The sequence below is a fragment of the Streptomyces sp. NPDC001204 genome (genome assembly GCF_053598035.1).
In genome coordinates, this window is record NZ_JBSFJL010000003.1 from 199,643 (window position 1) to 256,667 (window position 57,025).

The following is a 57,025-nucleotide window of genomic DNA, read 5'->3' on the forward strand; positions in this document are numbered from 1 at the left end:
CCGCGCGCGGCACTGCGGCGGGTTCGGCCGTTCCGGCCCGGGCTGCCTTCCCGCGCGGCACCTCGGCGGGTTCCGCCGCTCCGGTCCCGGGCGGCTCCCCGGGTGCCGTGACAGGTGCAGGACCGACGGGTTCGGACACGGACATCCGCGCGGGCGACGGCACCGGCTTCCCCCCGCCTCGCACCGGCTCCGCCACCGACGACGCCCGGACCACTACCGCTTCCCGCCCCCGCTTCCCGGACTTCCGGCCCCCTTCCCAGCGCACCGCACCCCCCACGACGCCGCCCCCGCCTCCGGCCACCGCCCGTTTCCCGGACACACCCCCGACGGCCGGCCGCGAGGCACCGCGCCCGCCGGGCGCCGGCCGGGCAGGGGACCTTCCACTCGGCACACCCTCGGCCGAAAGACGCGCGACGTCCGGAACCCCCGCCGGGCCTGGGGCGTCCGCAGACACCCGTGCCGGAACCCCTGCCAGACCTGGGGCGTCCGCAGACGCCCACGCCGGGACTGCGGGCCGTTCAGCGGCCGCGTCGCAGGCGCCCGGGCGCGGGGCTGCGAGTGGTCGCGGCTCCGCTGACGTCCCGTCAGGAACTGCGGCCTCCGAGGACGGGAGTGCCGCCGACCGCTTCTCCGGTGACCCGGCGCGGCTCGGTCGGCGCGAGCGCGGGAACATACCCCCGCCACCGGGACACCGCCCCCCACCGGGACACCGCCCCCCAACGGGACACCGCCCCCCAACGGCGGCACGCGGTGGCGGCGCGCCCGCCGAGACCCCGTCGGAGACGACCACGCGCCTGCGCCCCGTCTCCGTCCACAACCCCCCGGTGCCGAGCGCACCGCCCCATCCGACGGCCCCGTCCTCCGCACGCGACCCCCGGTCGGACGCCGCGAGGGGCCCCGCCGCCGCCCTGGAATCCCAGGCCGGGCCCGTCGTCGGCGCCGACGCCGCGACCGGCCCCCTCGGCACGGCACGCCACCCGAGCGAGCCCGGCCGGACCGCGGGACCCGGCAGCCCCGTCGGCCCAGGCGGCGCCGGCAACCGTCCCCTCCCCACCGGCACGCCCCAGCGGCCGACCGGGTCGGGGTGGACCCCGGTTCCGCCGCATCCCTCCTTCGACGCCTCCCCGGGTGCTCCCGCCGGTACACCGCCGCGAGCCACGGGTGCCGCCACGGCGCCTGATCCGGCGCTGTCCTGGAGCACGGCCATGGCACCGGGGACGGGGCTCGGCATGGGGTTCGGGGAGCCGGAGGGCTACGACCGGCGGGCACGGCCGACCGGTGCGCTGGTACGGCCGCGCGTCGCCGTGGCGGCCGCCTGCATGGTGCTCGGGATCGGGCTCATAGGCGGCGCCGTGACCGGCAGCTGGCTCACCGGGGAGCCGGGGAAGCCCGGCGCGGAGGGCGGCTTCGCCACGGCCGGCGCCATGTGGCACAGCGTCCCCGTCGACCAGCTCTTCCCGCCCACCGTGGACGGCCGCGGCGCCGGACCGGGCGGAGCCGACCGCACCTGGACCCGGGTCGCCGTCGCGCCGGACAGCGGCTGCGAGGGAGCCTTCGACCCGCTGCTGCGCAAGGCCCTGACCCCCGTCGGCTGCGCCCGTCTGCTGCGCGCCACCTACACGGACGCCACCCGGAGCTACGTCACCACCGTCGGCCTGCTCTTCGCCAAGGCCGACGCCCCTACCATGACGTCCCTCGCCGCCCGCTTCGAGAACGAGGGGCTCGCCCGGCGCACCGACCTCGTGCCGCGTCCGTACGCCGCCAAGGGCACCGTCGCCGCGGCCTTCGGCGACGAGCAGCGCGCGTCGTGGACCGTCTCCGTGCTGACCGAGGCCCCCGTGGTCGTCTACGCCGTGTCCGGCTGGGCCGACGGCCGCGCCGCCGGCACCCCGCAGGCCGCCGCCGACGCGACGAAGCCGGGAGCCACCACCCCCGTCGCCCAGGCAGGCCTCGGAAACGAGGCCCAGGGCCTCGCCGACCGCATCGAGCGGGGCCTGCGCCAGACCGTCAAGTCAGCCACGGAGGAGCCGTCGTGACAGCCGCCGCGACACCCGGGAACCGTACGCCGCGCAGGGCTCTCGCGGTCGGCGTCCCGAGCCTGTTCCTCGCCGCCTGCCTCGCCCTCGTGCCGTCGGTCCCCGCGCACGCCGACGGCATCCGCGCCCAGCAGTGGGGCCTCGACGCCATGCACACCCAGGAGGCCTGGCGCACCACCCAGGGCAAGGGCATCACCGTCGCCGTCCTGGACACCGGCGTCGACGACGACCACCCCGATCTGCGCGGCAACGTCCTGCCCGGCAAGGACATGATCGGCTTCGGCGCGCGGCGCGGCGACCGGCCCTGGGCCCGCCACGGCACCGCCATGGCCGGCATCATCGCCGGTCACGGCCACGGCCCCGGCAACGCGGACGGCGTCCTCGGTATCGCGCCCGAGGCCCGGATCCTGCCCGTGCGGGTGATCCTGGAGGAGGACGACTCCGCCCGGAGCAAGGCCCGCAGCACCCGCGGCAACGCCCTCGCCGACGGCATCCGCTGGGCCGCCGACCAGGGCGCCGACGTCATCAACCTCTCCCTCGGCGACGATTCGGACTCCGCGCACCCCGAGCCCGCCGAGGACGAGGCCGTCCAGTACGCGCTGAGCAAGGGCGCCGTCGTGGTCGCCTCGGCCGGCAACGGCGGCGAGAAGGGCGACCACATCTCCTACCCGGCGGCCTACCCGGGCGTGATCGCCGTGACCGCTGTGGACCGCTACGGCACCCGCGCCTCCTTCTCCACCCGCCGCTGGTACGCGACGGTCAGCGCGCCCGGCGTCGACGTCGTCATCGCCGACCCCGACCAGCGGTACTACGAGGGCTGGGGCACGAGCGCGGCCTCCGCCTTCGTCTCCGGCGCGGTCGCCCTGATCAAGGCCGCCCACCCGGGTCTGACCCCCGCCCAGATCAAGAAGCTCCTGGAGGACACGGCCCGCAACGCCCCCGTCGGCGGCCGCGACGACTCCCGCGGCTTCGGCCTGGTCGATCCCGCCGCCGCCATCAAGGCCGCGGCCCGCCTCCGGCCCGAGGGCCTGACCGCGGCGTCCTACGGCGAGCGGTACTTCGGCCCCGGCCCCGACTCCGCCGAGGCGGCCGACAGCGCCTCCGGCTGGGCGGGACCCCTCGCGGGCAGTGCCGGGGGAGTGATGCTGGTCGTGGCCGTCGTCCTGTGGCGCGGCCGCCGCGAGGGCGGGGCCGACTTCAGGCTGTAGACCGGGGTCTTCGGGTCGTGGCCCCGCTCTTCGCCGCAGCCCCGGATCGTCCGGCCGGGGAGGCCCGGATCACGCCCTCCGGTCGCACGCCGACACCGCCGCCCGGGCGGCCGCCTCCACCAGCGCGATGCCCTGTTCCTTCGTCCGGTTGCCGCTGGACAGGGCGGCCACCAGGTAGTCGTCGCCGCCGGCCGTCACCCGCCCGATGCTGTTGACGACCCACAGACCGGTCGCACCGCGCGGCAGCCAGCCGTTCTTCAAGGCCCATCCGGAGCCGTCGGCGGCGGCCGACACCCCCCAGTCCTGACCCGGGGCGATCCGCCCCATCAGCCCCTGAAGGTACGTCCGCGAGGCCTCGCCCAGCTCCGAGCGCTCCGCGCCGGCGCCGCCGAACACCTGCCGGAGCAGGACGAGTTGATCGGCGGCCGTGGTCCGGGTCAGACCCCACAGCGGACCGTCGCCGCCGGTGGTCTCCGTGAGTCCGAAGCGCTCGTTCGCCGCGTCCAGGCCGTCCGCCCCGCCGATGACCCGCCACAGTGCCGACGCCGCGTCGTTGTCGCTGTGCCCGATCATCGCGGCGGCGTAGGTCCTCTCCCGCGCGGTCAGCCGCCGCCCCGCGTCCTGCGCCCGCAGCAGCAGGGCCGCCAGGATGCCGACCTTGACGATGCTCGCCGTGTCGAACACGGCGTCGCCGTATCCGGCGCTCGCCCCGGAACCGAGACGGCGGGCCGCCACCGCCACGGTCGCGCCCCCGGTCACCGCCACCGGCACGGGCACCGGTCCTCCGCTCGCCGTCTCCACCGCCACCTCCCCACTCGCGGCCCCGTCCTTTGCCGCCGTCCCCGCGCGTGTCCCGTGCTCCCCCCGCCGCCTTCCCGCGCACGGCCGTCCGCCGCCGACGATACGGGGCCCGAACGTCCCGCGGCAGCCGTGGCGGACGTGGGCCAGGGGACCCTGAGGGAGCGGGCACGGCCCCGGATAGGGTCGGCACCGTGGCGAAGAAGAACATTCCCGACTCCGGCTTCTCCGACGACGACGGCTCCGCCGACCCCGGGCTGAGCGCGGCGCTCGCCGCCTGGGCCGAGGACCGCGCCGCCGTGGGACCCGTCCTGGAGGCGCTCAGGAGCGCACGGCTGCTCGTGCCCGTGGTGGCCGTCCTCGGCGAGGTGGAGGAGGACGAGAACGGGCTGCGCCGGGAGAAGACCAGCGAGATGGCCGTACCCACCCTGAAGGCCGGTCACCGCACCGCGCTGCCCGCCTTCACCTCCACCGACTCCCTGGCCCGCTGGGACCCGGACGCCCGGCCCGTGGCCGTGCGGCTGCACCAGGTCCTGGAGGCCACCGCGCACGAGAAGGCGGACACGGTGGTGCTGGACATGGCCGGACCGGTGCCGTTCGAGCTGGCCGGTCCCGCCCTGCTCGCCCTCGCCGAGGGCCGTACGACGACCGACCCGCTGGCCGACCCGGCCGTCGTCACAGCGGTGCGGGAGGCCGTCGCCGCGGAGCCCGCCGTGCTGCGCGCCCACCTCGGGCGGGGGCAGGCCGACGGGACCCTGGCGCTGGTGCTCGACCCGTCCGTCCCCACCGCCCCGGCCGAGACCGCCCGCGCCGTGGCCGCGCGGCTCGCCGCCAGCGAGACACTGAGGGCCCGCCTGGTGCGCGGCCTCGACCTGGCACTGCTGCCGGCCGGGGCGACGCCGCCTGGCGAGCCCTTGTACGTGAAGGAGCGGGGTTCGGCTGCGTGACGCAGCGGTGATCGGCAGGGTCGGGTAACGGGGATCCGCGGGAGCGGCTCAGCCGTAGATCGGCCCGGTGTACTTCTCGCCCGGGCCCTGGCCCGGCTCGTCCGGGACGAGCGAGGCCTCGCGGAAGGCCAGCTGCAGCGACTTCAGGCCGTCGCGCAGCGGCGCCGCGTGGAAGGAGCTGATCTCGGTGGCGCTCGCGTCCAGCAGTCCGGCGAGCGCCGACACCAGCTTGCGGGCCTCGTCCAGGTCCTTGTGCTCGTCGCCCTCCTCGGTCAGACCGAGCTTCACGGCGGCGGCGCTCATCAGGTTGACGGCGACCGTCACGATCACCTCGACCGCAGGGACCTCCGCGATGTCGCGGGTCATGGCGTCGAAGTCGGGCTGCTCGGCGGGGCCGGAGGGGGAGGTCTCACTCATGCCCCACACGATAGGTGCAGGACGAGGGGGCTCCCGCAGCGAGCCCTGGACATCCTGAATTAGCCCTTCCCCATGGATGCTGCTAACCTTGTGTGACGACCGGCTGGACGTGTATGCCCAGGCATACGGGCCCGGCCCACAAGTGGAGGCTTCGAACTCCCACCTGACCGCCCTTTGGGGCGGCGGGTCACCGGTCAGACGGGTCCGCCCCAGCGGTGGCGATCCGTCCGAAAGTGCGCCCCGCGTCCATCGCGGCGGTTGCTCCGGTAGTTCGAGGAGCCCCGCCTGTGATCGTCCGGGGCATTTTTCGTGCTTCGGCGCGGTTAGGTCTGTCGAACACAGAGTACGCGGCTGTCCGCCAGACCGTCGCGTGGTGCTAACCGAGGAGGATCCATCAGCGCCGAGCCCCGCATCAACGACCGGATTCGCGTTCCCGAGGTGCGACTTGTCGGTCCCAGTGGCGAGCAGGTCGGCATCGTGCCGCTTGCGAAGGCACTGGAGCTTGCGCAGGAGTACGACCTGGACCTGGTCGAGGTCGCGGCGAACGCCCGTCCGCCCGTGTGCAAGCTCATGGACTACGGGAAGTTCAAGTACGAGTCGGCCATGAAGGCCCGTGAGGCGCGCAAGAACCAGGCGCACACGGTCATCAAGGAGATGAAGCTCCGGCCGAAGATCGACCCGCACGACTACGACACCAAGAAGGGTCACGTCGTCCGGTTCCTCAAGCAGGGCGACAAGGTCAAGATCACGATCATGTTCCGTGGTCGCGAGCAGTCCCGGCCCGAGCTGGGTTACCGGCTGCTGCAGCGGCTCGCGGAGGACGTCCAGGACCTCGGCTTCGTGGAGTCGAACCCGAAGCAGGACGGCCGCAACATGATCATGGTTCTCGGTCCGCACAAGAAGAAGACCGAGGCGATGGCCGAGGCCCGCCAGGCGCAGGAGGCCCGCAAGGCCGAAGCGAAGGCCAACCCGGGTCGCTCGCAGAACGCCGCGGACGCCGAGGCGCCGGCCGAGGAGTCGGCCGAGGAGCACGCCGAAGCGTGACCCCCGGGACCCCCACGTCCCAGGATGTAACCGATATCAAGAGCGACGCTCCTACCGTGCCCGGTTCTCGCGACCGGGCACCGGAGCGCCACCTACGAGGAGAGAACGGCGCTATGCCGAAGAACAAGTCGCACAGCGGTGCCAGCAAGCGCTTCAAGGTCACCGGCTCCGGCAAGGTGCTCCGTGAGCGCGCCGGCAAGCGCCACCTGCTCGAGCACAAGTCGTCCCGTCTGACGCGTCGCCTCACCGGCAACGCCGAGATGGCCCCGGGCGACGCCAAGAAGATCAAGAAGCTTCTCGGCAAGTGACGCGGCGGCGCGTGATCGTCCGATCGCCGCGCGCCGTACGTCAGGACCGGGACCCAATCGTTTCCGGGCCGTGTGAGGACAACCACGGCCCCGCTACAAGGAGTTAATCAAGTGGCACGCGTCAAGCGGGCAGTCAACGCCCACAAGAAGCGCCGGGCGATCCTCGAGCAGGCCTCCGGCTACCGCGGTCAGCGCTCGCGCCTGTACCGCAAGGCCAAGGAGCAGGTCACCCACTCGCTGGTCTACAACTACAACGACCGCAAGAAGCGCAAGGGTGACTTCCGCCAGCTGTGGATCCAGCGCATCAACGCCGCTGCCCGCGCCAACGGCATCACGTACAACCGCTTCATCCAGGGTCTGAAGGCCGCGAACGTCGAGGTCGACCGCAAGATCCTGGCCGAGCTGGCCGTCAACGACGCCAACGCGTTCGCCGCGCTCGTCGAGGTCGCGCAGAAGGCCCTGCCGAGCGACGTCAACGCGCCCAAGGCTGCGTGACGCAGCGCCGGCCCGGCCGGCGCGATCCTACGGACCCGTGGGCTCTGCCTGCGGGTCCGTCGTATGTGCGCCGTGCGGTGCCCGAGGCGCGTCCGGCGCCGCCCGGGGCCGCCGGCTGCTCGCCGTCGCGGCGGAACGTTCCTACCGAAGGTGAAGCTCTCCATGGCCCCCGCCACCCCTGACCTGATCTCCCCCCGCTCGCCCCGCGTCTCGGCAGCGCGGCGGCTGGCCAAGCGGAACTTCCGGGGCAAGGAGCGGCTGTTCCTCGCGGAGGGGCCGCAGGCCGTGCGGGAGGCGGCGGCGCACCGGGCCGGGGACACGCCCACCCTCGTCGAACTGTTCGCCACGGTCGAGGCCGCCGAGCGGTACGCCGACATCGTGGGGGAGGCCCGCGCCGCGGGAGCCCGGATCCACCTCGCCGCCGACGACGTCATCGCCGACATCTCCACCACCGTCACCCCGCAGGGGCTCGTCGGCGTGTGCCGGTTCCTCGACACCCCCTTCGAGGACATCGTCGCGGCCCGCCCGAAGCTCGTCGCCGTCCTCGCCCATGTGCGCGACCCCGGCAACGCCGGCACCGTCCTGCGCTGCGCCGACGCCGCCGGAGCCGAAGCGGTCGTCCTCACGGACGCCTCCGTCGACCTCTACAACCCCAAGGCCGTCCGGGCCTCCGTCGGCTCCCTGTTCCACCTGCCCGTGGCCGTCGGCGTCCCCGTCGAGCGGGCGGTCGCGGCGCTCAGGGACGCCGGGGTGCGCATCCTCGCCGCCGACGGCGCGGGCGAGCACGATCTGGACGACGAGCTCGACCACGGCACCATGGGCGGCCCCACCGCGTGGGTGTTCGGCAACGAGGCCTGGGGCCTGCCGGAGGAGACCCGCACCCTCGCCGACGCCGTCGTACGCGTCCCCATCCACGGAAAGGCCGAGAGCCTGAACCTCGCGACCGCCGCCGCCGTATGTCTGTACGCGTCGGCCCGTGCGCAGCGTGGCTCCGGAGGATGCCGCTCCGCCACCCGCAACCAGTAGGGTGACCAGCCCGGGGGCCTGCTGCACCGGCTGAGAGGTGGGGTGAGGGGATGAGTGTCGGCACCGGTCGCGCGCCCGGAGCGCGGGACGCGCGACGACCACCCGCGCCCCGGCAGGACGATCCCGCCGGCCTCGGCATCGACCCCGACGACCTGCCCGACGGCCTGGTGATCGCCGACGAGCACGGGCGGATCATCTGCTTCAACGCCGCCGCCGCCCGGATCAGCGCCGTACCCGCCGACCAGGCCCTGGGACAGCCCCTGGAGAAGGCCCTGCCGCTGGAGGACCTGGAAGGGCGCCGCTGGTGGCAGCTGACCGACCCCTACGGCGGCCTGGCCATCCGGGTGGGCCAGCCCGAACGCAACCTCCTGCTGCACGGCGGCCGGGAGGTCCTCGTCTCCGCGAAGTACGTCCGCACCCACCCCACCGGCCCGGTCCGCCGTGTCGTCGTCTCCCTCCGCGACACCGAGGCCCGCCGCCGCACCGAGCGCAGCCACGCCGAGCTGATCGCCACCGTCGCCCACGAGCTGCGCTCGCCGCTGACCTCCGTCAAGGGCTTCACGGCGACCCTGCTCGCCAAGTGGGAGAGGTTCACCGACGACCAGAAACGGCTGATGCTGGAGACCGTCGACGCCGACGCCGACCGCGTCACCCGGCTCATCGCCGAACTGCTCGACATATCCCGCATCGACTCCGGCCGCCTGGAGGTACGCCGCCAGCCCGTCGACATGGGCGCCGCGGTCGGGCGGCACGTCCAGGCGTACGTCGCCGCCGGCCAGCCCGCCGACCGGTTCCTGGTGCGCGTCGAGAAACCGCTGCCCGAACTGTGGGCAGACCCCGACAAGATCGACCAGGTGCTGAGCAACCTCGTGGAAAATGCCGTGCGGCACGGCGAGGGATCCGTCACCATCGATGTCACGCCGGCGCCGTCCACACGGGAAGGGGACGACGCGGGGAACACCGCCACGTCGGTCACGGTGAGCGACGAGGGACCCGGCATTCCGGAGGAGTCCATGAACCGTGTCTTCACCCGCTTCTGGCGGGGCAGCAAGCGCGGCGGGACCGGACTCGGGCTCTACATCGTCAAGGGCATCGTCGAGGCCCACGGCGGCACCATCACGGTCGGCCGCGCCCGAGGGGGCGGCGCGGAGATCCGATTTACCCTGCCCGTGGGCACCCCGGCACACCTGCTCTGAGCACCCGCCGAGGACCCACGGGCGCATTCGCTTTCCCCGGCCCCGTTAGACTCGGCCTTTGGCACCTTTGTGTCCCGAAAACCGTGACGATCTGTCCGCGAGTCGGTGCGAGTCGGTGACGGGGACCTCCAGCCAGCCAATCGGAAGCACGGGAAGAGATGTCGGCACCCAATAAGTCGTACGACCCTGTCGAGGTCGAGGCGTTGAAACCGGAAGAGATCGAGCGCATGCGGGACGAGGCGCTCGCCGCCTTCGCCGCCGCGGACTCCCTCGACGCGCTCCACGAGGCCAAGGTCGCCCACACCGGCCCCGCCTCCCCGCTCTCCCTCGCCAACCGCGAGATCGGCGCCCTGCCCCCGCATGCCAAGGCCGACGCCGGCAAGCGCGTCGGCATGGCCCGCGGCGCGGTGAACAAGGGCCTCGCCGCCCGCCAGATCGAGCTCGAGGCGGAGCGGGACGCCCGTGTGCTGGTCGAGGAGGACGTCGACGTCACGCTGCCGTTCGACCGCGTGCCGCCCGGCGCCCGCCACCCGCTGACCACGCTCTCCGAGCGCATCGAGGACGTCTTCGTGGCCATGGGCTACGAGGTCGCCGAGGGCCCGCAGGCCGAGGCCGAGTGGTTCAACTTCGACGCCCTGAACATCGGCCCGGACCACCCGGCCCGCGGCGAGGCCGACACCTTCTTCGTGCAGGGCCCCGAGGGGGGCAGCGAGTCCGGTGTCGTCCTGCGCACGCACACCTCGCCGGTGCAGATCCGCTCCCTGCTCGAACGCGAGCTGCCGGTCTACGTGATCTGCCCCGGCCGCGTCTACCGCACCGACGAGCTGGACGCCACCCACACGCCCGTCTTCCATCAGGTCGAGCTGCTCGCGGTGGACGAGGGCCTGACCATGGCCGACCTCAAGGGCACCCTGGACCACATGGTGCAGTCGCTGTTCGGCGAGGGCATGAAGACCCGGCTGCGGCCGAACTTCTTCCCCTTCACCGAGCCGTCCGCCGAGATGGACATGGTGTGCTACGTCTGCCGCGGCGAGTCCGTCGGCAACCCCGACCGGCCCTGCCGCACCTGCTCCTCCGAGGGCTGGATCGAGCTCGGCGGCTGCGGCATGGTCAACCCGCGGGTGCTCACCGCCTGCGGCGTCGACCCCGAGAAGTACAGCGGCTTCGCCTTCGGGTTCGGCATCGAGCGGATGCTGATGTTCCGCCACAACGTCGAAGACATGCGAGACATGGTCGAGGGTGACGTCCGGTTCACCCGGCCGTTCGGGATGGAGATCTGATGCGGATCCCGCTTTCTTGGCTGCGGGAGTACGTCGACCTGCCGGCGACGGAGACCGGGCGCGACGTCCAGGCCAAGCTCATTTCGTCCGGCCTCGAGGTCGAGACCGTCGAACAGCTCGGCGCCGACCTCAAGGGGCCGCTCGCCGTCGGCCGGGTGCTGACCATCGAGGAGCTGGAGGGCTTCAAGAAGCCGATCCGGTTCTGCACCGTCGACGTCGGCCAGGCCAACGGCACCGGCGAGCCGCAGGAGATCGTCTGCGGCGCCCGCAACTTCGCCGTCGGCGACAAAGTCGTCGTGGTCCTCCCGGGCGCCGTGCTGCCCGGCGGCTTCGCGATCAGCGCCCGCAAGACCTACGGCAAGACCTCCCACGGCATGATCTGCTCCAGCGACGAGCTGGGCATGGGCGACGACGGCAGCCAGGGCATCATCGTGCTGCCGCCCGAGACCGAGGTCGGCAAGGACGCCATCGAGCTGCTGGAGCTGGTCGACGAGGTCCTCGACATCGCCGTCACCGCCAACCGCGGCGACTGCCTGTCCCTGCGCGGCGTCGCCCGCGAGACCGCCATCGCCTACGGCCTGCCGCTGCGCGACCCCGCCCTGCTCGACGTACCGGCGCCGAACGCGTTCGGCTACGCCGTGCGGATCGACGAGCCGCACGGCTGCGACCGCTTCACCGCGCGCACCGTCTCCGGCCTCGACCCCGAGGCGCGCTCCCCGATCTGGCTCCAGCGCCGCCTCCAGAAGGCCGGGATGCGCCCGATCTCGCTCGCCGTCGACATCACCAACTACGTGATGCTGGAACTCGGCCAACCGCTGCACGCCTACGACCGCAAGCTGGTCCAGGGCACGATCGGCGTGCGCCGGGCCGAGGAGGGCGAGAAGTTCACCACCCTCGACGGCGTCAAGCGCACGCTGCACGCCGAGGACCTCGTCATCACCGACGAGCGCGGCGCCATCGGCCTCGCGGGCGTCATGGGCGGCGCCAACACCGAGATCGCCGACCACGAGGACACCGAGAACGCGACCACCGAGGTCGTCATCGAGGCCGCGCACTTCGACCAGGTCTCCATCGCGCGCACCGCCCGCCGTCACAAGCTGTCCTCGGAGGCCTCCCGCCGCTTCGAGCGGGGCGTCGACCCGCAGGCCGCCTCCGCCGCGGCCCAGCGCACGGTGGACCTGCTGGTCCTGCTCGCGGGCGGCACGGCCGACGCCGGTGTCACCGAGGTCGCCGCGCCTGCGGCTCCGCGCACGATCACCCTGCCGGCCGACCACCCGGACAAGGTCGCGGGCGTCGTCTACGGCCGTGAGGCCGTCGTCCGCCGGCTCCAGCAGATCGGCTGCCAGGTGGAGGGGCAGGACGAGCTGACCGTCACCGTCCCCTCCTGGCGGCCCGACCTGACGGACCCCAACGACCTGGCCGAAGAGGTCATCCGCCTGGAGGGCTACGAGAACCTGCCCTCCACGCTGCCCAGGCTCCCCTCGGGCCGCGGCCTCACCCACCGCCAGCGGCTGCACCGCCGGGTCGGCCGCGCGCTGGCCGGCGCGGGCTACGTCGAGGCGCCGACCTACCCGTTCGTCGGCGAGCAGGTCTTCGACCAGCTCGGCCTGGAGCCCGGCGACCCCGCGCGCCGCGTGGTCCGGCTGGTCAACCCGCTCAGCGACGAGGAGCCCGCGCTGCGCACCACGCTGCTGCCGGGCCTGCTCGGCGCGCTGCGCCGCAACGACGGCCGCGGCAGCCACGATCTCGCCCTGTTCGAGACCGGCCTGGTCTTCCACCCGCGCGAGGAGCAGCGGGTCGCGGCCCAGCCGCCCGTCGACCGGCGTCCCACCGACGAGGAGATCGCGGAGCTGAACGCGGCGCTGCCCGAGCAGCCGCGCCATGTGGCCGTGGTCCTCGCGGGCGCCCGTGAGCAGACCGGCTGGTGGGGCAAGGGCCGCCCGGCCGACTGGGCCGACGCGGTCGAGGCCGCCCGGACCGTGGCCCGTGAGGCCGGGGCCGAACCGATCGTGCGCAAGGGCCAGTACGGCCCGTGGCACCCGGGCCGCTGCGCCGAGTTCGCGGTCACCGTGGACGGTGCCGAGCGGGTCGTGGGCCACGCGGGCGAACTGCACCCGCGCGTGGTCAAGGCACTGGGCCTGCCCGAGCGCACCTGCGCGATGGAGCTGAACCTGGACGTGCTGGAGCAGGTCGGCGACGACACCCCGCGAGCGCCGGGCATCTCCACGTTCCCGGTCGCCACGCAGGACGTCGCCCTCGTCGTCGACAAGCCGGTCCCGGCCTCCGACGTCGAGGCCGCGCTGCGCGAGGGTGCCGGTGAACTCCTGGAGTCCATCCGGCTGTTCGACCTCTACGAGAACGCCGAGCAGCTCGGCGAGGGCCGCAAGTCCCTCGCCTTCGCGCTGCGCTTCCGCGCGCCGGACCGCACACTGACCGTGGACGAGGCGTCCGCCGCCCGCGACGCGGCGGTGGCGCTGGCCGCGTCGCGCACGGGGGCGGTTCTGCGCAGCTGACGGGTCGAGCGCGGGGGACTGCGAGTCCGTCGCCGGCTGCGGGCAGTCGGCGGCCGGTCGCGCGGTTCCCCGCGCTCCTTTTTTCGGGTCGGCCTCGGTCGACGGGGTGGGCCACTCAGTGGGCCGGGTCGGTTGTCGGCTGCGGGTGGCCGGTGGCGCGGTTCCCCGCGTCCCTTCTCGAGTCCGCCCGGGTCGGCAAGGCCGGTCACCTTGCGGAGTGCCGCCGTGCCGGGCCGCCGTACTTTTCGAGGGGGAGCCGGCGGCCCGGACGGCCTCTTGGAGGAGGCGGTTCAGTCAACCGGCTGGGGACTCTCCGCGACAGCGCGCGTGCAGCCCGGATGCGCGTGCTCCGTTCACACCCCGTGTGAAGGCGAACGCACTACGCTGTCGCCACAGAGCCACCGGGGGGCACCCATGCAGCCCAACACACTGCTCGACGCGATCCTGGACGAGGCCGGGATCTCGCACGCGGGCCTGGCAGCGCACGTCAACCAGGAGGGGCGGGCCCGCGGACTCGCGCTCCGGTACGAACACACCGCCGTGGCCCGGTGGTTGAAGGGCCAGCGGCCGCGCGGCCAGGTGCCCGACCTGATCTGCGAGGTGCTGGCGGGCCGGCTGCACCGGCAGGTCACGCTCGACGACATCGGCCTCGGCGTGCCCGGCGAGTCCTCCGCGCCGCACGGCACCTCGCTGTCCGGGTTCGTCGAACGCGCCACCGCCCTGTGGCGATCCGACGAGCAGCAGCGCCCGCACCTCCTCGGAGCCCCCGCCGTGACCGGCACGCCCGCCGTCATGCCCGTGTGGGAGTGGGAGAACCCGCCCGAGGACGTGGACGTCTCCCGCGGTGGCCGGCACCGGGTCACCCCGTCCGACATCGAGATGCTGCGCGCCGCCCGCACGCACTACGAGCAGATGTACCGCAAGGCCGGCGGCGTCGCGACCCGCGGCCGTGTCGTGGGCTTCCTCAACGCCGAGGCCGCCCCGCTGCTGCGGGGCAGCTACACCGACGCCACCGGCCGCCAACTGCACCGCGCCACCGGCGGGTTGGTGGCGATCGTGGGCATCTGCGCCTACGACTCCGACGCGCACGGCCTGGCTCAGCGCTACTTCCACCAGGCGCTCAGGCTCGCCAAGGCCAGCGGGGACCGGGGACTTGGCGCCTACGTGATCGCGCTGCTGGTCAACCAGTCGCTGTTCATGCGGGAGTACCGCCAGGCCGTCGCCTTCGTCGAGGCCGCGCTGCGCGCCGCGGGCCAGCACATCACCCCCGCGCTCGCCTCCGACCTGTACGCGATGCAGGCCAAGGCCTACGCCCACCTCGGCGACGGCACGAGCGCCCTGGCCTGCATCGGGCGCGCCGAGTCCGCCGCCGAACGCATCCGGCGCGGATACGAGCCCGACGAGACGGGCTACGTCCAACCCGGCCTGGTCAACGTGCAGGTGGCCGAGGCCCTGCTCAGCCTCGGCGAGCTGGCCGCCGCCGAGGAGCACGCCGCGGCCGCCGTGGACAACCCCGCGCACGACCGGGGCCGGGTGCACCGGCTGGCCATGCTCAGCACGATCCAACTGCGCCGGGGCAACGCCGACAAGGCGGTAGCCACGGCCGTGCGGATGGCCGAACAGGCCCGTGGGATGGAGTCGCAGCGGCTGCGGGACAGACTGCGCGCGGTGCGCGAGCACCTGGTGCGCAGCGGCAGCGCCGGCACGGCCGAGGCGGCCGAACTGATCGACGGGGCCCTGCGCGTACCGCTGTGACGGCGGCGCGGTGCTCCCGGCGGCTCGCCGTGCGCCTGCTGCGGGACCGGTCCGGCTGCGATATTGCCACTGACCCGACGGAAGGTGGCAGAACCGTGCAGTGGACGAAACAGAACGAGCAAACTGTGTACGCAAACCGCTGGTTCACCGTCAACCTCGCGGATGTCGAGTTGCCGGACGGCAGGCACCTCGACCACTTCCTGATACGGCTGCGGCCCGTCGCCGTGGCCACGGTGGTGAACGAGGCGGGTGAGGTCCTCCTCCTGTGGCGCCACCGCTTCATCACCGACAGCTGGGGCTGGGAGCTCGCGGCGGGCGTCGTGGAGGACGGCGAGGACGTCACGGCCGCGGCCGCCAGGGAACTGGAGGAGGAGACCGGCTGGCGGCCGGGACCCCTGCACCACCTCATGAGCGTGGAGCCGTCCAACGGGCTCACCGACGCCCGGCACCACATCTACTGGTCGGACGAGGGCGAGTACGTCGGACACCCGGCGGACGACTTCGAGTCCGACCGCCGGGAATGGGTCCCCCTCAAGCTCGTCCCCGACCTGGTCGCCCGCGGCGAGGTCCCGGCCGCCAACATGGCGGCCGCGTTACTGCTCCTGCACCACCTCAGGCCCGGGCGGGACACGCTGTCCTGAGGGAGCGCACACGGTGTGCGAACGACGCGGGCCCGGCACCACCTCGGTGCCGGGCCCGCTGACCGCCGCTCCTCGTGGTCAGCCGTAGGTGTAGAAGCCGGAGCCGGACTTCCGGCCGAGCCGGCCGGCGTCCACCATGCGCTGGAGCAGCGGGGGAGCGGCGTACAGCGGCTCCTTGTACTCCTCGTACATGGAATGGGCGACCGAGGCCACCGTGTCCAGACCGATCAGGTCGGACAGCCTCAGCGGGCCCATCGGGTGGGCGCAGCCCAGCTCCATGCCGTTGTCGATGTCCTCGCGGCTGGCGATGCCCGACTCGAACATCCGGATCGCCGAGAGCAGGTAGGGGATCAGCAGCGCGTTCACCACGAAGCCCGACCGGTCCTGGGCGCGGATAGCGTGCTTGCCGAGCACCTTCTCGGTGAACAGCTGCGCCCGGCTCAGCGTGCCCTCGGAGGTGGTGAGCGCCGGGATCAGCTCGACCAGCTGCTGCACCGGGGCGGGGTTGAAGAAGTGGATGCCGATCACCTGGTCGGGGCGCGCGGTGGCGACCGCCAGCCTCACCAGCGGGATGGAGGAGGTGTTGGAGGCCAGGATCGCGTCCGGCCGGGTCACCACCTGGTCCAGGACCTGGAAGATCTCGGTCTTGACCTGCTCGTTCTCCACCACGGCCTCGATCACCAGGTCGCGGTCGGAGAACTCGCCGAGGTCGGTGGTGAAGCTCAGCCGGGCCTGCGTCGCGTCCCGCTCCGCCTCGCTGATCTTGCCGCGCTCGGCCGCCTTGGCCAGGGAGTTGAACAGCCGGGTACGGCCTATCTCCAGGGCCTCGCCGGTGGTCTCGGCGACCTTCACCTCCAGGCCGGCCCGGGCGCACACCTCGGCGATGCCCGCACCCATCTGGCCGCAGCCCACCACTCCGACGCGTGCAATGTCTCCCGAAATGCCGGTCACATCGTCCCTTTCGCAGTTCCTACGGCTGTGGCAGGCGGCCCGTTGTGCGGTGCCTGCTCCGATCGTGCACGTTACCCCCGTGGCGGCCGTGATCGGTCGCCCGGGTCGGGCATGCTGGGCCGGTGGACGATCCGTGACCGTGCGGATCCACGGCGTACGGGGAGTGCCCGGATGGCCCGAGGGACACGGGTGACACGGCGGTCGTTCACCGTGGCGGCGCTGTCGACCCTGGCGGTGACCGGCGACGCGGCCACCGCGGCGGGCGGCACCGGTACCGACCGCAGGGGCCGCGCCGAGGTCACCGAGATGCGCGGCATGTGGCTGGCGACCGTGCGCAACCGCGACTGGCCCTCCCGCACCGGGCTGAGCGTGGCCCGGCAGCGCGGCGAGCTGACCGCCCTGCTCGACGTGGCGGTGCGCCGCCGGCTCAACACGGTGTTCCTCCAGGTGCGCCCGGCGGCCGACGCGCTGTGGCCCTCGCCCCACGAGCCGTGGTCGCAGTTCCTCACCGGCACCCAGGGCAGGGACCCGGGCTGGGATCCGCTGGGCACGGCCGTGGCGGAGGCGCACGCCCGCGGACTGCGGCTGCACGCCTGGTTCAACCCCTACCGGGTCGCCCTGCACGACGACCCGGCCCTGCTGGCCGCCTCCCATCCGGCCCGCAGACACCCCGACTGGGTGGTCCGGTACGGCGGGTGCCTCCACTACAACCCCGGCCTGCCCGAGGTCCGGGAGTTCGTGCAGCGGGCGATGCTCGACGCGGTGTCCCGGTACCCGGTGGACGGCGTCCACTTCGACGACTACTTCTACCCCTATCCGGTCGCCGGCGAGACCTTAGACGACGACGCAGCCCACCACCGGTACGGCGGCGCCTTCGCCGGCCGGGCCGACTGGCGGCGCGACAACATCGACCGGCTGATCCGCGAGACGGCAGCGGCCGTCGCCGCCACCCGCCCGGGCACCCGGTTCGGGATCAGCCCCTTCGGGGTGTGGCGCAACGCCTCGTCCGACCCGCGCGGCTCGGACACCCGGGCCGGCGTGCAGACGTACGACGACCTGTACGCGGACACCCGCAAGTGGGTCGGGGAGGGCTGGATCGACTACGTCGTCCCACAGCTGTACTGGGCCATCGGCTTCGCCACCGCCGACTACGCCGCCCTGCTGCCCTGGTGGGCCGAGGCGGCACGCGGCAGCCGCACGCGGCTGTACGTGGGGGAGGCGCTCTACAAGGCCGGCGAGCAGAGCGCGGCCTGGCGGGACCCCGACGAGCTGTCCCGCCACCTCACCCTCGCGGCCGCGCACCCGGAAGTACGCGGGCACGTCTTCTTCGCCGCGAAGGAGGTGGCGGCCGATCCGACCGGGGCCATGGCGAGGGTCGTCGCCGACCACTACCGCCGGCCGGCGAGACCCCCGCGCTGACTCAGTGGTGTTCGTGTTCCTTCTTGTGGCGGACCTGGCAGTCGGGGCCCGGTGACATGACCGCCTCGTGCCCGTCCGGGAAGCGGACGCGGTACGGCGGGTTGCCCTCCGTGCCCATGACCTCGACGATTTCGCTGATCTGGTCGTGCTGACCGACCACCCTGCCGTGCTGGACGAGCTGGTCGCCCACGGTTGCGCGCATCTGCGGGGCCTCCTCACCATGTGCGGGAGCAGCGGTCCTCGACTTCCGAGTCTACGGTGCGGAGCGCGGCCGAACCGGTGAGCCGCCGGGCCGGTGTGCGGTCGGCACCGGTGTGAGCGCCGGTCAGCCGCGCGCCCGCTGGGTGACGGCGATGCAGACGAGCACGGCTACGGCCGTCACGGGGGCGGCCGGAGTGAGGTGCTCGCCGAGCAGCAGCACCGACCACACCAGTGTGAGCAGGGGTTGGGCCAGCTGCAACTGGCTCGCCTTCGGGATGCCGACGGCGGCCATGCCCCGGTACCAGACGACCAGCCCGAGGAACTGCGAGCCCGCCGCGACCCAGAGCAGTCCGGTCACGCTGTGGACGCCCAGGTGCACGGGCTCGTGCGTCAGCGCGAGCGCGGCCGCGGGCACGGTGAGCGGCAGGCACGCCACCAGCGCCCAGCCGATGACCTGCCAGCCCGGCATCACGCGGGCCAGCCGGCCGCCCTCGGTGTAGCCGGCGGCGCACACCAGCAGGGCGCCGAACAGATAGCCGTCGGCGGTGGTCAGCGCACCGCCGCTCTGCTGCACGGTGAAGGCCACCACGGCCGCCGCGCCCGCCAGCGCCGCCGTCCAGAACGTGCGCGAGGGGCGGACGCCGAAGCGCAGCGCGGAGAGCAGCGCCGTGGTGAGCGGCAGCAGGCCCACGACGACGGCGGCGTGCGCGGTGGTGGAGGTCTCCAGGGCGAGCGTGGTGAGCAGCGGGAAGCCGAGGACCACTCCGGCGGCCACGACCGCGAGGCCGGGCCAGTGCCGGCGTGCGGGCGGCGGCACGCGCAGCGCCAGCAGGCAGCCGCCCGCGAGGACGGCGGCGAGCACACTGCGCACGGCCACCAGGGACCAGGGTCCGAAGCCCTCCAGGCCCCAGGCGGTGGCCGGGAAGGTCAGGGAGAAGGCGACCACGCCGAGGGCCGCCTGAAGGGTGCCGGCGCGCGAGCGGGCCGGGGCGTCCACCGCTATCGGTGTCGGTGCGATAGCGCTACTCTGTACTCTCATGCAGCAGCGTAGCAGCGTCACTGAACTCGCAGAACGCCTGCGACGGGAACTGGACCGCTACTCACCTGGTGGAAAGCTCCCGTCGAGCCGGGTCCTCGTCGAGCGGTACCGGGTCAGCCCGGTCACCGTCTCGCGGGCCCTGTCGCAACTGGCGGCCGAGGGCCTGGTGGTCACCCGTCCCGGCGCCGGCGCCTTCCGCGCCCCGGCGCGCGGGACGGCCGCTCCCGCCGGCGACACCTCCTGGCAGGAGGTAGCGCTCAGCGCGGACGGCGCCGCCGACCTCGTACCGCGCACGGTGGACGCCTCCGGCGTGACGATCTCACTGGCCGCCCCGCCGCCGGGCGTGATCGAGTTCAACGGGGGCTACCTGCACCCCTCGTTGCAGCCCGAGCGGGCCATGGCCGCCGCGCTGTCCCGGGCCGGCCGTCGTCCCGGGGCGTGGGGGAGGCCGCCGCTGGAGGGGCTGCCGGAGCTGCGCGAGTGGTTCGCGCGGGACATCGGCGGGCCGGGCGGGACGGTCACCGCCGCCGAGGTCCTGATCACCGCGGGCGGCCAGTCCGCGCTGACCACCGCCCTGCGCGCCCTGGCCCCGCCCGGCGCTCCGGTGCTGGTCGAGTCGCCCACCTATCCCGGCATGCTGGCCATCGCCCGGTCCTCCGGGCTGCGGCCCGTACCCGTGCCCGTCGACGCGGAGGGGGTGAGGCCGGAGCTGCTCGCCGACGCGTTCCGGGCCACCGGCGCCCGCGTGTTCGTCTGCCAGCCCCTGTTCCAGAACCCCACCGGCGCCGTCCTCGCCCCCGACCGGCGCGCGCGGGTGCTGCGGACGGCCCGCGAGGCCGGCGCCTTCGTCGTCGAGGACGACTTCGTACGGCGGCTCGCGCACGAGGACGCCGGCACCCTGCCGCCCCCACTCGTCGCCGCCGACCCGGACGGGGTCGTGGTGCACGTCGGCTCGCTGACCAAGGCCACCTCGCCCAGCTTCCGGGTGAGCGCGCTGGTCGCGCGCGGCCCGGTGCTGGAACGGTTGCGCGCCATCCAGGTCGTGGACACGTTCTTCGTGCCGCGGCCGTTGCAGGAGGCCGCTCTCGAACTGGTCGGCTCACCCGCCTGGCCGCGCCATCTGCGCGCGCTCGCCGCGGAGTTGAAGAGCCGTCGGGACGCGATGACCACCGCGCTGCGGAGCATCCTTCCCGAACTCGCCCCGCCGCACGTCCCGTCCGGCGGCTACCACCTGTGGCCGCGTCTGCCGGACGGTGCGGACGAGGCCGCCCTGACCGCCGCCGCCCTGCGCGCGGGCGTCGCGCTCACCCCCGGCCGCCCGTACTTCAGCGCCGAACCCCCGGCCGCCCACGTGAGGTTGAGCTTCGCCGCGGTCGGCGGCACGGCGGAGATCGCCGAGGGTGTGCGCCGCCTGCGGGCGGCCTGCGCGGAGGTGCTGCCCTGACGGCGGACCGGGGGAGCGGACGGCCGGGACCCGCGGCGGGCTGCGTACCGGCGGCTCAGTCCTCGCTCAGTCCTCGCGCGCGTAGTCCGTCGTCAGCAGCAGGTCCTTCGCGGGGCCGCCCACGCGCCACACCGTGCGCCAGTGCCCGGCGTCCCGGACGGTGAACTCGCCCCGGTAGAGATCCGCCGCGCACGGATGCGCGGCCAGGTGCCGCCCGGAGCGCAGGTCCAGATCGTGGAAGGGCCGCCCGTCCGCGAAGCGCACGTCGGCCGTGCCCGGCACGCCCCCGGGCAGAAAGCGCAGCGTCCGCTCGGCGGGCCGGGCCACCCCCTGCCAGACGAACGTGCCGCACTCCCGGTGCAGCAGCCCGCCGCCGTCCAGGGCGCCGAAGGCCGTCGTACCGGTGAACTCCCCCGTCCCGCCGTCCGCCAGATCCCGCACCGACCGCCGGACCCGCCTGTGCCCGGCCAGGTACACCAGCACGTCCGGCACCGGCAGGAACCGGCCCTCCGCCGCCCGCTCGCCCTTTTCCACCCGCTCACCGTACGACGACCGGCCTTGATTCCGTTGCATAAACGTGCAGGAATACGTATAGTCATGCCATCGAGGAGGAGGGTTCATGGCTGTACGTGTGGCGGTCGCCGGAGCGAGTGGATACGCGGGCGGAGAAGTGCTGCGCCTGCTCCTGGCGCACCCCGAGGCCGAGATCGGCGCCCTGACCGGGAACACCAACGCCGGAGAGCGGCTCGGCGCCCTGCAACCGCACCTGCCGCCCCTCGCCGACCGCGTCCTGGAGGAGACCACCCCCGAAGTCCTCGCCGGGCACGACGTCGTCTTCCTCGCCCTGCCGCACGGCCGGTCCGCCGCCGTGGCCGAGCGACTGGGACCCGACGTCCTCGTCATCGACATGGGCGCCGACTTCCGGCTGAAGGACCCCGCCGACTGGGAGCGCTTCTACGGCTCCCCGCACGCCGGCACCTGGCCCTACGGCCTCCCTGAACTGCCCGGTGGCCGCGCCGCGCTGGCGGGCGCCAGGCGCATCGCGGTGCCCGGCTGCTACCCGACGGCCGCCTCCCTCGCCCTCTTCCCGGCCTACGCGGCCGGACTCGCCGAGAACGAGGCCGTGATCGTCGCCGCGTCCGGCACCTCCGGCGCCGGCAAGGCGGCCAAGCCGCACCTGCTCGGCTCCGAGGTCATGGGATCCATGTCCCCCTACGGGGTGGGCGGCCTGCACCGGCACACCCCGGAGATGATCCAGAACCTCAGCGCCGCGGCGGGGGAGCGCGTCACCGTGTCCTTCACGCCCACGCTCGCGCCGATGCCCCGCGGCATCCTCGCCACGTGCAGCGCCAAGGCCCGGCCCGGGGTCACCGCCGACTCCGTGCGCGCCGCGTACGAGAAGGCCTACGCCGACGAGCCCTTCGTCCACCTCCTCCCCGAGGGGCGCTGGCCCGCCACCGCCTCCGTGTACGGCTCCAACGCCGTGCAGATCCAGGTGGCGTACGACCCCGCCGCGCACCGCGTCATCGCGATCAGCGCCATCGACAACCTGACCAAGGGCACCGCGGGCGGCGCGGTGCAGAGCATGAACATCGCCCTCGGACTTCCCGAGGAGCTCGGACTTTCCACGATCGGAGTCGCACCGTGAGCGTCACGGCAGCCAAGGGGTTCCAGGCGGCGGGCATCGCCGCCGGGATCAAGGAGAGCGGCAACCCGGACCTGGCCCTCGTGGTCAACACCGGACCCCGCCGCGCCGCCGCGGGCGTCTTCACCTCCAACCGCGTCAAGGCCGCCCCGGTGCAGTGGTCCGAGCAGGTCCTCAAGGACGGCAGGCTCTCCGCGGTCGTCCTCAACTCCGGCGGCGCCAACGCCTGCACCGGCTCCAAGGGCTTCCAGGACACCCACGCCACCGCCGAGAAGGCCGCCGACGTGCTCGGTGTCGGCGCCATCGAGGTCGCGGTCTGCTCCACCGGACTGATCGGCGTCCTGCTGCCCATGGACAAGCTGCTGCCGGGCATCGAGACGGCCGCCGCCCGGCTCTCCGAGCACGGCGGTGAGAAGGCCGCCATCGCCATCAAGACCACCGACACCGTCCACAAGACGTCCGTGGTGACCAAGGACGGCTGGACCGTCGGCGGCATGGCCAAGGGCGCGGGCATGCTCGCCCCGGGCCTGGCCACCATGCTCGTGGTCCTCACCACGGACGCCGACCTCGAGGCAGACGTGCTCGACCAGGCGCTGCGCGCCGCCACCAGGGTCACCTTCGACCGGGTCGACTCCGACGGCTGCATGTCCACCAACGACACCGTGCTGCTGCTCGCCTCCGGCGCCTCCGGGGTCACCCCGCCGTACGCGGAGTTCGCCGAGGCCGTACGGGCGGTGTGCGACGACCTCGGGCAGCAGCTCATCCGGGACGCCGAGGGCGCCAGCAAGGACATCAAGGTCGAGGTGGTGGGCGCCGCGACCGAGGAGGACGCCGTGGAGGTGGGCCGCTCCATCGCCCGCAACAACCTCCTCAAGTGTGCCATCCACGGCGAGGACCCCAACTGGGGCCGCGTCCTCTCGGCGATCGGCACCACCAAGGCCGCCTTCGAGCCCGACCGGCTCAACGTCGCCATCAACGGCGTCTGGGTCTGCAAGAACGGCGGCGTCGGCGAGGACCGCGAGAAGGTCGACATGCGCTACCGCGAGGTCCACATCGTGGCGGACCTCGCCGCAGGCGCCGAGACCGCCACCATCTGGACCAACGACCTCACCGCCGACTACGTCCACGAGAACAGCGCGTACTCCTCATGAGCTCCGGAACCACTCGCAAACACACCGCGCTCCCCAAGGCGAAGATCCTCGTCGAGGCGCTGCCCTGGCTGACCCGGCACCACGGCAAGATCGTCGTCATCAAGTTCGGCGGCAACGCCATGGTGGACGAGGAGCTGAAGGCCGCCTTCGCCCAGGACGTCGTCTTCCTGCGGCACGCCGGCCTCAGGCCCGTCGTCGTGCACGGCGGCGGCCCCCAGATCAGCCGGGCACTCGACAAGCACGGCATCGTCAGCGAGTTCAAGGCGGGGCTGCGGGTCACCACCGAGGAGGCCATGGACGTCGTGCGGATGGTGCTCGCCGGGCAGGTGCAGCGGGAGCTGGTGGGCCTGCTCAACCAGCACGGGCCCTTCGCCGTCGGCCTCACCGGCGAGGACGCGCACACCATCACCGCCACCAAGCACACCCCCGAGATCGACGGCGAGCCGGTCGACATCGGGCGGGTGGGCGAGATCACCGCGATCGACACCGGCGCGATCGAGGCGCTGCTCGCCGACGGCCGCATCCCGGTCGTCTCCTCGATCGCCCGCTCCGAGGACGACGGGCACGTCTACAACGTCAATGCCGATACGGCGGCCGCGGCGCTCGCCGCGGCACTGGGCGCCGAGACCCTCATGGTCCTCACCGACGTCGAGGGCCTCTACGAGGACTGGCCGAACTCGGACGAGGTGATCAGCCGCCTGACCGCGAGCGAGCTGGAGAAGCTGCTGCCGGAGCTGTCCTCCGGCATGGTGCCGAAGATGCAGGGCTGCCTGCACGCGGTGCGCGGCGGCGTGACCACCGCCCGCGTCATCGACGGCCGGGTCCAGCACTCGATCCTGCTGGAGATCTTCACCGACGAGGGCATCGGCACGATGGTCGTGCCGGACGAACAGGGGGAGTCGTGAGCAACCAGGACGCGAGTGATCAGGAGACGGGCAACCAGGCACTGGCCGCGCGCTGGCAGGGCGCGCTCATGAACAACTACGGCACCCCGCGGCTCGCCCTCGTCCGCGGTGCGGGCGCGAAACTGTGGGACGCGGACGGCCGGGAGTACGTCGACTTCGTCGGCGGTATCGCGGTCAACGCACTCGGCCACGCCCACCCCGCCGTCGTGGAGGCGGTCGGCCGGCAGATCGCCTCCCTCGGCCACGTCTCCAACCTGTTCATCGCCGAGCCGCCCGTCGCCCTGGCCGAACGGCTGCTCCAGCTCTTCGGCCGGGACGGCAAGGTGTTCTTCTGCAACTCCGGCGCCGAGGCCAACGAGGGCGCCTTCAAGATCGGCCGGCTGACCGGGCGGCCGCACATGGTCGCCACCGAGGGCGGCTTCCACGGCCGTACGATGGGCGCCCTCGCGCTCACCGGCCAGCCCGGCAAGCAGGAGCCGTTCCTGCCGCTGCCCGGCGAGGTCACCCACGTGCCCTACGGGGACGCGCGGGCCCTGGCCGCCGCCGTCACCGAGGAGACCGCCCTCGTCGTCATCGAGCCCATCCAGGGCGAGAACGGGGTCGTGGTGCCCCCGCCCGGTTATCTGAAGGCGGCCAGGGCGATCACGGCGGCCACGGGTTCGCTGCTGGTCCTCGACGAGGTGCAGACCGGGGTCGGACGCACCGGGCACTGGTTCGAGTACCAGGCCCACGAGGGCGTCCTGCCGGACGTCGTCACGCTCGCCAAGGGCCTGGGCGGCGGACTGCCGCTCGGCGCCACCGTCGCCTTCGGGCGCGCCGCCGACCTGCTCCAGCCCGGTCAGCACGGTACGACCTTCGGCGGCAACCCGGTCGCCTGCGCCGCCGGACTCGCCGTCCTGGACACGATCGCGGGCGAGGGGCTGCTGGAGAACGTCAAGCGGCAGAGCGAGAGGCTGCGCGAGGGGATCGAGTCACTGGACCACTCGCTGGTCGCCCACGTCAGGGGCGCGGGCCTGCTGCTGGGTATCGTGCTCACCGAGCCGCGCGCGCCCCAGGTGCAGCAGGCGGCTCAGGAGGCCGGTTTCCTGGTGAACGCGCCCGCCCCCGACGTCGTACGGCTGATGCCGCCGCTGAACCTCGGCGACGACGAGGTGGACGCCTTCCTCGGAGCGCTGCCCGGCGTCCTGGACGTGGCAAACGGGGACGGATGATCCGGAGATTGAGACGACGATGAGTCAGGCGCAGAACGGTCAGACCGAGGCCGGGCCTGCGGTGCCGCAGACCCGCACCGCCCGCCACCGCCGGATCGTGGACATCCTCAACCGGCAACCGGTCCGCTCCCAGAGCCAGTTGGCGAAGCTGCTGGCCGACGACGGGCTGAGCGTCACCCAGGCGACGCTCTCCCGCGACCTGGACGAGCTGAACGCGGTGAAGATCCGCAACACCGACGGCGACCTCATCTACGCGGTGCCCAGCGAGGGCGGTTTCCGCACTCCGCGCGCACCGCTGGGGGAGTCGGTGAAGGAGGAGCGGATGCGGCGGCTCTCGCAGGAGCTGCTCATCTCCGCGGAGGCCTCCGCCAACCTCGTGGTCCTGCGGACGCCTCCGGGGGCGGCGCAGTTCCTCGCCTCGGCCATCGACCAGGCCGAGCTGCACGACATCCTGGGGACCATCGCCGGCGACGACACGCTGCTGCTGATCAGCCGGGACCCCACGGGTGGACAGGCGCTGGCGGACCACCTGCTGAGGCTGGCGCAGAACGGCCAGTGAGCTCGACGCGGGGCCGGCCGGACCTCAGCCCAGGCGGGCGGCGAGCCCATGCGTGCACCTGACCTCGTCGCCCGCCGTGATCAGCAGCGCCTCGACGTCCGGCAACGACTCCAGCCAGGCCAGGCCCTCGCGGGAGCCCATGGCGAACGCGGCCGTCGCCCAGCAGTCCGCCCAGGTCAGGCTGGGGGCGACCACGGTGACCGCGACCAGGTCGGTGACCGCCGACCTGCCGGTGCCCGGGTCGACGATGTGGGCGCCGCGCTCGGCCGTGCCCGATGTCGCCACCGCCAGCTCGCTCGTACCTGCCGCGGAGACCACCGCCGCGAGGCCGCCGGGGCGCAGGGGGTCCGAGACGCCCACGCGCCAGGGCCGCTGCGTGTCGGGGGAGCCGAGCAACTGCACGTCTCCGCCGCCGTTCACGCTGACCCCGCTCACCCCCGCCGCCGCGATCCGCCGGGCGGCCCGTTCGGCGGCCCAGCCCTTGACGATCCCGGTCGGATCCAGGCTCCCCTGGTAGCGCAGGCTGAACCAGCCCTCGCTGACCCGTTCGGCCTCGGCGCCCAGTTCGAGCACCTCGGCGACCTCGGGGTCGCACTCCGCCACGGTCAGCTCACCGCGCGCCAGGCGGGAGAGCTGGCTGTCGTCGCGGTAGGTGCTGAACACCTCGTCGACGCGGTGCAGCCCGGCGATCGCCTCGTCCAGGGCCGCCGCCACCGCGTCGGACCGACCGCCGCGCACGTCGAAGGAGAAGACGGTCCCCATGACCTCCTCCGCGTGCCGCACCGCGGCGGGACCCTGCGCCGAACCGGACACGGCCTCAGCCACCCGCCTTGTCGAGTGCCGACTGGAGGGACTTCTTGTAGCCGCCGCTGGTGTAGGTGGCCCCGGAGACGGTGTCGATGTCGGCGCTCTGCGCGGTCACGGCCTCCTGGTTGAGCCTGGGGACGGCCAGGTCGCTCTTCTGGCCGCTGACCCCGCCCTGCGGTGCCTGTACCGTCTCGGCCTTGGTGATCCTGCCGCCGCTGACCGTGATCCGGACCTGCACCGGGCCGTACTGGGTCTGCGCGGCGTCGCCCGTGACGGTGCGGGTCTGCGCGGCTTGCGAGCCGGCGGCCCCCGAGGAGGACGAGCCGGAAGGCGAACCGGGGGCTTGCCCGGATGCCGAACCGGAGGCCTGCCCGGACGCCGAACCGTCCGCCTTCACCTTGTCGAGTGCCGACTGGAGGGACTTCTTGTAGCCGCCGCTGGTGTAGGTGGCCCCGGAGACGGTGTCGATGTCGGCGCTCTGCGCGGTCACGGCCTCCTGGTTGAGCCTGGGGACGGCCAGGTCGCTCTTCTGGCCGCTGACCCCGCCCTGCGGTGCCTGTACCGCCTCCGCCGCGGTGATCCTGCCGCCGCTGACGGTCAGCCGGACCTGCACGTCGCCGTACTGGGTCCGGGCCACGTCGCCGGTCACGGACTGCGTGCCCGTCCGCTGCGCGCCGCTGCCGCCCTGCGGCGACTCCTGCGCCGCCGCGGTCCGTTGCGGCGCCGCGCCGGCCGCCGAGGCGGAGGCCGGGTCGGAGGCCGGCTTCAGCGAGAGCAGCAGCACGATGCCGGACACGGTCGCTGCGCCGGCCAGCACGGCACGTCGGATGGGGTGGCTCTTCCTCATCGCCGATGAGCTCCTGAATTCCCGTGGGTCCCGTAAGTCAGCTGGTTTCCGCGGCCGTTCCGCGTTCCCGTCACTCACATCTCGAACGACTCGTGATGGATGCGGCGGGCGGGGACACCCGCGCCGCGCAGTGCCTCGTACACCGACTGCGCGAAGCCGGGCGGGCCGCACATGAAGACGTCGTGACGGTCGATGTCGGCGATCTTGCGGCGCAGCGACTCGGCGGAGATGTCGGGGCGTTCCCCGTCCGGGCTGTTCACCGCGTACATCAGCCGGGCGCCGCGCTCGTCGGCGATCTTCGCCAGTTCGCCCCACAGGGCCAGGTCCTGCGTGCTGTTGGCCCGGTACAGCAGCGTGATGTCACCGGCCGCGCCGGGCAGCGTCTCGAACAGCGCCCGCATCGGCGTGATGCCCACCCCGCCCGCCACCAGCAGCACCTTGCCGCGGCTGCGCCGGGACGCGGTCAGCGCGCCGTACGGCCCCTCCGCCCACACCCGGGTGCCGGGGGTGAGTTCGCGCAGCCCGGCGCTGTGGTCGCCGATCGCCTTGACGGTGATGCGCAGCAGGTCCGGACGGGGCGCCGCCGACAGGGAGTACGGGTGGGAGGAGAACCGCATGCCGGGTGCCAGGAACCGCCAGCGGAAGAACTGCCCGGCCTCCGCGCCCATCCGGTGCAGCCTTTTGCCGCCGATCAGCACCGACACGATGCCCGGCGTCTCCTCGATCACCGCCTCCACCCGCATGCGGTGGCGCAGGTTCAGCCGGATCGGGGTGAGGATCCGGTACCAGATCACCAGCGCGGTCACGGCGCCGTACAGGCCGTACCAGAAGGTCCTGGCGGCCGGTTCCACGGCGAAGTCGTTGCCGGTGGTGATCTGGTGCCAGAACGTCAGGAACACCGCGGCATAGGTGAGCAGGTGCACGTGGTACCACGTGTCGTACGGCATCCGGCGGCGCACCGGGCCGATCGAGACCAGTCCGACGACCACCAGCAGACCGGTGCCGATCGCGGCCTTGCCCATGTCGGGCAGCTGCTCGACGGACTCGACGGTCTGCGCCACGATGTCGCCGAGCGACTTGCCGCCCAGCAGCGCGTAGCCCCACATGGTGAGGAAGACGTGCGCGAGGACCAGGCACAGCGTGTACCGGCCGGTCATGGCGTGCCAGCGCGCGACCCGGTCGGAGCCCACCCGCCGCTCCAGGGCCGGCACCCGCGCCATCTGGAGCACGACCAGCGCCATGAGGTAGCCGGCGAGCAGGCCGGTGATCCGGCCCGCGTTCAGGACCCTCCCGGCGGTGCCGTCGATGGACGGGGTGTTCATCCACCACAGCCAGACGACGCCCGCCGCGCCCGCCCAGACGGCGGTCAGCAGCGGGACGGCGGGGGAGCGGCGCGGCCGGATGCGGCGCATCGTCTGGCGCCGGGCGGCGCGGCCTCCTGCGAGCGTGCTGGTCACGGTTCCTCCGCGGACGGGGTCAAGGGGGGCGGCGTGGTCCCTTGGCCCTGGAATACGTGCCACGGCGGCCTCGCGTTCAGCGTCCGGTCGAGGTTCAGCGCCGGGCCGCGTCCAGCGCGGACTGGAGCGAGCGGCGGTATCCGTCACTGGTGTACGTCGCCCCCGAGACGGTGTCGATGCTCGCGCTCTGCGCGGTCAGCGCCTCCCTGCGCAGCTGGGGGATGGCGTAGCCGCTGATCTCCCGGTCCCGCGGGTTGTCCGAGGGCTGGGCGAGCGCCGTCACGTCGGTGATCCGGCCGTCGACGAGCGTGACCCGCACCTGGACCGGACCCCAGCGGGTCTGCACCGTCTCACCGGTGACGGTCCTGGTACCGGTGGACCGACCGGTCCCGCCGGTCCCGCCGGACGTGCTGGAACCGCCGGACGTGCTGGAACCGCTGGACGGGGCCGGCGCGGGATCCGCGGCGATCTGCGGCGGCGTGTGCGGCTTGAGCGACAGCAGCATCACCAGCCCGGAGACGGTGGCGGCGCTCGCCAGCACGACGCGGCGCAGCGGACGGTTCTTCCTCAGCGCGTGCAACAGGGCCTCACAGCTCGAACGACTCGTGGTGGATACGGCGGTCCGGAACCCCGGCGGCGCGCAGCACCTCGTACAGGTCCCGGGCGAAGGCGTGCGGGCCGCAGAGGTACACGTCGTGCCCGGCCAGGTCGGGCACGGCCGCGCGCAGGGACTCCACGGTGAGGCGGGGGCGTTCGCCGCGCGGGCCGTTGAGCGCGTACAGCACCCGAGCCCCGCGCCCGCGCGCTATGGCCTCCAACTCACCGCCCAGGGCGAGGTCTTCGGCCGTACGTGCCCGGTACAGCAGGGTGACGTCACCGGGCAGCGTCTCGAACAGCGCCCGCAGCGGCGTGATACCGACCCCGGCGGCGATCAGCAGGGACCTGTGCGAGGTGCGCCGGCCGGCGGTCATCGACCCGTAGGGGCCCTCCGCCCACACCCGGGTGCCCGGCCGCAGCAGCGGCACGGCCGCGCTGTGGTCGCCGAGCGCCTTCACCGTGATGCGCAGCAGGTCCGGACGGGGCGGCGCCGACAGGGAGTACGGCGTCGACGTCCAGGCCATGCCCTCGGCGAGGAACCGCCAGCGGAAGAACTGCCCAGGCAGCGCCCCCAGTTCGTCCAGCCGGTGGCCGCGCACGACGACGGAGTACACGCCCGGCGCCTCCTTGTGGACCAGCTCGACCCGCATCCGGTGGCGCAGGTTGAGCCGTACCGGGACCAGGATCCGGAACCACACCACCAGGGCCGCGACGCCCAGGTACAGCGCGTACCAGGCCGCCGTGGCCAGGACGTGGCCGGTGAACTCGGCCCCCAGCGCCACCTGGTGGCCGAAGGCCAGGAAGACGGCGGCGTAGGTGAGCAGGTGCGTGTAGTACCAGAACTCGTGACCGGTCCGGCGGCGCACCGCGCGCGCCGAGGTGACGCCGACCGCGAAGAGGATCACCGTCCCGGCGGTGGCCTTCAGCATCTCCGGGTAGTCCAGCACCACCGTGACCGCCTCGCGCAGAACGGAGAAGCCGTCCTGCGCGGCGTACCCGGCGAGGATCAGCACCACGTGCACGACCAGCAGGCACACCGTGTAGCGGCCGGCCATCGCGTGCCAGCGCGCCACCCGGTCGGAGCCGATCCGGCGCTCCAGCAGCGGCACCCGCGCCATCAGGCCCACCAGCACCGCGCAGGCGTACCCGCACAGCAGGCCCGCGATCCGTCCGGCGCCGGTCAGCCAGCCCGCCGCGCCCACGACGGAGGCGGTGTCGTACCACCACAGGAGGACCACCGCGGCGGCACCCGCCCACAGCAGCGCCAGCACCGCGCCCGCCGGGGAGCGCCGGGGCGCCAGTGGCACGGGCGGTGCCGCCCGCCGCTCGTACACCGTGGTCATCCGCTCTCCCGTCCCTTCGCCGGTCCAGGACGCCACTGTGCGGGGCGAACCTCTGAGGAAGCTCTGAGCCTCGGGCGGAGTGGGCCCACTCACAGAAAACTCAGAGGGTCCACCCTCGCCGTCCGGGCGGGGAACCGGCGATGCTGGAGGGGCCATGAACACCTTCCGCCCGAGCCCTCCCGGCCTGCCCGCCCTCACCCGCCTCGACGGCACCCCCGTGCGCGTCCTCGTCGTCGACGACGACCCCGACCTCGCCGAAGTGCTCTGCGGAGCCCTGCGCTACCAGGGCTGGGAAGTGCGCGCCGCGGGCGACGGCGCCTCGGCCGTCGCCGCGGCGCGCGAGGTGCGGCCCGACGCCGTCGTCCTCGACGTGATGCTCCCGGACACCGACGGATTCGCCGTGCTGCGTGAGCTGCACGCCGCGCAGCCGGACGTCTGTGTGCTCTTCCTCACGGCGCGGGACGCGGTGGAGGACCGTGTCGCGGGGATCACCGCGGGCGGCGACGACTACGTGACCAAGCCGTTCAGCCTGGAGGAGGTGGTCGCCCGGCTGCGCGGACTGCTGCGCCGCGCCGGCATGGCCCGGCAGCCGGCGGACGGCCCGCGGCTGACCGTGGGCGACCTGGTCATGGACGAGGACGCCCGCGAGGTCACCCGGGCGGGAGAGCTGATCGAGCTGTCCCCGACCGAGTTCGAGCTGCTGCGCTTCCTGATGCACAACCCGCGCCGGGTGCTGAGCAAGGCGCAGATCCTCGACCGTGTGTGGTCCTACGACTTCGGCGGCCAGGCCCATGTGGTGGAGCTGTACATCTCGTACCTGCGCAAGAAGGTGGACGCCGGCCGCGAGCCCATGATCCACACGGTGCGCGGGGCCGGGTACGTGCTGAAGCCGGCGGTACCGTGACCGTGCCGCGGCGGGCGATGGCACCGCGGATACGGCGGCTGCCCCGGCCGCGCACCCTGCGGGCCCGGCTCACCTTCGGCCTGGTGGTGCTGCTGGCCGTCGGCTGCGCCGCCGTCGGCGTGGCCGCGGTCCTCGAACTGGACGGCTTCCTCACCGGCCGGATCGACCAGCAGCTCCAGCAGGCCGGTCCGGGCTTCCCGGAGAGCCTGGAGCACGGCACCACCACGCCCGCCAAGCCCTCCGACCACGACGGCGACGAGCGCGGCGACACCCGCCGCCAGGCCGCCGGCACCTTCGGCGCGCGGCTCCTCGGCGGCACGGTGACCCACGCGGCCATGGTCCCCTCCGAGTCACGTCCCGGCTTCGACGTCACCCTCTCCGGCGCCGACCGCGCGGCACTGGCCGCGCTCCCGGTGGGCCGCGGCGGGCACACGGTGCGCCTGTCCGACCTGGGCGAGTACCGGCTGGCGGCCTGGCCGGGCCGGGACGGCGACGTGCTGGTCACCGGGCTGCCGATGGCGCCGGTGCGGGCCGCGGTCCACCGCCTCGAACTGGTCGCGGGGATCGTCTCCGCCCTGGCCCTGGCCGTCGCCGGGGTCGCGGGCGCCCTGTGGGTGCGCTGGTCGCTGCGGCCGCTGACCCGGGTCGCGGAAACCGCCGCCCGGGTCAGCGAGCTGCCGCTCGCCAGCGGCGAGGTGACGCTGCCGCCCCGCGCGCCGCGCGCCGACCCGCGCAGCGAGGTCGGGCGGGTCGGCGCCGCCTTCAACCGGATGCTCCACCACGTCGAGGACGCGCTGACCAAACGGCACGCCAGCGAGGAGCGGCTGCGCGGATTCGCCGCCGACGCCAGCCACGAGCTGCGCACCCCGGTCGCCACGGTGCGCGGCCACGCCGAGCTCGCCCTGCTGCACCCGGGGCCGGTGCCGCCCGAGGTCACCCGGGCCCTGGAACGCATCGCCGCCGAGTCCGCGCGCATGGGCGAGATGGTCGACGAGATGCTGCTCCTGGCCCGGCTGGACGCCGGGCGTCCCCTGGACCGCCACCCGGTCGACCTGACCCGACTGGTCCTGGACGCGGTGACGGACGCCCGGGCCGCGGGTCCGGAGCACCGCTGGACGCTGGAGCTGGCGGAGGAACCGGTGACGGTGACCGGTGACGCCCACCGGCTCCAGCAGGTGCTGGCCAACCTGCTGGCCAACGCGCGTGCGCACACGCCCGCGGGCACCAAGGTGACGGTGTCCCTGGGCCTGGAGTGCGACCGGGAGGCGGACCCGGAGAGTGCCGCCACGGCCGTGCTGCGGGTGCACGACGACGGGCCCGGCGTCCCCGAGGAGGTCCAGCCCGGTGTCTTCGAGCGCTTCACCCGGGCCGACCGCCGCCGCACCGACTCCTTCGGCGGCGCCGGGGCCGGCCTGGGCCTGTCGATCGTGGCGGCCGTGACGGAGGCCCACGGCGGCGGTGTCGGTCTGGACAGCCGCCCCGGCTCCACGGCCTTCACCGTCCGGCTGCCGGCGGGCGGCGTCCAGGGTCTTTCGTCCGGATCACGCCGGGCTCGCAAGCCTGGTCCGGCCTGATCCGGACGAGAGCCCCTGAGTCAGTAACGGCTGATCGCGGTCGCCCCGCCCGCCGTGCCGATCGCGATGTGCGGCCGGCGCCCGGGATCCGCCCACGCCAGGATCCGCCGCATGGCCTCACGCGGCACCGACACACAGCCGGCCGTCGCCCCGGGCCCGTTGACGTGCAGGAAGATCCCCGCCCCCCGGCCGCGCACCGGACGGGAGTAGTTGAACCCGATGACAAGCGCGTGCGCGTACTGCCTCGGGTACGCCACCAGGTGCTCGGACTCGGTGGCCCGGCAGTCCGCGGGGCGCGGCTGGGTCCAGCGGTTGTAGGAGCGCGAGCCGTTGTCCTCGCACCACCAGGAGTCCGGGCCCGCCCGCCGGTACCGCAGCCGGGTCCCGCCCGGCGCGGGCTGGACGCCGAAGGCGAACGGCAGGTGGTACAGCCCGGTCGGCGTCGTGTACGTCTCCTGCCGCCGCACCGTGCCCTCGACGAGCCCCTTCGCGCCGAACCGGGCAGGCGCCGAACCGGCCCGCACCCAGCCTCCGCCGCGCAGGTCCCACCACGTGACGGTGCCCGACGTGGCGCCGGCGCGGGCCGCCCGAGCGGTGATCAGCTGGGTGCCGCCGCCGGTGTCCCGCATCCGCGCCGGCAGCGGCACCTCGCCCGCGGGCGCGGCATCGAGTGTGAGCAGGGACAGGGCGGCGAGGATCGCGGCGACACCGGGGCGCATGGCTCAGACCGTGGACGGCGGCAGCGGCAACGGCAGTCCGGGCAGTCCGTCCAGGCTGGTGGCCACGTGCTCCTTCCTGGTGAAGTAGTCGCTCAGCGAGGCGTCGTCCTCGCGCGCGAAGCGCCTGCCGTGCAGATCGCGGTCCGCCTCGTACGCCATGAAGGGCACCGCGTATCCGCAGGTGTCCCGCACCAGCTCGGCGTGTACGACGATGATCGCGCGAAGCCCGTGGGCGGCCGGATCGATGTCGGGGAAACGGGCGAGGAGTTCACCGAAGCGAGGGTCGTCGCGGAAGACGGGCTCGCCCCGGCCGTGGACGCGCACGATGCTGGGCGGGCCCTGGAAGGCGCACCACATCAGGGTGATCCGGCCGTTCTCACGCAGGTGGGCGATGGTCTCCGCGTTGGACCCGGCGAAGTCCAGGTAGGCCACGGTGTGCTCGTCGAGCACCGCGAAGGAGCCCTTGAGGCCCTTGGGGGAGAGGTTGACCGTGCCGTCGCCGGAGAGCGGGGCGGTCGCGGTGAAGAAGAGGGGCTGCCGCTCGATGAACGTGCGCAGCCTGCCGTCGATGCGCTCATACGTCTTTCCCATGTCCAGCGATTATCCGGGGAAGTTCTTTCGTCTGTCTAAGGAATTGCGGCCTCCGCGGGCCCACCGTGGCCGCCCCGGCCGGCGCTTCCTCGGGGCGGCCACGGCTGCCTGTCACCTCACGGGGTGAGGTGCAGGCGGCCGGGGAGGCGGGCGCCCGGGGTCCGGAGGCCGGGGCGCCCGTGTTCGCCGGGAGATACGCGGAAGCGGTCGTGCTCGTTCAGGGAGTGACGGGCGAGTTCTGAAAACACCTTGCGAATCCCCTGGTGCCGCGACGCGCCCCGGATGAGATTGACGAACCATGCAGAGTTCTGCATACTCATGCATGTCAGCGAATGCAGTGTGAGGAGAATCCCGTGACCGAGCGCGTCGTACTCGCCTACTCGGGCGGTCTGGACACCTCCGTCGCCATCGGCTGGATCGCCGAGGAGACGGGCGCCGAGGTCATCGCCGTTGCGGTCGACGTCGGCCAGGGCGGCGAGGACCTGGACGTCATCCGCAAGCGCGCGCTCGCCTGCGGTGCCGTCGAGGCAGAGGTCGCCGACGCCAAGGACGAGTTCGCCGACGAGTACTGCCTCCCGGCGATCAAGGCCAACGCCCTCTACATGGACCGCTACCCGCTGGTCTCCGCGCTGTCGCGGCCGACGATCGTCAAGCACCTGGTCGCCGCCGCCCAGAAGCACGGCGCCGGCATCGTCGCCCACGGCTGCACCGGCAAGGGCAACGACCAGGTCCGCTTCGAGGCCGGCATCGTCGCCCTCGCCCCCGACCTGAAGTGCATCGCCCCGGTCCGCGACTACGCGATGACCCGGGACAAGGCCATCGCGTTCTGCGAGGAGAAGAACCTCCCGATCGCGACCACCAAGAAGTCCCCGTACTCCATCGACCAGAACGTCTTCGGCCGCGCCGTGGAGACCGGCTTCCTCGAGGACATCTGGAACGCGCCGATCGAGGACATCTACGAGTACACCCAGAACCCGGCCGTCGCCCGTGAGGCCGACGAGGTGATCATCACCTTCAAGGAGGGCGTCCCGGTCGCCATCGACGGCAAGCCCGTCTCCGTCCTCCAGGCCATCCAGCAGCTCAACGAGCGCGCCGGCGCCCAGGGCATCGGCCGGATCGACATGGTCGAGGACCGCCTCGTCGGCATCAAGTCCCGCGAGGTGTACGAGGCTCCCGGCGCGATCGCCCTGATCACCGCCCACCAGGAGCTGGAGAACGTCACGGTCGAGCGCGAACTGGCCCGCTACAAGCGGCAGGTCGAGCAGCGCTGGGGCGAACTGGTCTACGACGGCCAGTGGTTCTCCCCGCTCAAGCGCGCCCTGGACGGCTTCATCGACGAGGCCAACCAGCACGTCTCCGGCGACGTCCGCATGACCCTGCACGGCGGCCGCGCGGTCGTCACGGGCCGGCGCTCCCAGGAGTCGCTGTACGACTTCAACCTCGCCACCTACGACACCGGCGACACCTTCGACCAGTCCGCAGCCAAGGGCTTCATCGACATCTACAGCCTGTCGTCGAAGATCGCCGCACGGCGCGATCTGGCCTAGGCCCTCTCGTCCGGATCATGCAGGGCTCGATCCGGACGAAGGACTCTGGGCCCCGACCCGGCGCGGACCTCGCGTCACGGCGCCGGGTCGTCTCGCACGCACTAGCCTGACAATCGCCTCCTCACTCACGGGTGGGGAGGCGGTCGCGCACATCGCCATCTCCGAGGAGCAACGCAGTGAGCAGCAACAGCGGTGACGTACGGCTCTGGGGCGGCCGTTTCGCCGACGGACCCGCCGAGGCCCTGGCGAAGCTGTCCGCGTCCGTCCACTTCGACTGGCGCCTCGCGTCCTACGACATCGCCGGCTCCCGCGCCCACGCGCGCGTGCTGCACAAGGCCGGGCTGCTCACGGACGACGAACTGCGGCGCATGCTGGCCGGCCTCGACCAGCTGGAGGCGGACGTCGCCGACGGCTCCTTCACCGGCACCATCGCCGACGAGGACGTGCACACCGCCCTGGAGCGCGGACTGCTGGAACGCCTCGGCGCCGACCTCGGCGGCAAGCTGCGCGCCGGCCGGTCCCGCAACGACCAGGTCGCCACCCTCTTCCGCATGTACCTGCGCGACCACGCCAGGATCATCGGCGGTCTGATCGCCGACCTCCAGGACGCGCTCATCGGCCTGGCCGAGGCCCACCCGGACGTGGCCATGCCCGGCCGCACCCACCTCCAGCACGCCCAGCCGGTCCTGTTCGCCCACCACGTCCTCGCGCACGTCCAGTCCCTGTCGCGGGACGCCGAGCGGCTGCGCCAGTGGGACGAGCGGACGGCCGTGTCGCCGTACGGCTCCGGCGCCCTGGCCGGTTCCTCCCTCGGCCTGGACCCGGAGGCGGTGGCGCGGGACCTCGGCTTCGAGCGCGGCAGCGCCGGCAACTCCATCGACGGCACGGCCTCCCGGGACTTCGTCGCGGAGTTCGCCTTCGTCACCGCGATGATCGGTGTGAACCTCTCCCGGATCGCCGAGGAGGTCATCATCTGGAACACGAAGGAGTTCTCCTTCGTGACCCTGCACGACGCCTTCTCCACCGGCTCGTCGATCATGCCGCAGAAGAAGAACCCGGACATCGCCGAGCTGGCGCGCGGCAAGTCCGGCCGGCTGATCGGCAACCTGACCGGGCTGCTCGCCACCCTGAAGGCCCTGCCGCTGGCGTACAACCGCGACCTCCAGGAGGACAAGGAACCCGTCTTCGACTCCTGCGACCAGCTGGAGGTCCTGCTGCCGGCCTTCACCGGCATGATGGCCACGCTCACCGTGCACCGCGAGCGCATGGAGGAGCTGGCCCCGGCCGGCTTCTCGCTGGCCACCGACATCGCCGAGTGGCTGGTCAAGCAGGGCGTGCCGTTCCGGGTGGCGCACGAGGTCGCCGGCGAGTGCGTGAAGGCCGCCGAGGCCGAGGGGAAGGAACTCGACGAGCTGACCGACGAGCAGTTCGCCAAGATCTCCGCCCATCTGACGCCCGAGGTGCGTACCGTCCTCAACGTCCCCGGCGCCCTCGCCTCCCGCAGCGGCCGCGGCGGCACCGCCCCGAGCGCGGTCGCCGTCCAGCTCGCCGAGGTCAAGGCGGACGTGGCGGCGCAGCACCAGTGGGCGGACGCCCGGAAGTAGTTCGCCGGCCTTCGGGGCCTCGCGGGTTACGTTGGTCCACAGCCGTAAGGAAGCGACCGAACGGAGCCCGCGATGCCCTTCGCCCGACTGGCCTCGGCCACGACCCCCACGTGCCACATCGGCCTGGGACTCGCCGCCGTCGGGCGTCCGGGTTACATCAACCTCGGCCGTGAGAGGGACCTCCCTGCCGACCGCACCGTGGACGCCCTGCGCGAGCGCACCCACGAACTCCTCGACGCCGCCTACGCCCAGGGCGTCCGCTACGTGGACGCCGCCCGCTCCTACGGCCGCGCCGAGGAGTTCCTCGCCGACTGGCTCAGGGCCCGCCCCGACGCCGACGACGTCGTCGTCGGCAGCAAGTGGGGCTACACCTACACGGCGGACTGGACCACCGACGCCGACCGGCACGAGGTCAAGGACCACAGCCTCGCCACCTACGAGCGGCAGCGTGCCGAGACCGCCGAACTGCTCGGCGACCGGCTCGACCTGTACCAGATCCACTCGCTGACCCCGGACAGCCCGGCGCTCACCGACAAGGAGCTGCACGCCGGGCTCGCCGAGGCCGCCGAGGGCGGCCTCACGATCGGCTTCTCCACCAGCGGACCCGCCCAGGCAGAAACCGTCCGGGCCGCGCTCGCCGTGACGGTCGGCGGCGCCCCCCTCTTCCGTACCGTCCAGTCGACGTACAACGCCCTGGAGACCTCCGCCGGTCCCGCCCTCGCCGAGGCGCACGACGCCGGACTGACGGTGATCGTCAAGGAGGGCATGGCCAACGGCAGGCTCGCCGAGCCGTACGCCCCCGAGGCGCTCAAGGCGGTCGCCCGGGAGACGGACCTGGGCTGCGACGCGGTCGCCCTCGCCCTGATCCTGCGCAGGCCCTGGGCCGGTGTGGTCCTCTCCGGCGCCGCCACCCCCGGCCAGCTCGCCTCCAACCTGCACGCCCCCGCCGTCGACCTCGACGAGGACCAGCTCGCCCGCCTCGACACGCTGGCCGAGGAACCGCGGGCCTACTGGGAGCGGCGCGGGCAGCTGCCCTGGCACTGAACGCCCACGGCACCCTCCTCCACCATGAGCCGGTGAGACACGTACGCCTAATGTGAGACATCAATGTCTCATATGGGGTATCGTCGTCTCATGGCTGTCGATCGTGACCACGTGCTGCGCAGCGCAGCCACCCTGCTCACCCACAAGTCCACCGCCACCATGGACGAGGTCGCCAAGGCGGCCGGGATCAGCCGGGCCACGCTGCACCGCCACTTCGCCGGACGTGACTCGCTCGTCAGGGCGCTGGAGGCGCTCGGCATCGCCGAGTGCGAGGCCGCCCTCGACGCGGCCCGTCTGGGGGAGGGGCCGGCCGGCGACGCCGTACGGCGCCTGGTCCGCGAGATCGAACCGGCGGCCGGGCTGCTCTCCTTCCTCTACACGGAGAACCAGCTGTTCGAGGGCGAGGAGCAGAACGAGGGCTGGGCGCGGCTCGACGAGCGCATCTCCGAGGTCTTCCGGCGCGGCCAGCTCAGCGGCGAGATCCGTATCGACCTCACCCCCGCCTGGCTCACCGAGGCCCTCGTCGGCCTCATCGCCTCCGGCGCCTACGTCGTACTGAGCGGCAAGGTCGCCCCCAAGGACTTCCACCACATGATCGCCGAGCTGATGCTCGGCGGCGCACTGCGCACGGACACTTCACGGAACGAGGAATCATGACCAGCACCCTGCAGCCGGCTCGTGTGGCGGAGGTGGAGCAGCGCCCGGGCCGCTGGCTCGCGCTCTCCGTCCTCGTGCTCGCCGTGCTGCTGGTGGCCGTCGACGCGACCGTCCTCGGTCTCGCGACCCCCTTCATCAGTGAGGACCTGAGGCCCTCGGGCACCCAGCTGCTGTGGATCGGCGACGTCTACTCCTTCGTCATCGCCGGTCTGCTCGTCTCGATGGGCAGCCTCGGCGACCGCATCGGCCGCAAGCGCATCCTGCTCGGCGGAGCCACCGCGTTCGGCGCGGTCTCCGTGCTCAACGCCTACGCCGCCACGCCGGAACTGATGATCCTGGCGCGGGCGCTGCTCGGTGTCGCGGGCGCCACCCTGATGCCCGCCACGCTCGCCCTGATCCGCAACCTCTTCCACGACCCGCGCGAGCGCAGCCTCGCGGTCGGCATCTGGGGCGCCACCGCCTCCGGCGGCACGGCCGTCGGACCGATCGTGGGCGGCCTGCTGCTCGAGCACTTCTGGTGGGGCTCGGTCTTCCTGATCAACCTGCCCGTGATGGCGGTCCTCGTCCTGGTCGGCGTCAAGACCCTGCCCGAGTCCCGCAACCCCGACCCGGGCCCGTGGGACCTGGCGAGCGTCGTGCTGTCGTTGGTCGGCGTGATCGGCGTCGTCTACGCGGTCAAGGAGGCCGCGGCACGAGGGTTCACCTGGCCGGTCCTGGCCACGGGTCTGCTGGGCTCGGCCGCGCTGTACGGATTCGTCCGCCGCCAGCTCACGCTGCCGAAGCCGCTGCTGGACATGCGGCTCTTCCGCAGCCGGGGGTTCTCCGGCGCCGTCCTCGCCGATCTGCTGACCGTGCTCGGCATGTCCGGTCTGGTGTTCTTCCTGTCCCAGTACCTGCAACTCGTCCAGGGCAGGCGGCCGTTCGAGGCGGGTCTGTTCGAACTGCCCGCCGCCGTGGGCGCGGTGGCGGCCGGACTGCTCGCCGGGCGGGCGGCAAGGCGTTTCTCGGTGCGGACCGTGGTCTCCGGCTCACTGGCCGCCATCGGTCTGGGGCTGGCCGCGCTGACGACGCTCAGCGGGACCACCGGCTACCCGCTGCTGGGCACGTCCCTGCTGGTGGTCGGCGTCGGTGCCGGCTTCTCCTTCACGGTGACCGCCGACGTGATCCTGTCCAGCGTGCCCAAGGAGCAGGCGGGCGCCGCCTCGGCGGTCTCCGAGACGGCGTACGAACTGGGCGCGGCCCTCGGCATCGCCCTGCTGGGCTCCATCGTGACCGGCGTCTACCGGGACTTCACCGGCCCGGCGGGCACACCGTCCGCCGCCCGCGAGTCGCTGGGCGGCGCGGTCGAGGTGGCGGCGGGCCTGCCGGCGCGGACCTCCGAGGCCCTGCTGCACGCGGCCAGGGAGTCCTTCGTCCACGGCCTGCACCTGGCGTCGGGTGCGGGAGCGGCGGTACTGCTGGCAACGGCACTGGCGGCGTGGTTCCTGCTGAAGGGCCAGAAGCTCTGAACCCCTGGCGGGCGGCGCGGCGGAGCGACGGCGGTCGGCCTTCGCCGCCGTCGTCGCGGCCCCGCCGGCCGGAGCCCGGAGCGCAGGGCCGGCGCGCGGAACACCGCTCCCGGCGGGCGGCGCACCGCCGACGAGGCGGGCGGCGCCGGTACGACGGCGGCGCGGGCGGTGTCGGGACAAGCCTGCGCGGCGCGGGCTGTGTCGGGACAAGCCTGCGCGGCGCGATGGCGACCGGCCACGGCGGGCCCGCGGCCGTCACGCCCCGCCCGTCCGCCCGCCCGACCGCCCGAGGCCTGGCTAGGCCGCCTTCGCCTTGGTCGCGTACATGTCGACGTACTCCTGCCCGGACAGCCGCATGACCTCCGCCATCACCGAGTCGGTCACGGCCCGCAGGACGTACCGGTCCCGGTCCATGCCCTCGTACCGGGAGAACTCCATCGGCTCGCCGAAGCGGACGGTGACGCGGCCCGGCCGGGGCAGACCCGAGCCACCCGGCTGGAGCTTGTCGGTGCCGATCATGGCGAACGGGACCACGGGCGCCCCGGTCATCAGGGTGAGCCGGGCGATGCCGGTGCGGCCGCGGTAGAGGCGGCCGTCGGGGGAGCGGGTGCCCTCCGGGTAGATGCCGAACATCCTGCCCTCCTCCAGCACCCGGCGGCCGGTCATCAGCGCGGCCACACCGCCCCGGCCGCCGTCACGGTCGACCGGGATCATGCCGACGCCGGTGAAGAACCAGGCCATCAGCCGGCCCTTGAAGCCCTTCCCGGTGACGTACTCGTCCTTGCCGATGAAGAAGACCTGGCGGTCGCAGACCAGCGGCAGGATCATCGAGTCGATGAAGGTCAGGTGGTTGCCGGCCAGGATCACCGGGCCGTCGCCCGGAATCCGCTCCGCGCCCTCCACCTGTGGGCGGAACATCAGGCGCATGATCGGGCCGAGCACTGCCTTGATGAGCGCGAAGCGGGACAACGGGCCCTCCGGTGTCTGGAGATGTCGAGGGATTGTTCATGAGTCTGTGCAGGTGAGGACGATACTCGCGGCCCGGGGCCGAATGCACATCGGGCTCACCGGCTCTTACACACTGTTGACATACGTTTACCTGCGACGGAGGTACGTTTCGCGCCGGTAACCCGAACGGAACGATGTGATGGAGGTCGCTCGCCGTCCGGGGGCGGAGAACGGGATGTCCGTCGTGGTCGCCTTCGTCGTGCCGCTCATGGTGCCGGGCGCGGCCGTGGCGGTTCCGGTCCGCGGGGCCGGCGGCGGGCCGCGGGCCATGACACACCGCGGCCGAGGCGGCGGCGCCCGGACCGCGCGACGCGCGCGGCGGCGCCCGCGCCGTACGCCTCTTCGCCCCGTTCGGCGGATCGGCCGCGCCACGGGGCCGCGACGACCGCCACTGAGTGCGTCTTCCCGGGCCGCCCCGGTTCATGCCGACGGACCGTCACCCGTTCGGCGGGCGGCGCCCCTTGTGTCCCGTACGGCCTGCGGCGACACCCGGCGTCACGCCGGTGTTCGCCGCGCGGTCTCCCGTCCGTCATCGGTGCCCACCTACGATCGGCGCGCACGGACGACACGAGACCAGGAGGCGGTCATGGGTACGCGGGAGTCGGACGAGCAGGGACGCGGGACCGGACGCCGGGCCGTGCTCGGGGCCGCGGTGCTGGGCGCGGGCGGAGCGGTCCTCGGACTGCCCGGCGCGGCCGGAGCCGTTCAGGGCGGAGCCGGCGGCCGGAAGGGCGGCGGGCTGAAGAGCCTGCCCGTGCCGACGATCGTCGGCCACCGGGGCGCCAGCGGCTACCGGCCCGAGCACACCTTCGGCTCGTACGACCTGGCCCTCGACCTCGGCGCCCATGTCGTCGAGGCCGGTGACCTGGTGCCGACGAAGGACGGTCACCTCGTGTGCCGGCACGAGCCGGAGATCGGCGGCACCACGGACGTCGCCGACCACCCCGAGTTCGCCGCCCGCAGGACCACCAAGACCCTGGACGGGGTGTCCACCACCGGCTGGTTCACCGAGGACTTCACCCTCGCCGAGCTGAAGACGCTGCGCGCGATCGAACGCATCCCGGCCAACCGCCCCCACAACACCCTCTACAACGGCCGCTGGGAGATCCCCACCTTCGAAGAGGTCCTGAAGTGGCAGGACGAGCAGACCCGCAGGCGCGGCCGGCAGGTGTGGATCTACCCCGAGACCAAGCACCCGACGTACTTCCGCAAGCTGGGCCTCGGCCTGGAGGAGCGGGTCGCCGCGCTGCTGCGCAAGTACGGCAAGGACAAGAAGGACTCCCCGGTGATCCTCCAGTCCTTCGAGCCGAGCAGCGTCCAGCGGCTGTACCGGCTGGTCGGCAATCCGCTCGTGGTGCTGCTGTCGGACGCCCGCAGCCGCCCCTGGGACTTCGTCGAGGCGGGCGATCCACGCACGGTCGCCGACCTGATCACGCCCAAGGGCCTGAAGGAGATCGCCTCCTACGCGCAGGGCATCGGCCCGACCGTCGACCTGGTCATCCCCAAGGACGCCGACGGCAACCTCACCCGGCCGAGCACGCTGGTCCGGGACGCGCACGCCGCGGGTCTGATCCTGCACCCGTACACCGCCCGCAACGAGAACCCGTTCCTGCCGCCCGCGTTCCGCAAGGGCACCGCCGCCGACGCCTACGGTGACGTCTTCGCCGTCTTCCAGGCCTACTTCGCCACCGGCATCGACGGCATCTTCACCGACAACGCCGACACCGGACTGCTCGCCCGCGAGGACTTCCTGAGCGGCCGGCACGTCAACCGCTGAATTTCCCGGCCCCGTTCGGGGCGACCCACGGCCGTCCCGGCAGCCCGCGCCGGGACGGCCGTGTCGTGTCACGGCGGGCACCGCGGTCGCCACCAAACCCCACCCACCACTGGAGGGCGGGTGAGTTGGGTATCTCACAAGACAGCACGGGCCCGGAACATGCCAGTTGTCCGGGATGTCCGCGACGATTGCGTGCACCGGAGGTTGCGGCCCGCGAAGCGCGGGGATAGGAGTGGGGGACGACCGGTGATCAAGTGAGCGGGAGGCGTGCGCACATGGGCATGAGCGTGACCATCTCTGCGGCGGCCGAACAGGACGCGGAGCAGATCTTCAGGTTGCAGTACCTGTGCTTCCAGAGTGAGGCCGCGCTGTACGGCAACTACCGCATCGACCCGCTCGTCGAGAGCCTCGACTCGATCCGTCATGAGCTGACCGCGGACTGCGTCTTCGTGGCGCGGCTCGGCGACGAGGTGGTCGGCTCGGTGCGCGGCCGGGTGGCCGAGGACGGCGCGGCCCTCATCAGCAAGCTCTGCGTCCACCCGCGCCTCCAGGGGCACGGCATCGGTGCCCGGCTGCTGCGCGCGGCGGAGGCCGCGCTGGCCGCGGAGCGCGGCGCCACCAGGTTCCGGCTGCACACGGGTCACCGCAGCGAGGGCAATCTGCGCCTGTACCGGCGCGTGGGCTACCAGGTGGTCGGCACCTCCCAGGGCGCCGACGGCGTACCGATGATCATCCTGGAGAAGCCGGAGGGCAGCTACGCGGCGACCGCGTAGCGCGGCCGCGGACCGGCTCAGGCCGCTTGCGGCTGCTGCTTCCGCGCCCTGCGCAGCCAGTACAGGGCCGACAGCGGAAGCAGCACCGGGATGAAGACGTAGCCCCGGCCGTAGGCCGACCACACGGTCGCGTCCGGGAACGCGGACTTGTCGAGGAGCGTCCACGTGCCGACCGTCAGCACGCCCACCAGCTCGGCGACGCAGCACGCCAGCGCGGCCCTGCGCGCCTTCTCCCCGCCGCGCACCAGCGAGTACGTGATGAAGCCGTACACGACTCCGGCGACCGCGGACAGCGAGTAGGCGAGTGGCGCCCGGTCGAACTCGGTGGCGATCTGGTAGGCCGAGCGCGACACCGCGCCGACGACCATCACGCCGTACAGCCAGACCAGCAGCGTGCCCGGACCGCTGACGAGCCGTGCCCCGGCCGGCTTCTCCTCCACGGCGCTCATCTCACCTTCCCCAGATGTCATGGAGCCGCACCTCCAGGACGGCGAGGACCACTCCGCCCGCCGCGGCCGTCACGGAACCCCAGCGCGTCCGCTCGGTCAGCGACATGAGCCCGGCCGCCGGGACGCACGCGAAGGCACCCAGCAGGTACGCGACGAAGATCGTCGTCCCCTGCGCCGGCTTCTCGCCCCGCGCCAGCGCCACGACCCCGACCACCAGCTGGACCAGGGCGAGCAGCGACACCACCGCCATCCCGATGAAGTGCCAGTCCTTCGTGGGCTGGTCACGGTAGGCCGCCCAGCCGCACCAGGCGGCGAGCAGCAGCGCGGCGACGCCGGTCACCAGCGTCAGGGCATCAAGCATGCTGCGACCTTATTACGGGGCGAACGCCCCGCCGCGCCCGGCCCGGCCCCGCGGACCCGGTGCCCGCCGGTGCGGCTCCCCCGGTGCGGCGCCGTGGCGTTGGCCACAGTCCGGCGTTCCCCGCGCCCGCCCCCGGCTGTCCGGACGGACGCCCGCGGGCCTTGTCCGCACTGGTCACAGGCGCCAAACCCCCAGGTCCGCGCCCCATCGCCCAGGTGTCCACGCGCGTCCAGCATGTGGACAACGGTGGCCTCCCGTCCCCGCGGGTCTGGTTTACTGACCGCATGACCACGACGAGCGACCGCATCCCGGCGACCGAGGCGACTGTGCCGCCCGGTGCTCGTTGTATGTGTCCTGTACGTCGAATGTGCGCCTTCTAGAGGGCCCCTGCACCAGCTGAGCCTCGCGCCCCGAAGCGAGAGCCCGCTCATGTCCGCGCCCGCGTCCGGTCCGTCCGGGCGCCCGCGGCCGAGCCACGCCCCCGCGCACACGTTTCTCCCGTTTTGAGCACCTTTGCGAGAGCCGTGCCGCGTTCTGGCGCTCCCCGACCATGAATGCCGTGCCCGGCGCCCACGACGCGCCGCGCACTCGACAGTGACGGAAACCCACGTGATCACCACATCGGGCCTCACCAAGGTCTACAGTTCGCGCGGCCGCGAGATCACCGCGCTCGACGGCGTCGACCTGCACGTCCGCGAAGGCGAGGTGTACGGCGTCATCGGCCAGTCCGGCGCCGGCAAGTCCTCGCTCATCCGCTGCGTCAACCTGCTGGAGCGGCCCACCTCCGGCACGGTCACCGTCGCCGGACAGGACCTCACCGCACTGGCCGGCCGCGGCCACCGGGCGGGCAAGGACCTGCGGCGGGCCCGCAGCCGGATCGGCATGGTCTTCCAGCACTTCAACCTGCTGTCCTCGCGCACCGTCCAGGACAATGTCGAGCTGCCCCTGGAGATCCTCGGGACGTCCGGGAAGGAACGTTCCCGTAGGGCGCTCGAACTGCTCGACCTCGTCGGTCTCGCCGACAAGGCCCGCGCCTACCCGGCCCAGCTCTCCGGCGGCCAGAAGCAGCGCGTCGGCATCGCCCGCGCCCTCGCCGGCGACCCCAAGGTGCTGCTGTCCGACGAGGCCACCAGCGCCCTCGACCCGGAGACCACCCGCTCCGTCCTCCAGCTGCTGCGCGACCTGAACCGGCAGCTCGGCCTGACCGTCCTGCTCATCACGCACGAGATGGACGTCGTGAAGTCCGTCTGCGACTCGGCGGCGCTCATGGAGAACGGACGCATCGTCGAGTCCGGCACGGTGAGCGAACTCCTCGCCACCCCGGGCTCCGAACTGGCCGCCGCGCTCTTCCCGGTCGGCGGGGAGGCCTCCGCCGACGACCGGACGGTCCTCGACGTCACCTTCCACGGCGAGAGCGCCACCCAGCCCGTCATCTCGCAGCTGTCCCGCACGTACAACATCGACATCTCGATCCTCGGCGCGGCCATCGACACGATCGGCGGCCTCCAGGTCGGCCGGATGCGCATCGAACTGCCCGGCCGCTACGAGGACAACGTGGTGCCCATCGGCTTCCTGCGCGAACAGGGCCTCCAGATCGACGTCGTCGACCACGCCCCGGCCCAGCGGCCGGAGCCGGTGAAGGAAGGTGCCAAGTGACCTGGTCCGAGATGCAGCCGCTGCTGTCCCAGGCATGTTGGGACACCCTCTACATGGTCGGCTGGTCCACGCTCATCGCCGTCGCCGGCGGACTGCCCCTCGGCGTCCTGCTGGTCCTCACCGACCGGGGCGGGCTCCTCCAGAACGTCGTCGCCAACAAGGTGATCGGGCAGGTCGTGAACATCACCCGCTCGATGCCGTTCATCATCCTGATGGTGGCCCTGATGAGCTTCACCCGCTTCGTCACCGGCACGACGATCGGCCGCGAGGCCGCCATCGTGCCGCTGGCCATCGGCGCCATCCCCTTCTTCGCCCGGCTCGTCGAGACGTCCGTCCGCGAAGTGGACGGCGGGCTGGTCGAGGCCGTCCAGGCGATGGGCGGCAACACCTGGACCATCGTCCGCAAGGTCCTCGTCCCCGAGTCCCTGCCGTCGCTGATCGCCGGCACCACCACCACGATCGTCGCCCTCATCGGCTACTCCGCGATGGCCGGCACCGTCGGCGCCGGCGGCCTCGGCGACATCGCCATCCGCTACGGCTACCAGCGCTTCGACACCCAGCTCATGTGGATCACCGTGGCCATCCTCGCCGTGGTCATCTCGGCCATCCAGTTCGCCGGCGACCTCGCGGCCCGCTCCCTGCACCGCCGCTCCGGCCGCTCCGGCCCCGCGCCGAAGCTGCGGCTGCTGAAGGCCGGGGAGCCCGCGGCCACCGGCGTCGGCAAGGCCGCCTGAAGACCTCCTCCCAAATCTCCCCGTATCCGGGGTCGCACCACCCAAGGAAAGGCACTTTTCGTGCGTAACACCACCAAGATCACCGCCGCCGTCCTCGCCGCCGGAGCCCTCACCCTCGGGCTCACCGCCTGCGGCTCGGAATCCGGCTCCGGCAAGGCCGACGCGAACGCCCCGCTGACGGTCGCCGCCACCCCCACCCCGCAGGGCGAGATCCTCGCCTACGTCAAGGACAACCTGGCGAAGAAGGCCGGCCTGAAGCTGGAGGTCAAGGAGTTCACCGACTACGTGACCCCGAACACGGCCGTCCAGCAGGGCCAGGTCGACGCCAACTACTTCCAGCACAAGCCGTACCTCGACGACTTCAACAAGAAGAACGGCACCGACATCGTGCCGGTCCCCGGCGGCACGGTGCACCTGGAGCCGCTCGGCGTGTACTCCAAGAGCGTCAAGAAGCTGGCCGACCTGAAGAAGGGCGCCACCGTCGCGCTGCCCAACGACACCACCAACGAGGCCCGCGCCCTGAAGCTGCTGGAGGCCAACGGCGTCATCAAGCTGAAGGCCGGCGCCGGATACGACGCGACCCCCAAGGACGTCACCTCCAACCCCAGGAACCTGCAGTTCAAGGAGCTGGAGGCAGCCCAGCTGCCGCGCTCCCTCGGTGACGTCGACGCCGCGGTGATCAACGGCAACTACGCGCTGGAGGCCAAGCTCAGCCCGGCCAAGGACGCCATCGCCGCCGAGGCCGCGAAGGACAACCCGTACGCCAACTTCCTCGCCGTGAAGAAGGGCAACGAGAACGACCCCCGGGTCAAGAAGCTCGCCCAGCTCCTCACCTCGCCCGAGGTGAAGAAGTTCATCGAGGACAAGTACGACGGAGCGGTCGTTCCGGCCTTCTGATCCGCCGACCGCCACCCGCGCGACGCACGGGGTCCGCGCCCTCACCGGGTGGGGGCACCCCCACGCCGTTCAGGCGACGGGGGAGGACCCCGTCGTGCGGTTCAGTGCTTTCATGCTGCATGCTGGGCAGTTCAGCAGGTCCTGACGGTTCTTCCGAAGGTTACGGAGCGGCGCATGAACAGCACCTTCCCCAACATCTCCATCAGCACGGAGCGGTTGGTGCTGCGTCCTCTCGAGGAGGACGACGCAACCGCCCTGGCCGAGATGATGAACGACGAACAGGTCGCGGCCTGGACCGACGTCCCGCAGCCCTTCACCGAGGACGGCGCCCGCACCTGGATCAACGGGTACGCTCCCGCCGAACGCACCGCCGGCCGGGGCCTGGACCTCGCGGTCACCGAGTTCCTCACCCAGCGGCTGGTCGGCATCGTCCAGCTGACCAAGGCCGACTGGCACGTGCGGTCCGCCGAGCTGTCGTACATCGTCGCACCCTGGGCACGCGGCGAGGGATACGCCGCGGAGGCCGCGCTCGCCACCGCGCAATGGCTCTTCGGGGACCAGAAGTTCGAACGCATCGAGCTGCGCACGGCCGCCGACAACACCGCCTCCCAGCAGGTCGCCCAGAAGATCGGCTGCATCAGCGAGGGGGTGCTGCGCAACGCCTGCATAGCGCACGTCCGCACCGAGGACGGCACATGGACCGACATGCGCACCGACTTCATCGTGTGGAGCCTGCTGCCGGAGGACCTGGAGGGCGCGGGCGAGCAGCTCGCCGAGTCCGGCGGCTACACGTCCTTCTCGGAATGGAACTGAGGCGCCGGGACCCGCGCGCACAGCCGCCCCGCCCCGCCGCGCACCCGGCAGCTCCACCCGGTACGCTCGCGGAACACGCCCTCGGGCGTCCGTGCCCCGACGACCTGCGCAATCCTGGAGACTGACGACGATGGCCGACCGGGTCACGGTGATCGGGTGGGACGGTTCGCCGCTGACCGAGGCGGCGCGCGGCGCCCTGGGCGCCGCCACCCTCGTGGCAGGCGCGGCCCACCACCTGGCGCTGCCCGAGGTACCGCGCACCGCCGAACGCATCCGCCTCGGCAGTGTCGCCCTCGCCGCCCGCCGCATCGCCGCCCACCGCGGTACCGCGGTGGTGTTCGCCGACGGCGACCCGGGCTTCTTCGGGGTCGTACGGAGCCTGCGCGCGCCGGAGTTCGGCCTGGAGGTCGAGGTCGTCCCCGCCGTCTCGTCCGTGGCCGCCGCCTTCGCCCGCGCCGGGATGCCCTGGGACGACGCCCAAGTGGTCGTCGCACACAAGCGGACCCTGCGACGCGCGGTGAACGTGTGCCGCGCATACGCCAAGGTCGCCGTGCTCACCGCTCCCGGCGCCGGACCCACCGAACTCGGCCTGCTCCTGGACGGAGTGCACCGCACGTTCGTCATCTGCGAGGAACTCGGCACCGAACGCGAGCAGGTCAGCGTCGTCACCTCCGACAAGGCCGCCGACCACACCTGGCGCGACCCCAACGTCGTCATCGTCATCGGTGGCCGGGGCGGCGGCGAGGGCGGCGGCTGGATCGCAGGGAACGACCCCGCCCACGGGCCGCGCGGCTGGACCCAGCCCGCCGAGGCCTACGGCGGCGGGCTCGGCGAGGGGGAGGCCGATCTGCTCCGGGCCGCCCAACTCGCCCGCCTCGGACCGCGAATCGGCGACCTGGTGTGGGACATCGGCTGCGGCAGCGGCGCCTTCGCCACCGAGGCCGCGCGCGGCGGCGCCGCCGTCATCGCCGTCGACCGGGACGCGCGGGCCTGCGCCCGCACCGAGTCGGCCGCGCACCGCTTCGGCGTCCGCACGCAAGTGGTGCACGGCACCGCCCCGCACATTCTGGAGAACCTGCCCGAACCGGACGTCGTCCGCGTCGGCGGCGGGGGAGTGGCCGTGGTCTCCGCCGTCGCCGATCGGCGTCCGCAGCGGATCGTCGCCCATGCCGCGACCCGGGACGCGGCCGAACTCGTCGGCCGCGACCTCACCGAGCACGGATACCAAGTCGAGTGCGCCCTGCTCCAGTCCGTCGCACTCGACACGCGCGCCTGGACGGAGACCGAGCGCAGCGTCGTGTTCCTGCTCAGTGCCGTGCTGCCCGAGCGTGCCCCGTGATCGGGTTGTCGTACCGCGCGCGGTAGGCTGGCCGATCGTTGCACCGCACCGGGTGGTCCGGAAGTTCGTTCGTCAATGTCCGGAAAACCCACCCGATTCAGGGCGGGTGTGGTACGGCAGACCCGGAGAACGCGCAACGTGGCGCAGTCCACAGCGGGCCGTCGCGGATCACGCTGTCGCGGTGGCCGGACGACCGCGAGAATGCCACTCAATGGCTTTGTCGCCTTTTCCGGGCGGGTTGTTCGTGCCGCACGGCGCGGACGCTCGTTCTTCACTGGGGGCGGTCGGTGCGCCGTTCCGGGTGAGCTGGTCGTAGGAGCACTAAACCGATGGGCGAGGGGTACGCATGACCGACACCGGCCAGGTCCCGGGCGAGGGACTGCCGGAGAGCGCAGGCATGGTGGAGCAGCCGGGCGTCCCCGCGCACGGTGCGTACGCCTACCTCTCCGAGTCTCCCGCCGAGGACGAAGACCTGCTCCTGCCGGGCTCCCACGGAGCGTGGGGCAACGAGGTGGCCCCGCCCGCCCCGGAGCCGGTCCTCGAGGCCGTCCACGAGCCCGGCCCGCACGAGACGGCCGGACGCGACACCGGCTCCGTCGACCTCGGCGGTGTGCGGCACCACGACCCGGCGGCCACGCCGCCGGCCGGGATCGCCGCGGCGGTGCCCCCGCGCCGGCCGCTGCACCTCGGTCCGCCGATCCCCGACGCCTCCGCGAGCCCGGTCCGCTCCCTGGCCGACCGCGGCCCCGCGGACGCGCCGGTCCGCCGGCCCGGACCGCCCACGACCGGCCCCGAGTACCTCGACGTCCCGCAGCTGCGCGAGACGGCCCCGCAGGGCGCCGCGCCCTGGGGCGCCCAGCCCACAGTGGCGGCCCCTCCGGTGCTCGCCGGGGCGGGAACCGCGGAGACGGCCGTTCCGGTCCCGGAGCCGGTCGGCGTGGCCCAGGCCTCCGTCGCCGCCGACGTGCCCCTGCCCGGCGCCGTCCCGTACGGCCCTGGCACGAGCCACCCGCCGTCGGACGGCCGGGGCCGGATGCTCGGCCGGGTCCCGACCGGTGGCCGGACGCCGGAGGCGGGGCCGCTGTCGGAGGGTGACGGTGTTGCCGTGCCCGGAGCCGGGATTGAACCTGGTGGTGCGGCTGAGGGTGCGTCATCCCAGCCCGGGGACGCTGTGACCGGGGTCGTCCCGGGCGCGGGTCAAGGGCCCCAGGCCGGGTTGCGGCTGGAGGGCGCCGGTGTCATTCCCGGTGCGCCCGTGCCGGGAGCCGGAGTTGAGCCCGGTGGTGCGGCCGCGGCCGGGTCCCAGTCGGAGGGCGCTGCCGCCGGGGTTGCCCCGGACGCGGGTCAGGTTCCGGCCGGTGGCCGGGCGCCGGAAGCCGGGACCCAGCCGGAGGGTGCCGTCGCCGCGGACGCGGGGCAGGTGCCGGATGGTGGGCAGATGCCCGAGGCCGGCCCGCAGTTGGACGATGCCGGCGTCGTTCACGGTGCCCCTGTGCCCGCCGCGGGGGTCGCGCCCGGCGGTGCCGCCGAGCCCGCGCACGCCCCGGACACCGCGCAGGTGACGGATGGCGTGGACGTGCCCCGGACCGCCGTTGCTCCTGAAGGCGCGGCCGAGGCCGCGCAGACGGGTGTCCCCGCCGACGCCGTGGCCGCCGCCGAGACGACGCGGACAACCGGAACCGGCCCCAGGGGAGTGCGGGCCGTGCAGGCCGAGCCCGCGCCCGTCGCCGTCAGCGCCCCTGAGACGGGCCGGAGCCCGGCAGGGGCCGGCCCGCAGACCGCCCAGGCCGAGGCCGCGCAGGTTCCGGCAGCCGCTCACACCCCGGAGACCGGCGACTCCGCCGACGTCACCGTCGCGGCGGGTGAGCCGACCGGGGCCACGCGGCCGCAGGCCCGGGCCGCCGACGCCCCCGAGACCTCGCCCGCCCCGGCGGCTCCCGCCGACGCCACCGCGACGGCCGTCCCCGTCGTGGAGCAGCCGACCTCGCCGGAGGCGCTCACCGCTGTGGAGCCCGGCCCGCAGGACGCGGCCGATGCCGCTGCCGTACCCGCCGCGGCTCATATCGCGGACCCCCTAGTCCAGGATCCGGACGCACCCGGGCCCGTCGACGCCGCCGTCCCCGAGACCTCCGAAACGGCCGGGCCCCAGCCCGCCCAGCCGCCCGCGGACCGGACCACCGGCGAGCACGGCCACGTGGCACCCCTCCGCCCCGGCGTCCCCCTTCAGCCGCAGCCCGGCCAGACCCTCGGAGAGTTCGTGCCCGTCGAGGGCTTGGTGCCCACCACCCCGCACCTGGCCCCGACCCCGCCGCACCCCATCGTCGTCCCGGCGGATCAACTCGCCCCGGAGGAACCCGCCGTCACGGTCCCCGCACCCCGCGACGGCGACGCCGCCGCGTCGAGCGAGGAGCCCGCGCCCGAGGCCGTCCAGCACGCCGACGACCTGGACACCCACGGCGCCGACCCGGAGGAGGCCCGGGAGGAGAACGCGGCCGCGGAGGCCGAGGCACCGCGCCCCACCGGCCCTGCCGCGCCCGGCTACGACGACGCCGAGCGCGAGGCCGTGCTCAAGGTGATGCGCGAGCGCCGCGACATCCGCAACGGCTTCCGCGGCGACCCCATCCCGCACGAGGTGCTGCTGCGCGTCCTGGAGGCCGCTCACACGGCACCGTCCGTGGGCCACTCGCAGCCCTGGGACTTCGTCGTCATCCGCTCCGCCGAAACCAGGCAGGCGATGCACGAGCTGGCGATGCGTCAGCGCGAGGCGTACGCCAAGTCGCTGCCCAAGGGCCGGGCCAAGCAGTTCAAGGAACTGAAGATCGAGGCCATCCTCGACACCCCGGTGAACATCGTCGTCACCGCCGACCCGACCCGCGGCGGCCGGCACACCCTGGGCCGCCACACCCAGCCGCAGATGGCGCCGTACTCCTCCGCGCTCGCGGTCGAGAACCTCTGGCTCGCGGCCCGCGCGGAAGGCCTCGGCGTCGGCTGGGTGAGCTTCTTCGACGAGCGCGAGATGGTCCGCGCCCTCGGCTTGCCCGAGCACCTGGAGATCGTCGCCTACCTGTGCGTGGGCTACGTCGACGAGTTCCCGGACGAGCCCGAGCTGATGCAGGCCGGCTGGTCCAAGCGCCGCCCGCTGTCCTGGGTGGTGCACGAGGAGACGTACGGCCGTCGCGCCCTGCCCGGCGAGGACCCGCACGACCTGCTCGCCGAGACCGTCGCGCAGATCCGCCCGCTGGACGCCAAGGCGCTCGGCGAGGCCTGGGAGCGGCAGAAGCGGATGACCAAGCCGGCCGGCGCGCTCGGCATGCTGGAGATCATCTCCGCCCAGCTGTGCGGCCTGTCCCGCCAGTGCCCGCCGCCGATCCCCGAGCCCGCGGCCGTCGCGGTCTTCGCCGGCGACCACGGGGTGCACGCCCAGGGCGTCACCCCCTGGCCGCAGGAGGTCACCGCCCAGATGGTGGCCAACTTCCTCGGCGGGGGAGCGGTCTGCAACGCCTTCGCCGGACAGGTGGGCGCCGAGGTCTGCGTCGTCGACGTGGGCGTCGCCGCCGACCTCCCGGCCACGCCGGGCCTGCTGCCCCGCAAGGTCCGCGCGGGCACCTCCGACATGACCGCCGGTCCCGCGATGACCCGCGAGGAGGCCAAGCAGGCCATCGAGGTCGGCATCGAGACCGCCCGCGACCTGGTGGCGGCCGGGAACAAGGCGCTGCTCACCGGTGAGATGGGCATCGCCAACACCACCGCGTCCGCCGCCCTCATCTCCGTCTTCACGGGCGCCGATCCCGCCGAGGTCACCGGCCGGGGCACGGGCATCAACGACGAGACCCTGGCCCGCAAGACCGACGTGGTCCGCCGCGCCCTGGAACTGCACCAGCCGGACCCGGCCGACCCCATCGGCGTGCTCGCCGCGATCGGCGGCTTCGAGCACGCGGCCATCGTCGGCCTGCTGCTGGGCGGCGCCTCCCTGCGCACCCCGGTCATCCTGGACGGCGTCAGCGCCGGCGCCGCAGCGCTGGTCGCCCGCGCCATCGCCCCCGAGGTGCTGGCGGCCTGCATCGCCGGCCACCGCAGCGCCGAACCGGGCCACGTCGCCGCCCTCAACAAGCTCGGCCTGCGCCCTCTGGTCGACCTCGACCTGCGCCTCGGCGAGGGCACGGGCGCGCTGCTCGCCCTGCCGCTGGTGCAGAGCACGGCCCGGGCGATGCACGAGGTGGCCACGTTCGACTCAGCGGGAGTGACGGAGAAGTAGCCGCGCGGAATCCACGATTCCCCGGCCGCCGGCCGCGTTTGTGGACGGACCGGACCCATGGTCCGTCCACAGCGTGCCGTGGTGGTGCCCACGGCCCGGACCCCGCCACGCCGCCCAGCATCGGACGCCCGGGCCGCCGCATCCCCCGACCGCGTAAAATCCGCACGTCAGGGCTATCGCACCGCCGCCGCAAGAGGAGCTCGCCCCATGGCCGAACACCCCGCCTACCCCGTAGGCCTCCGCCTGACCGGCCGCCGTGTGGTCGTCCTCGGCGGCGGGCAGGTCGCCCAGCGCCGCCTCCCGGCGCTCGTCGCGGCGGGCGCGGACGTCGTGCTCGTGTCGCCCGAGGCCACCCCCTCCGTGGAGGCGATGGCGGACACGGGCGAGATCACCTGGAAGCGGCGGCCGTACGAGGACGGCGACCTCGCCGACGCCTGGTACGCGCTGATCGCCACCAGCGACCACGACGCCAACACGCGCGCCTCGGCCGAGGCGGAGCGTCTGCGCGTGTGGTGCGTCCGCTCCGACGACGCCGACGCCGCGACCGCCTGGACCCCGGCTACCGGCCACAGCGAGGGCGTCACGGTCGCCGTGCTCACCACCAGCGCGCGCGGCCGCGACCCCCGGCACACCGCGGCCATCCGCGACGCGGTCGTGGAGGGCCTGCGCGACGGCACACTGGTCGCCCCGCACCACCGCACCCGCACCCCCGGCGTCGCCCTCGTCGGCGGCGGCCCCGGCGACCCGGACCTGATCACGGTCCGCGGCCGCCGGCTGCTCGCCGAGGCCGACGTCGTCATAGCCGACCGGCTCGGCCCGCGCGACCTGCTCGCCGAACTCCCGCCGCACGTCGAGGTGATCGACGCGGCGAAGATCCCCTACGGCCGCTTCATGGCCCAGGAGGCGATCAACCACGCCCTCATCGAGCACGCCAAGCAGGGCAAGTCGGTGGTCCGGCTCAAGGGCGGCGACCCGTACGTCTTCGGCCGGGGCATGGAGGAACTCCAGGCACTCGCCGAGGCCGGCGTTCCCTGCACGGTCGTCCCCGGCATCTCCAGCTCGATCTCGGTCCCGGGCGCGGCCGGCATCCCGGTCACCCACCGGGGGGTCGCCCACGAGTTCACCGTGGTCAGCGGGCACGTGGCGCCCGACGACGAGCGTTCCCTGGTCGACTGGCCGTCCCTGGCCAGGCTCACCGGCACGCTTGTCGTCCTGATGGGCGTCGACAAGATCGGCAGGATCGCCGAGACGCTCATGGCCCACGGCAAGTCCCCCGACACCCCGGTCGCCCTCGTCCAGGAGGGCACGACGGCCGCCCAGCGCCGGGTGGACGCGACCCTCGCGACGGTCGCCGAGACCGTACGCGCGCAGGACGTGAGGCCGCCGGCCGTCATCGTCATCGGCGAGGTCGTCGCGGTGGGCCCGCGCACCGAAGAGTGACCCCGCCCACCCGAGCCGCCCGCACCATCACCAGGACAAGGCAGTATCACCCGTGGCCGATCTCATCACCGTCGAGGACCCCGACGACCCTCGCCTGCACGACTACACGGACCTGACCGACGTGGAGCTGCGCCG

General features: G+C 73.2%; 52 protein-coding genes (1 of these 52 only partly in view). 36 read left to right on the forward strand and 16 right to left on the reverse strand.

Annotation, left to right across the window (positions count from 1 at the left end):
- Positions 1 to 1,205: 1,205 nt before the first annotated feature.
- On the forward strand, positions 1,206 to 2,036 hold the full coding sequence (locus ACWC91_RS06335; RefSeq protein ID WP_450642271.1) for a hypothetical protein: 831 nt from the start codon (positions 1,206 to 1,208) through the stop codon (positions 2,034 to 2,036).
- Positions 2,033 to 3,244, forward strand: a complete 1,212-nt coding sequence (mycP, locus tag ACWC91_RS06340) for a type VII secretion-associated serine protease mycosin (protein ID WP_374113913.1) — start codon at positions 2,033 to 2,035, stop codon at positions 3,242 to 3,244. The genes ACWC91_RS06335 and mycP overlap by 4 nt, the downstream gene beginning before the upstream one ends.
- A gap of 69 nt (positions 3,245 to 3,313) precedes the next feature.
- On the opposite strand, the gene ACWC91_RS06345 is transcribed toward mycP, so the two are convergent.
- Positions 3,314 to 4,147, reverse strand: coding sequence for a serine hydrolase (locus ACWC91_RS06345; RefSeq protein ID WP_450642278.1), 834 nt, complete (start codon positions 4,145 to 4,147; stop codon positions 3,314 to 3,316).
- Positions 4,148 to 4,236: 89 nt separating this feature from the next.
- On the opposite strand from ACWC91_RS06345, the gene ACWC91_RS06350 reads away from it, so the two are divergent.
- Positions 4,237 to 4,989, forward strand: a complete 753-nt coding sequence (locus ACWC91_RS06350; RefSeq protein ID WP_225076165.1) for an SseB family protein — start codon at positions 4,237 to 4,239, stop codon at positions 4,987 to 4,989.
- Positions 4,990 to 5,037: 48 nt separating this feature from the next.
- On the opposite strand, the gene ACWC91_RS06355 is transcribed toward ACWC91_RS06350, so the two are convergent.
- Complete coding sequence (locus tag ACWC91_RS06355) at positions 5,038 to 5,406, reverse strand: DUF1844 domain-containing protein (protein WP_141362596.1); 369 nt, start codon at positions 5,404 to 5,406, stop codon at positions 5,038 to 5,040.
- Positions 5,407 to 5,799: 393 nt separating this feature from the next.
- On the opposite strand from ACWC91_RS06355, the gene infC reads away from it, so the two are divergent.
- The 9 genes from infC (at position 5,800) to ACWC91_RS06400 (ending at position 15,664) form a co-directional block, all read left to right on the forward strand.
- Entirely contained in the window at positions 5,800 to 6,450 is a 651-nt protein-coding gene (infC, locus tag ACWC91_RS06360; protein ID WP_225076301.1) for a translation initiation factor IF-3, read from the forward strand.
- Between the two features lie 113 nt (positions 6,451 to 6,563).
- Positions 6,564 to 6,758, forward strand: coding sequence for a 50S ribosomal protein L35 (gene rpmI, locus ACWC91_RS06365; protein WP_007829094.1), 195 nt, complete (start codon positions 6,564 to 6,566; stop codon positions 6,756 to 6,758).
- Positions 6,759 to 6,869: 111 nt separating this feature from the next.
- On the forward strand, positions 6,870 to 7,253 hold the full coding sequence (gene rplT / locus ACWC91_RS06370) for a 50S ribosomal protein L20 (protein ID WP_006141703.1): 384 nt from the start codon (positions 6,870 to 6,872) through the stop codon (positions 7,251 to 7,253).
- 162 nt (positions 7,254 to 7,415) lie between these two features.
- Positions 7,416 to 8,279, forward strand: coding sequence for a TrmH family RNA methyltransferase (locus ACWC91_RS06375; protein WP_225076166.1), 864 nt, complete (start codon positions 7,416 to 7,418; stop codon positions 8,277 to 8,279).
- A gap of 50 nt (positions 8,280 to 8,329) precedes the next feature.
- Positions 8,330 to 9,475: a sensor histidine kinase gene (locus ACWC91_RS06380; protein WP_281154432.1), complete on the forward strand. Its 1,146-nt coding sequence runs from the start codon at positions 8,330 to 8,332 to the stop codon at positions 9,473 to 9,475.
- Positions 9,476 to 9,633: 158 nt separating this feature from the next.
- Positions 9,634 to 10,755 (forward strand): phenylalanine--tRNA ligase subunit alpha, encoded by a 1,122-nt coding sequence (gene pheS, locus ACWC91_RS06385; RefSeq protein ID WP_225076168.1) that lies wholly within the window; start codon positions 9,634 to 9,636, stop codon positions 10,753 to 10,755.
- Complete coding sequence (gene pheT / locus ACWC91_RS06390) at positions 10,755 to 13,268, forward strand: phenylalanine--tRNA ligase subunit beta (RefSeq protein WP_450642267.1); 2,514 nt, start codon at positions 10,755 to 10,757, stop codon at positions 13,266 to 13,268. Before pheS ends, pheT begins: the two co-directional genes overlap by 1 nt.
- 414 nt (positions 13,269 to 13,682) lie before the next feature.
- On the forward strand, positions 13,683 to 15,023 hold the full coding sequence (locus tag ACWC91_RS06395) for a transcriptional regulator (protein WP_450642265.1): 1,341 nt from the start codon (positions 13,683 to 13,685) through the stop codon (positions 15,021 to 15,023).
- Between the two features lie 95 nt (positions 15,024 to 15,118).
- A complete protein-coding gene (locus ACWC91_RS06400) occupies positions 15,119 to 15,664 on the forward strand; it encodes an NUDIX domain-containing protein (protein ID WP_225076171.1) in 546 nt (181 codons plus the stop codon).
- A gap of 78 nt (positions 15,665 to 15,742) precedes the next feature.
- Here ACWC91_RS06400 and ACWC91_RS06405 read toward each other — a convergent pair whose 3' ends face one another.
- Positions 15,743 to 16,615 (reverse strand): 3-hydroxybutyryl-CoA dehydrogenase, encoded by an 873-nt coding sequence (locus ACWC91_RS06405; protein WP_281154430.1) that lies wholly within the window; start codon positions 16,613 to 16,615, stop codon positions 15,743 to 15,745.
- A gap of 171 nt (positions 16,616 to 16,786) precedes the next feature.
- Here ACWC91_RS06405 and ACWC91_RS06410 point away from each other — a divergent pair, with 171 nt between their 5' ends.
- The gene (locus tag ACWC91_RS06410; protein ID WP_450642263.1) at positions 16,787 to 18,034 is read left to right on the forward strand and encodes a glycoside hydrolase family 10 protein; all 1,248 of its coding nucleotides are present in this window, start codon (positions 16,787 to 16,789) and stop codon (positions 18,032 to 18,034) included.
- 1 nt (position 18,035) lies between these two features.
- On the opposite strand, the gene ACWC91_RS06415 is transcribed toward ACWC91_RS06410, so the two are convergent.
- Together ACWC91_RS06415 and ACWC91_RS06420 are read right to left on the reverse strand one after the other, a co-directional pair.
- Positions 18,036 to 18,236 (reverse strand): DUF1918 domain-containing protein, encoded by a 201-nt coding sequence (locus ACWC91_RS06415; RefSeq protein ID WP_141362616.1) that lies wholly within the window; start codon positions 18,234 to 18,236, stop codon positions 18,036 to 18,038.
- A 123-nt stretch (positions 18,237 to 18,359) separates the two neighbouring features.
- Positions 18,360 to 19,274 (reverse strand): DMT family transporter, encoded by a 915-nt coding sequence (locus ACWC91_RS06420; RefSeq protein ID WP_450642261.1) that lies wholly within the window; start codon positions 19,272 to 19,274, stop codon positions 18,360 to 18,362.
- Between ACWC91_RS06420 and ACWC91_RS06425 the strand changes: the two genes are divergently transcribed.
- Positions 19,273 to 20,718 (forward strand): aminotransferase-like domain-containing protein, encoded by a 1,446-nt coding sequence (locus ACWC91_RS06425; protein ID WP_225076174.1) that lies wholly within the window; start codon positions 19,273 to 19,275, stop codon positions 20,716 to 20,718. The genes ACWC91_RS06420 and ACWC91_RS06425 overlap by 2 nt on opposite strands.
- A gap of 66 nt (positions 20,719 to 20,784) precedes the next feature.
- Here the strand turns inward: ACWC91_RS06425 and ACWC91_RS06430 are convergent, their stop codons facing one another.
- The gene (locus ACWC91_RS06430) at positions 20,785 to 21,252 is read right to left on the reverse strand and encodes a DUF6314 family protein (protein ID WP_450642259.1); all 468 of its coding nucleotides are present in this window, start codon (positions 21,250 to 21,252) and stop codon (positions 20,785 to 20,787) included.
- 85 nt (positions 21,253 to 21,337) lie between these two features.
- Here ACWC91_RS06430 and argC point away from each other — a divergent pair, with 85 nt between their 5' ends.
- The 5 genes from argC to ACWC91_RS06455 are packed head-to-tail and all read left to right on the forward strand — an operon-like array spanning position 21,338 to position 26,189.
- Positions 21,338 to 22,366 carry an N-acetyl-gamma-glutamyl-phosphate reductase gene (gene argC / locus ACWC91_RS06435; protein ID WP_281154425.1) on the forward strand — a complete coding sequence of 343 codons (1,029 nt, stop codon included), beginning with the start codon at positions 21,338 to 21,340 and terminating at the stop codon, positions 22,364 to 22,366.
- A complete protein-coding gene (argJ, locus tag ACWC91_RS06440; protein WP_281154423.1) occupies positions 22,363 to 23,514 on the forward strand; it encodes a bifunctional glutamate N-acetyltransferase/amino-acid acetyltransferase ArgJ in 1,152 nt (383 codons plus the stop codon). Before argC ends, argJ begins: the two co-directional genes overlap by 4 nt.
- Positions 23,511 to 24,419 (forward strand): acetylglutamate kinase, encoded by a 909-nt coding sequence (argB, locus tag ACWC91_RS06445; RefSeq protein WP_225076178.1) that lies wholly within the window; start codon positions 23,511 to 23,513, stop codon positions 24,417 to 24,419. Before argJ ends, argB begins: the two co-directional genes overlap by 4 nt.
- Positions 24,416 to 25,630: an acetylornithine transaminase gene (locus ACWC91_RS06450; RefSeq protein WP_225076179.1), complete on the forward strand. Its 1,215-nt coding sequence runs from the start codon at positions 24,416 to 24,418 to the stop codon at positions 25,628 to 25,630. The genes argB and ACWC91_RS06450 overlap by 4 nt, the downstream gene beginning before the upstream one ends.
- Before the next feature lie 19 nt (positions 25,631 to 25,649).
- Positions 25,650 to 26,189 (forward strand): arginine repressor, encoded by a 540-nt coding sequence (locus ACWC91_RS06455; protein WP_100567805.1) that lies wholly within the window; start codon positions 25,650 to 25,652, stop codon positions 26,187 to 26,189.
- Between the two features lie 24 nt (positions 26,190 to 26,213).
- On the opposite strand, the gene ACWC91_RS06460 is transcribed toward ACWC91_RS06455, so the two are convergent.
- From ACWC91_RS06460 to ACWC91_RS06480, 5 genes are all read right to left on the reverse strand, one after another.
- Positions 26,214 to 26,951: an FAD:protein FMN transferase gene (locus ACWC91_RS06460; RefSeq protein WP_281154419.1), complete on the reverse strand. Its 738-nt coding sequence runs from the start codon at positions 26,949 to 26,951 to the stop codon at positions 26,214 to 26,216.
- Between the two features lie 55 nt (positions 26,952 to 27,006).
- Positions 27,007 to 27,843 (reverse strand): FMN-binding protein, encoded by an 837-nt coding sequence (locus ACWC91_RS06465; protein ID WP_450642256.1) that lies wholly within the window; start codon positions 27,841 to 27,843, stop codon positions 27,007 to 27,009.
- 74 nt (positions 27,844 to 27,917) lie between these two features.
- Positions 27,918 to 29,300, reverse strand: a complete 1,383-nt coding sequence (locus ACWC91_RS06470; protein WP_376501605.1) for a ferredoxin reductase family protein — start codon at positions 29,298 to 29,300, stop codon at positions 27,918 to 27,920.
- A gap of 94 nt (positions 29,301 to 29,394) precedes the next feature.
- Positions 29,395 to 29,880, reverse strand: coding sequence for an FMN-binding protein (locus tag ACWC91_RS06475; RefSeq protein WP_225076183.1), 486 nt, complete (start codon positions 29,878 to 29,880; stop codon positions 29,395 to 29,397).
- Positions 29,881 to 29,887: 7 nt separating this feature from the next.
- Positions 29,888 to 31,240 (reverse strand): ferredoxin reductase family protein, encoded by a 1,353-nt coding sequence (locus tag ACWC91_RS06480; RefSeq protein WP_376501601.1) that lies wholly within the window; start codon positions 31,238 to 31,240, stop codon positions 29,888 to 29,890.
- A gap of 154 nt (positions 31,241 to 31,394) precedes the next feature.
- Between ACWC91_RS06480 and ACWC91_RS06485 the strand changes: the two genes are divergently transcribed.
- A complete protein-coding gene (locus ACWC91_RS06485) occupies positions 31,395 to 32,144 on the forward strand; it encodes a response regulator transcription factor (protein WP_450642253.1) in 750 nt (249 codons plus the stop codon).
- Positions 32,145 to 32,161: 17 nt separating this feature from the next.
- A complete protein-coding gene (locus ACWC91_RS06490) occupies positions 32,162 to 33,718 on the forward strand; it encodes a sensor histidine kinase (protein WP_450725823.1) in 1,557 nt (518 codons plus the stop codon).
- 20 nt (positions 33,719 to 33,738) lie between these two features.
- Here the strand turns inward: ACWC91_RS06490 and ACWC91_RS06495 are convergent, their stop codons facing one another.
- Both ACWC91_RS06495 and ACWC91_RS06500 read right to left on the reverse strand, forming a co-directional pair.
- Positions 33,739 to 34,437, reverse strand: coding sequence for a L,D-transpeptidase family protein (locus ACWC91_RS06495; RefSeq protein ID WP_376501594.1), 699 nt, complete (start codon positions 34,435 to 34,437; stop codon positions 33,739 to 33,741).
- Positions 34,438 to 34,440: 3 nt separating this feature from the next.
- Positions 34,441 to 35,028, reverse strand: a complete 588-nt coding sequence (locus tag ACWC91_RS06500; protein ID WP_141362643.1) for a pyridoxamine 5'-phosphate oxidase family protein — start codon at positions 35,026 to 35,028, stop codon at positions 34,441 to 34,443.
- A 353-nt stretch (positions 35,029 to 35,381) separates the two neighbouring features.
- Here ACWC91_RS06500 and ACWC91_RS06505 point away from each other — a divergent pair, with 353 nt between their 5' ends.
- The 5 genes from ACWC91_RS06505 to ACWC91_RS06525 all read left to right on the forward strand — a co-directional run bounded on the left by ACWC91_RS06505 (position 35,382) and on the right by ACWC91_RS06525 (position 41,388).
- Positions 35,382 to 36,575, forward strand: coding sequence for an argininosuccinate synthase (locus tag ACWC91_RS06505; RefSeq protein WP_225076189.1), 1,194 nt, complete (start codon positions 35,382 to 35,384; stop codon positions 36,573 to 36,575).
- A 176-nt stretch (positions 36,576 to 36,751) separates the two neighbouring features.
- Positions 36,752 to 38,179 carry an argininosuccinate lyase gene (argH, locus tag ACWC91_RS06510; RefSeq protein ID WP_450641398.1) on the forward strand — a complete coding sequence of 476 codons (1,428 nt, stop codon included), beginning with the start codon at positions 36,752 to 36,754 and terminating at the stop codon, positions 38,177 to 38,179.
- 72 nt (positions 38,180 to 38,251) lie between these two features.
- A complete protein-coding gene (locus ACWC91_RS06515; protein ID WP_450641397.1) occupies positions 38,252 to 39,223 on the forward strand; it encodes an aldo/keto reductase in 972 nt (323 codons plus the stop codon).
- Between the two features lie 90 nt (positions 39,224 to 39,313).
- Positions 39,314 to 39,880 carry a TetR/AcrR family transcriptional regulator gene (locus ACWC91_RS06520; RefSeq protein ID WP_225076192.1) on the forward strand — a complete coding sequence of 189 codons (567 nt, stop codon included), beginning with the start codon at positions 39,314 to 39,316 and terminating at the stop codon, positions 39,878 to 39,880.
- The gene (locus ACWC91_RS06525; RefSeq protein ID WP_450641395.1) at positions 39,877 to 41,388 is read left to right on the forward strand and encodes an MFS transporter; all 1,512 of its coding nucleotides are present in this window, start codon (positions 39,877 to 39,879) and stop codon (positions 41,386 to 41,388) included. The genes ACWC91_RS06520 and ACWC91_RS06525 overlap by 4 nt, the downstream gene beginning before the upstream one ends.
- Before the next feature lie 297 nt (positions 41,389 to 41,685).
- Here ACWC91_RS06525 and ACWC91_RS06530 read toward each other — a convergent pair whose 3' ends face one another.
- The gene (locus ACWC91_RS06530) at positions 41,686 to 42,357 is read right to left on the reverse strand and encodes a lysophospholipid acyltransferase family protein (RefSeq protein WP_141362655.1); all 672 of its coding nucleotides are present in this window, start codon (positions 42,355 to 42,357) and stop codon (positions 41,686 to 41,688) included.
- Between the two features lie 625 nt (positions 42,358 to 42,982).
- Between ACWC91_RS06530 and ACWC91_RS06535 the strand changes: the two genes are divergently transcribed.
- Positions 42,983 to 44,173 (forward strand): glycerophosphodiester phosphodiesterase, encoded by a 1,191-nt coding sequence (locus tag ACWC91_RS06535; RefSeq protein ID WP_450641394.1) that lies wholly within the window; start codon positions 42,983 to 42,985, stop codon positions 44,171 to 44,173.
- A 275-nt stretch (positions 44,174 to 44,448) separates the two neighbouring features.
- Entirely contained in the window at positions 44,449 to 44,946 is a 498-nt protein-coding gene (locus ACWC91_RS06540; protein ID WP_225076195.1) for a GNAT family N-acetyltransferase, read from the forward strand.
- Between the two features lie 17 nt (positions 44,947 to 44,963).
- Here ACWC91_RS06540 and ACWC91_RS06545 read toward each other — a convergent pair whose 3' ends face one another.
- Positions 44,964 to 45,395 carry a hypothetical protein gene (locus tag ACWC91_RS06545; protein WP_376501652.1) on the reverse strand — a complete coding sequence of 144 codons (432 nt, stop codon included), beginning with the start codon at positions 45,393 to 45,395 and terminating at the stop codon, positions 44,964 to 44,966.
- Between the two features lies 1 nt (position 45,396).
- Positions 45,397 to 45,756, reverse strand: a complete 360-nt coding sequence (locus tag ACWC91_RS06550; protein WP_225076196.1) for a hypothetical protein — start codon at positions 45,754 to 45,756, stop codon at positions 45,397 to 45,399.
- A 609-nt stretch (positions 45,757 to 46,365) separates the two neighbouring features.
- Here ACWC91_RS06550 and ACWC91_RS06555 point away from each other — a divergent pair.
- The 8 genes from ACWC91_RS06555 to ACWC91_RS06590 form a co-directional block, all read left to right on the forward strand.
- A complete protein-coding gene (locus ACWC91_RS06555) occupies positions 46,366 to 47,412 on the forward strand; it encodes a methionine ABC transporter ATP-binding protein (RefSeq protein WP_225076197.1) in 1,047 nt (348 codons plus the stop codon).
- Positions 47,409 to 48,146, forward strand: coding sequence for a methionine ABC transporter permease (locus ACWC91_RS06560; protein ID WP_225076198.1), 738 nt, complete (start codon positions 47,409 to 47,411; stop codon positions 48,144 to 48,146). The genes ACWC91_RS06555 and ACWC91_RS06560 overlap by 4 nt, the downstream gene beginning before the upstream one ends.
- 60 nt (positions 48,147 to 48,206) lie before the next feature.
- Positions 48,207 to 49,043 carry a MetQ/NlpA family ABC transporter substrate-binding protein gene (locus ACWC91_RS06565; RefSeq protein WP_225076199.1) on the forward strand — a complete coding sequence of 279 codons (837 nt, stop codon included), beginning with the start codon at positions 48,207 to 48,209 and terminating at the stop codon, positions 49,041 to 49,043.
- A 174-nt stretch (positions 49,044 to 49,217) separates the two neighbouring features.
- Entirely contained in the window at positions 49,218 to 49,856 is a 639-nt protein-coding gene (locus tag ACWC91_RS06570) for a GNAT family N-acetyltransferase (RefSeq protein ID WP_225076200.1), read from the forward strand.
- Positions 49,857 to 49,986: 130 nt separating this feature from the next.
- On the forward strand, positions 49,987 to 51,195 hold the full coding sequence (cbiE, locus tag ACWC91_RS06575) for a precorrin-6y C5,15-methyltransferase (decarboxylating) subunit CbiE (protein ID WP_225076201.1): 1,209 nt from the start codon (positions 49,987 to 49,989) through the stop codon (positions 51,193 to 51,195).
- A gap of 346 nt (positions 51,196 to 51,541) precedes the next feature.
- Entirely contained in the window at positions 51,542 to 55,450 is a 3,909-nt protein-coding gene (cobT, locus tag ACWC91_RS06580; protein WP_450641390.1) for a nicotinate-nucleotide--dimethylbenzimidazole phosphoribosyltransferase, read from the forward strand.
- Between the two features lie 207 nt (positions 55,451 to 55,657).
- On the forward strand, positions 55,658 to 56,890 hold the full coding sequence (gene cobA / locus ACWC91_RS06585) for a uroporphyrinogen-III C-methyltransferase (RefSeq protein WP_141362677.1): 1,233 nt from the start codon (positions 55,658 to 55,660) through the stop codon (positions 56,888 to 56,890).
- A 52-nt stretch (positions 56,891 to 56,942) separates the two neighbouring features.
- Positions 56,943 to 57,025, forward strand: the start of a protein-coding gene (locus tag ACWC91_RS06590; protein ID WP_450641387.1) for a TrmH family RNA methyltransferase. It continues 736 nt past the right edge of the window; 83 of the gene's 819 nt are visible here — the first part of the coding sequence; the start codon lies at positions 56,943 to 56,945; the stop codon falls past the right edge of the window.

Coding starts and splice junctions, on each gene's coding strand:
- ACWC91_RS06335 (WP_450642271.1), top strand. CDS start 1,206: ATGGCACCGGGGACGGGGCTCGGCATGGGGTTCGGGGAGCCGGAGGGC.
- ACWC91_RS06355 (WP_141362596.1), bottom strand. CDS start 5,406: ATGAGTGAGACCTCCCCCTCCGGCCCCGCCGAGCAGCCCGACTTCGAC.
- rpmI (WP_007829094.1), top strand. CDS start 6,564: ATGCCGAAGAACAAGTCGCACAGCGGTGCCAGCAAGCGCTTCAAGGTC.
- ACWC91_RS06375 (WP_225076166.1), top strand. CDS start 7,416: ATGGCCCCCGCCACCCCTGACCTGATCTCCCCCCGCTCGCCCCGCGTC.
- ACWC91_RS06380 (WP_281154432.1), top strand. CDS start 8,330: ATGAGTGTCGGCACCGGTCGCGCGCCCGGAGCGCGGGACGCGCGACGA.
- pheS (WP_225076168.1), top strand. CDS start 9,634: ATGTCGGCACCCAATAAGTCGTACGACCCTGTCGAGGTCGAGGCGTTG.
- pheT (WP_450642267.1), top strand. CDS start 10,755: ATGCGGATCCCGCTTTCTTGGCTGCGGGAGTACGTCGACCTGCCGGCG.
- ACWC91_RS06395 (WP_450642265.1), top strand. CDS start 13,683: ATGCAGCCCAACACACTGCTCGACGCGATCCTGGACGAGGCCGGGATC.
- ACWC91_RS06410 (WP_450642263.1), top strand. CDS start 16,787: ATGGCCCGAGGGACACGGGTGACACGGCGGTCGTTCACCGTGGCGGCG.
- ACWC91_RS06415 (WP_141362616.1), bottom strand. CDS start 18,236: ATGCGCGCAACCGTGGGCGACCAGCTCGTCCAGCACGGCAGGGTGGTC.
- ACWC91_RS06425 (WP_225076174.1), top strand. CDS start 19,273: ATGCAGCAGCGTAGCAGCGTCACTGAACTCGCAGAACGCCTGCGACGG.
- ACWC91_RS06420 (WP_450642261.1), bottom strand. CDS start 19,274: ATGAGAGTACAGAGTAGCGCTATCGCACCGACACCGATAGCGGTGGAC.
- argC (WP_281154425.1), top strand. CDS start 21,338: ATGGCTGTACGTGTGGCGGTCGCCGGAGCGAGTGGATACGCGGGCGGA.
- argB (WP_225076178.1), top strand. CDS start 23,511: ATGAGCTCCGGAACCACTCGCAAACACACCGCGCTCCCCAAGGCGAAG.
- ACWC91_RS06455 (WP_100567805.1), top strand. CDS start 25,650: ATGAGTCAGGCGCAGAACGGTCAGACCGAGGCCGGGCCTGCGGTGCCG.
- ACWC91_RS06460 (WP_281154419.1), bottom strand. CDS start 26,951: ATGGGGACCGTCTTCTCCTTCGACGTGCGCGGCGGTCGGTCCGACGCG.
- ACWC91_RS06465 (WP_450642256.1), bottom strand. CDS start 27,843: ATGAGGAAGAGCCACCCCATCCGACGTGCCGTGCTGGCCGGCGCAGCG.
- ACWC91_RS06480 (WP_376501601.1), bottom strand. CDS start 31,240: ATGACCACGGTGTACGAGCGGCGGGCGGCACCGCCCGTGCCACTGGCG.
- ACWC91_RS06485 (WP_450642253.1), top strand. CDS start 31,395: ATGAACACCTTCCGCCCGAGCCCTCCCGGCCTGCCCGCCCTCACCCGC.
- ACWC91_RS06490 (WP_450725823.1), top strand. CDS start 32,162: ATGGCACCGCGGATACGGCGGCTGCCCCGGCCGCGCACCCTGCGGGCC.
- ACWC91_RS06495 (WP_376501594.1), bottom strand. CDS start 34,437: ATGCGCCCCGGTGTCGCCGCGATCCTCGCCGCCCTGTCCCTGCTCACA.
- ACWC91_RS06500 (WP_141362643.1), bottom strand. CDS start 35,028: ATGGGAAAGACGTATGAGCGCATCGACGGCAGGCTGCGCACGTTCATC.
- ACWC91_RS06515 (WP_450641397.1), top strand. CDS start 38,252: ATGCCCTTCGCCCGACTGGCCTCGGCCACGACCCCCACGTGCCACATC.
- ACWC91_RS06520 (WP_225076192.1), top strand. CDS start 39,314: ATGGCTGTCGATCGTGACCACGTGCTGCGCAGCGCAGCCACCCTGCTC.
- ACWC91_RS06525 (WP_450641395.1), top strand. CDS start 39,877: ATGACCAGCACCCTGCAGCCGGCTCGTGTGGCGGAGGTGGAGCAGCGC.
- ACWC91_RS06535 (WP_450641394.1), top strand. CDS start 42,983: ATGGGTACGCGGGAGTCGGACGAGCAGGGACGCGGGACCGGACGCCGG.
- ACWC91_RS06540 (WP_225076195.1), top strand. CDS start 44,449: ATGGGCATGAGCGTGACCATCTCTGCGGCGGCCGAACAGGACGCGGAG.
- ACWC91_RS06545 (WP_376501652.1), bottom strand. CDS start 45,395: ATGAGCGCCGTGGAGGAGAAGCCGGCCGGGGCACGGCTCGTCAGCGGT.
- ACWC91_RS06550 (WP_225076196.1), bottom strand. CDS start 45,756: ATGCTTGATGCCCTGACGCTGGTGACCGGCGTCGCCGCGCTGCTGCTC.
- ACWC91_RS06570 (WP_225076200.1), top strand. CDS start 49,218: ATGAACAGCACCTTCCCCAACATCTCCATCAGCACGGAGCGGTTGGTG.
- cbiE (WP_225076201.1), top strand. CDS start 49,987: ATGGCCGACCGGGTCACGGTGATCGGGTGGGACGGTTCGCCGCTGACC.
- cobT (WP_450641390.1), top strand. CDS start 51,542: ATGACCGACACCGGCCAGGTCCCGGGCGAGGGACTGCCGGAGAGCGCA.
- cobA (WP_141362677.1), top strand. CDS start 55,658: ATGGCCGAACACCCCGCCTACCCCGTAGGCCTCCGCCTGACCGGCCGC.